This window comes from Arthrobacter sp. ISL-85 (assembly GCF_018613675.1).
Lineage (GTDB): Bacteria > Actinomycetota > Actinomycetes > Actinomycetales > Micrococcaceae > Arthrobacter.
Genome location: NZ_JAGGPQ010000011.1, coordinates 226,948 through 283,779, shown reverse-complemented (window position 1 = coordinate 283,779; position 56,832 = coordinate 226,948). Strand labels below are relative to the sequence as shown.

Below are 56,832 nucleotides of genomic sequence, written 5' to 3'. Positions count from 1 at the left end.
CGAGACGTGGGAGCCGGTGGGGACTAGAGTGACTTTCGTGAGCACCTCAGCCGGCTGGGACCATCCCCGCACGTCCTTTTATACCGACCACTACGAGCTGACCATGCTGCAGGCATCCCTCCATTCAGGGGCAGCACACCGCAGGTCCGTGTTCGAGGCATTTGCGCGGCGCCTGCCTGACGGCCGGCGCTACGGCATCGTTGCCGGCACCGGGCGCCTCCTGGAAGGCATCTCGAATTTCCGCTTCGGCGAGGCGGAACTGGATTTCCTGGAGCGCACCAACGTGGTCAACCAGGAAACGCTGGAGTACTTGGCGAACTACAAATTTTCCGGCGACATCTGGGGCTACGCCGAAGGCGAGGTGTATTTTCCCAACTCCCCCATCCTGGTGGTTGAGGCCTCATTCGCCGAAGCCTGCATGCTGGAGACCTATCTGCTGTCCGTGCTTAACCATGACACCGCCATCGCGTCCGCCGCGTCCCGGATGGTCACTGCGGCGGGCGGCCGTCCCTGCATCGAAATGGGCTCCCGGCGCACCCATGAGGAGGCCGCCACCGCGTCCGCGCGAGCGGCCATCATTGCCGGGTTTGACAGCACGTCCAACCTCGAGGCGGGCATCCGCTACGGCGTGAAGACCGTCGGAACGGCAGCCCACTCCTTCACCCTGCTGCACGATACCGAGCGGGAGGCCTTCGAGGCCCAAATTGCCTCGCTGGGCGAAGGCACGTCCCTGCTGGTGGATACGTACGACGTCGAAAAGGCCGTCCGCACGGCCGTCGAGCTGGCAGGGCCCAGCCTGGGCGGTGTCCGGCTGGACTCGGGCGACCTCGTGGCCCAGGCCCAGTGGGTGCGGCGGCTGCTGGACGACCTTGGCAATGAGCACACCAAGATCGTGGTGACCTCGGACCTGGACGAGTACGCCATCGCAGCGCTGCAGTCAGCCCCTGTGGACTCGTACGGGGTGGGCACGTCGCTGGTCACCGGCTCCGGCGCCCCCACTGCAAGCATGGTCTACAAGCTGGTCAGCCGTACGGACGACGACGGCAACTTCGTGTCCGTGGCCAAAGTGGCCAAGAACAAGGCCAGCGTGGGCGGCCGCAAGTACGCACTGCGGAAGCTGGACGAACGCGGTACCGCCACTGCAGAGGTGGTGGGTGTGGGCCATCGTCCGGAGGATGACGGCAACGACCGTCCGCTGCTGCAGCAGTTCATGAAGAACGGCGAACTGCTGCCTGGCTGGACGGGCCATGAAGGCGTGCTGCGCGCACGGCAGCGCCACGCAGACTCCATGGCTGAATTACCGCCGGTGGTCAACCGCCTGCAGCGCGGCGAGGCCGCGATCCCCACCATTTACGAGGAGCACTGATGTCCCGCGCTTTGATCATCGTGGACGTCCAGAATGATTTCTGCGAAGGCGGCTCGCTCGCCGTTCCCGGCGGCGCGGCGGTGGCCGGCGCCATCAGCGAATACCTGGACGGCCACCATAGCGAATTCGACCATGTAGTGGCCACGCAGGACTGGCACATCGATCCGGGCAGCCACTTTTCCGATTTCCCCGATTACCAGGACAGCTGGCCCCGGCACTGCGTGGCAGGCACCCGCGGGGCCGAGCTCCATCCGGACCTGGACACCGAGTACGTTGACGCTTACTTCCGGAAAGGGCAGTTTGCCGCCGCCTACTCGGGATTTGAGGGCCTGCTGGCCCCGGAGGATGCTGTCCCCACCGGCGAACGCCAAGCCGGCGGCCTGCCGGGCGCCGCGGCGGCGCTGGAAGGTGATGAGGACGCCATCGGCCTCGATGACTGGCTGCAGAGCCACGACGTGGAGGACGTGGTGGTGGTTGGCATCGCCACCGACTACTGCGTGAAGGCTACAGCGCTCGACGCAGTCCAGGCAGGCTACGGCGTCACTGTGGTGCGGTCGCTGACCGCCGGCATCGCCGAGGACCTGGAAGACGCCGTTGCCGAGATGGAACTCGGCGGGGCGGACATCGCCTAGGCGTTATTTCCGGCCTACGAACCAGTCCTGGAGCTTGCGCAGCCGGGACTTCAGCTGCTCCTCGTTGGCCTGTGCCACGGGCGGCCCGCCGCAGACAGTGCGCAGCTTGGTGTGCACCACCCCGTGCGGGGTCCCGGTCCGGGCAGCCCAGGCGGCCACGTTCTTGGCCAGCTCGTTGCGCAGATCCATCAGCATGCGGTGGTCGGGTACGGCCGGGACCTGCTGGGCTGCGGCGGCCGGGGCTTTCCGGTTCTTCCGGTTCAGCTGCTCGTGCTGGCGCTGGCGCAGCAGCGTGCCCACCTGCTCAGCGTCCAGCAGGCCGGGGATGCCCAGGAAGTCCATCTCATCGTCAGACCCCACTTCGCCGCCGGTACCGAACTCGCCGCCGTCGAACAGCACCCGGTCAAAGGATGCCTGGGAGTCCAATGCCTCGAACTTGCCCTTGGTGAGGCTGTCCGAGGCCTTGTCCTCCCGGTTCGCCTCCGCCATCAGGGAGTCTTCGGGGTTGAAGAGGCCGTCGCCGTCCTCCTTCTCGGGCCGGTCCAGCGCGTGGTCCCGCTCCATCTCCATGGAGTTGGCCAGCGCCATCAGCTGCGGCACGGACGGCAGGAAGACCGACGCCGTCTCGCCCCTCTTGCGGGCACGCACGAAACGTCCCACGGCCTGGGCAAAGAACAACGGCGTGGACGTAGAGGTGGCGTAGACGCCCACGGAGAGCCGGGGAACGTCAACGCCTTCGGACACCATGCGGACGGCCACCATCCAGCGCTTCTCGCCGGCCGAGAACTCCTCGATCTTGCTGGAGGCCTTGGCGTCGTCGGACAGGATCACGGTGGGTGACTCCCCCGTTATCCGCTTCAGCTGCCCGGCGTAGGCGCGGGCGTCCTCGTGGTCGGTGGCGATGACCAGGCCGCCGGCGTCGGGAACGGTGCGGCGGACCTCGCTGAGCCGCTTGTCCGCACCGGCCAGGACAGCAGGGATCCATTCCCCTGCCGGGTTCAGGGCGGTCCGCCAGGCGTGGCTCGTGATGTCCTTGGTTACCGCGGCCTCGCCGAGGGAGGCGGCCATTTCCTCGCCGGCGCTGGTCCGCCAGCGCATCTGGCCGGAGTAGGCCATGAACATCACCGGCCGGACCACGTGGTCGCGGAGGGCGTTGCCGTAGCCGTAGGTGTAGTCGGCCTTTGAGCGCCGGATACCGTCACGGTCCTCGGCGTACTCCACGAACGGAATGGGCGAGGTATCGGAGCGGAACGGTGTACCAGTCAGCGACAGGCGGCGCACGGCAGGGTCGAAGGCCTCGCGCAGTCCATCGCCCCAGGACAGGGCCTCACCGCCGTGGTGGATCTCGTCCAGGATCACCAGGGTGCGGGCGGCCTCGGTCTTGGCACGGTGCAGCATGGGTTTGCTGGCCACCTGCGCATAAGTGACGGCGACGCCAATAAAGCCGCGGCCGTGCTGGCCGTCCGAGTTCTTGAAGTTGGGATCGATCGCAATCCCCACCTTGGCGGCCGCATCCGCCCACTGGCGCTTCAGGTGGTCCGTCGGAGCGACGATGGTTATCCGGTTGACGGCACCGGAATCGATCAGCGTGGATGCGATCCGCAGAGCGAAGGTGGTCTTACCGGCACCGGGGGTTGCTACCGCCAGGAAGTCGCGCGGACTGTTCGCGAGGTAAAGGTCGAGGGCTTGCTGCTGCCAGGCACGGAGTTTCGGGGCGGTTCCCCAGGCTGCACGTTCCGGATAAGCCGGAGGCAGGGTGGGGCCGCCAAAGAGCGTCTCCGTCACTACTTGTTGTTGCCCGAGCCGCCCGGACCCTTCCCGCCGTCGTTGCCCGGGCGGAGGCCGTCATAGACTTCCTTGCACTCGGGGCAGACAGGGAATTTCTTCGGATCCCGGCCCGGGGTCCAGACCTTGCCGCACAGGGCGATGACGGGTTCCCCGGTCATGGCGGACTCCATGATCTTTTCCTTCCGCACATAGTGCGAGAAGCGCTCCCGGTCCCCCGGCTCCACTTCCTGGCGCAGTTCCTCGCGCTCAATGGTGGCCGTGGACGTTCCAGCCCCGGAAAGCTCGCGCATCGGGTCGTTTTCGAGAGGGTCCGTCATGCTAGTCATGGCATCCATCTTAGCTGTTCCACCGGCCGCGCGTTCGACGGCGGCACGCCCGCGCCGGGGTCCGGCACCGGCCGCCGTCGTACTTTTTGGGCACTCCGTGCACGCACCGGGGCAGCTGCTACAGTGCCTGCCACGCGGGCTTGTTCTCGTACGTGTGGCGGTAGAAATCCCCCAGCTTGAGCGCTGAGGCGGCGGACTCGTCCAGCAGGACCGTGGCGTGCGGATGGAACTGCAGAACCGACGCGGGACAGATGGCGGCCACCGGTCCCTCCACGAAATCGCGGACCGCCTGCGCCTTTTGCGCCCCCGTGGCCAGGAGAATCACGTGGCGCGCCGCCATGATGGTGCCCAGCCCCTGGGTGATGACGTGGTGCGGCACCTCGGCCAGGCTCGTGAAGAACCTGGCGTTGTCCCGGCGTGTCTGTTCGATCAGGCTCTTGATCCGTGTCCGGGACGCGAAGGAGGAGCCCGGTTCGTTGAACCCGATGTGGCCATCGGTCCCCACACCCAGCAACTGCAGGTCCACGACGCCGGCTGCGGCGATGGCCTGTTCGTACGCCTCACAGGCAGCGGGGATGTCAGCGGCGGTTCCGTCGGGACCGTGGACGTTCTCCGGTGCGATGTTGACGCGGTTGGTGAATTCCCGGCGTATCACCTCGCGGTAGGACTCCGGGTGCCCGGCTGGCAGGCCCACGTACTCGTCCAGCGCAAACCCGGAGGTCCTGCTGAAGTCCAGGCCCTGTCCATGCCGGTCCGCGAGGTCATCGTAGACGGGCAGCGGTGTGGATCCCGTGGCCAGGCCAAGGACCGCGTCCGGCTTGCGGCGGATCAGTTCTTCAATGGCATCGGCCGCAAGATTTCCGATCTGCCTGCTGCCGCCGAGGATCACGACTTCCATGGGGTTCCCTTCCTGGAACTGTCAGCGGTTGACGGTAACCTGCGCCAGGAGTTCCGGCCCGCGGGCCTCAAGCCACCTGCCGCCCAGCCGGATACCGGTAAGGAAAAGGAGCAGGCCCAGGATGGTTCCCACGGCGAGGTTGAGCCAGCCAAACAGGACGTTGCCCGTGACTGCTTGGACAACCAGCAGAGCGGCCTCGGGCAGGACCAGGACCATGAGGACCAGCATTCCCACGAACTGCACGGCCAGGGTCTGCCCTACGTTGCCGGGCGGCTTCTTGAACGGGCTGTCCCCGGGCAGCGGAACGGTGACCGTGTACCGGGCCGATACCACCGAGGACAGGCCCAGGCCGGTGAAGAGGATTCCCAGGCTGAACCCCAGCTGGCCGGGCAGGCCTGTCCAGCTGCGGGTAAAGGCTACGTAGCCCACCGAAAACACCAGGACCACGGGCAGCGCGAAGGTCATGCATGCCAGCGCCCGCCCCAGCCGGTCCGCCACCCCCCGGACTCCGGTGGCCAGGTGCAGTGCAAACGCCGTGTTGTCGTAGGAGACGTCGGCGGAGATGGACCAGGCCAGGATGAAGGCGGACACCGGGGCAAGGAAAGCGAGGCTGCCATAGCTGCCGGTCCGCGTCCCCTGGAACGCCAGAACCACCGGAAGCAGCGGGATGACAACCAGGGAACCCGAATACCGCGGATCCCGGAGCCAGTAGGTGAGCGATCTTGCCATCACGGCACCGGCGGGGGTTGCAGGCAGCACGCCGAACAGTCCCAGCCGGCCGCCCCTGCGCTTCCCGGCGCCGGCGTACGGCGGCGTGACCAGTGCCCGCTCAAGCAGCAGCTTCCAGCACCAGGCCAGGGCGCCGAGGACCGCCACCGAAACCACCAGCTTCACCGCGGCCTGCCCTGGCCGGCCTGACGCGATGTCACCGCCGAGCGACCATGGTGCACCGAGCGGCGTCCAGGACAAGGTCCGGGCGAACTCCGGCAGGAATCCGGTGGAGGCGGAGATGCCGCGGCCAACTCCCGCCACGATGGGGCCCAGCAGGACCATCGGCACCATGAACGCGAGGGCACTGATGTCCTTGAAGCGCCGGGAAGCTGCCAGGCTTGCCGTCGCGGTGGTGACCACCTTGGCCAGCACGATGCAGGTCATGACGCCCAGGCACGCGCCGGCCAAAGCGGCGAGCGCCGGGAGCACGCCGCGGGACCAGGTGACCACCGTGGACAATGCCACCAGCGTGGTGGCCAGGCCGGGGATGCCGATCAGCCCGCCCAGGGCAAGTCCGGCGAGCATCTGCTTCATGGGGATCGCAAAGGTGGTGAAACGGGCCGGATCAAGGGTCATGTCCGTGGCCGATGCCACGACCGGAATCACAGCCCAGCCCAGGACGGCCGCAGAGCCGCCCAGGACCACCGCGGTGTGGGCGGCCACGGGTCCGGCGTTTCGCAGCAGGACAAGGGCAATGATCAGTGTTGCCACGACGCCCAGCGCATAAAGGCCGGCGATGGCCATGCCCACCAGCTGCCAGGGGCTGCGGCGCAATCCGTTGCGGAGCAGCGTGAGCTTGAGCCTTAGAAGGTGCGCAACCATTCCAGCCCCTCCGTGTGGCTGTGCCCGCCGACCAACTGCACGAACCGGTCCTCCAGGGAAGCACCGGCACGAACCTCATCCACGGTCCCCGCCGCCAGCAGCCGGCCCTTGGCCACCACCGCAACATGGTCGCACATGCGCTGCACCAGGTCCATCACGTGGCTGGAGACAATGACTGTTCCGCCGGAATCCACGTACCGGTCCAGGATGGAGCGGATGTTTGCCGCAGAGACGGGGTCCACGGCCTCGAAGGGCTCGTCCAGGACCAGCAGCCGCGGCGCGTGGATCAGCGCAGAGGCCAGGGCAATCTTCTTGGTCATGCCCGCCGAATAATCCACCACCAGTGTTCCGGCGTCCTGGCTGAGGTCCATGGCAGCCAGCAGCTCGCCTACCCGCGCAGCCACCACATCCTTATCCATGCCGCGCAACAGCCCGGCATAGGTAATCAGCTGCTCGCCCGTAAGCCGGTCGAAGAGCCGGACACCGTCGGGCAGGATCCCCATGAGCCGCTTGGCTTCAAGGGGGCGCTGCCAGACATCGACACCGTGCACCACGGCGGTGCCGAAGTCCGGGCGCAGGAGGCCGGTGGCCATGGACAGCGTGGTGGTCTTGCCTGCACCGTTGGGGCCCACGATGCCGAAAAACGACCCTGCCGGGACTTCCAGGCTGATGCCGTCCACCGCGATCTTCCCGCCGAACCGCTTGGCCAGCCCACGGATGGAAAGGGCCGCTACGGGGCTGGAATTCGACGCCTGGCCAGGGATCGGAGCAGTCATGCTGCCAGCCTAGTCCGCGGGCCGCTGTTCCGGGGATGGGAGACTAACCTCATGGACATTGCGTTGGGCCTGCTGGTGATCGTTGCCGTGGTGTGTGCCGGCAGCGCGTCGGGGCGGAAGCTCAATCTCCCGGTTCCCCTGCTCCTGGTCCTGGCCGGGGTAGCGGGCTCTTTCCTGCCGTTCATTCCGCCGGTTGAGCTCAATCCCGAACTGGTCCTGGTTGGCCTGCTGCCTCCGCTGCTCTATGCGGCCGCATTCCGCACATCACTGTTCGACTTCAAGACCAACCGGCGCTCCATTGGGCTCTTGTCCGTGGGCTACGTCGTCTTCGGCACCCTGGGGGTCGGGGCAGTAGTCTGGTGGCTGTTCCCGGAGATCCCGTTGGCGGCAGCCTTCGCCCTGGGCGCAGTGGTGGCACCTCCGGACGCCGTGGCCGCCACGGCCATTGCCCGGAGGGTGGGCATGCCCCGCCGCATCGTCAACATCCTGGAAGGCGAATCGCTGGTCAACGATGCCACGGCGCTGGTATGCCTGCGGGCAGCGGTGGCCGCCATCGCCGGTTCCGTGTCCGCGCTGGACGTGGCTGGCGGGTTCGTGCTGGCCGCCGGCGGCGGCCTGGTGGTGGGCCTCGGCGTGGCCTACGTCCTTACCGAAATCCGGAAACGGATCAGCAACGTGGCCATCAACACCTCCACCTCGCTGATGGCCCCGTTCGTTGCCTACCTCCCTGCCGAGGCTATCCACGCGTCCGGCGTACTCGCCGTCGTCGTCACCGGACTGGTGATGGGCACCAAGGCACCGTCCATGCCCAACGGCGCTGCTCGGCAAAGCTCCCGCAGCAATTGGGACACCGTGCAGTTCCTGCTGGAGAACTCCGTGTTCCTGCTCATCGGCCTGCAGGTACGGACCATCGTCGAAAGCGTCCAGGACGATTCGCTGGGGGCCGGCCGCGTGTGGTTTGGCTGCGCAGTGATCCTCTTTGCCGTACTGGTGCTCCGCCCCATCTGGGTGTTCCCCGCGACGTACCTCCGCCGCCTGATTCCCTCCGTGCAGCGAAAGGATCCGGCGCCGCCGTGGCAGTTTGCCGCCATAGTGTCCTGGGCGGGGATGCGCGGAGTGGTCACCCTGGCCGCCGTCCTGACGCTGCCCGGTGACCTGGGGCACCGCAACGTGCTGGTCCTGGCGGCCCTGGTGGTGGTGGGAGGCACCCTGGTGTTGCAGGGAATCACGCTCCCCTCCCTGGTCAGGGCCCTGGGGGTGCCCGGGCCGGACCGGCGCGAGGACGCCCTGAACCAGGCCTCCCTGATGCAGCTGGCCACGGCGGCGGGAATGGAGCGGCTGGAGCAGCTGCGGCGTGAAAGCGACCCGCCGGAGGTCATGGACATGCTCAGGCGGCGGACCCACGAACGCGGGTTGGCGGCCTGGGAGCGCTTGGGCAGGCCGACGGCAGAAGCAACCACCCCCAGCCAGCGGTATGCCCAGCTGCGGATGGCCATGCTGGAGGCTGAACGGGACAAGGTGCTGGAGCTCAGGCGCGGCGGGGAGTTTGCCCACGAAGTCCTCAGCGAGGTCCTGGAACGGCTGGATGTGGAGGAGTCCATGCTGGATGCTTCCCTGAACGAACTGGACTCCGCTGCTGATGCTGGCGGCGGCGAGGGGCTGTCCCAGCCGGGCGGCGTCTGCGACCACCTGACGGCAGCCATGCCATCACCGCTTCCCGACAACCCGGCCTGTGCAGGCTGTGAACGGGAGGGCACCACGCCTGTGCACCTTCGCATGTGCCTTGCGTGCGGAAACATCGGCTGCTGCGATTCCTCCGCGGGACGGCACGCCAGCCGCCACTTCAAGGAAACCGGCCACCCTGTCATGCGCAGCGCGGAGCCGGACGAAGAGTGGCGCTGGTGCTACGTGGATGAGCTGCTGGGCTGACGGCCCCTGGCCTTCAGGTCGCCTGGTCTTCAGGGCGCCTTGCGGATCCGGATCGGGCCCCTGGCCGTCGCGGGATCCACCACGGAACCCCCTTGGGTGATGTGTACCTGCCCGGCGTCAACCAGCCGCCGGGCGGCTTCGCGGGCCGGCTCCATGAGGGGGCGCCAGTCGTCGCCGCCCACGGCCCTGGCGGCGTCCGAGGGGCAGATGGTGGACGTCGCCGCCCGGGCAGCCAGGAGTTCCAGGATCTTCGCTTCCAGTTGCCGGCCAATGGGACCGTGCGGCCCATTCTCCTCACGTTGCGCCACGACGGTTCCGTGTCAGAACGTGCGCCGCGGGACGGCCCGCTCGTACTGTGGAGGCCACGCAAGGTCGTGCCCCAATTCGAATGCCGCCCGGAACCACCAGTGGGGATCGCGCAGCGCCGCCCGGGCAATGAAGACGCCGTCAGCCTGCCCGGTGGCTACAGCATGCTCCGCCTGGCCCGGCGTGGTCACCAGGCCCACCGTCCCGGTGGCGATTCCTGCCTCCTCGCGGATGGCGGCGGAGAACCCGGTCTGGTAGCCCAGCCCCGGTTTGATCTGTTGGTGGGCCACCGCCCCGCCGCTGGAGACATCCACCAGGTCCACCCCGTGGGCAGCCGCCTGGCGGGCCAGGCGGACCGATGCTGCCTGGTCCACCCCGCCGGGGGCCCAGTCCGTGGCAGAAATCCGGAGGAGCAGGGGCATGGAATCGGGGATCACGGCGCGGACGGCGTCAACCACGGCCAGCATCAGCCGGTTGCGGCCAGCCTCATCCCCGCCCCATTCATCCTCACGCTGGTTGATCAGCGGGCTCTGGAACTGGTGCAGCAGGTAGCCGTGCGCCCCGTGGATCTCCATCGTGTCAAAACCGGTGTCCACCGCACGCACGGCGGCGGCGGCGAAATCGGCGATGACACCCTGGATCTGTTCCACGGTCATGGCGGCAGGCGCCGCGTAGCCCTCGAAAGAGGTGGTGGACGGCCCCAAGGTGTCCCAGCCGCCGTCGGATGCCGGAACACTGCCGTGCTTGCCCGAAAACGGCCAGTACGTGGACGCCTTCCGGCCGGCGTGGGCCAACTGGACACCGATCTTGGTTCCGGCGGTACCGTTCCGGTGGACGAAGGAAATGATCCGCTGCCAGGCAGCCGCCTGCTCGTCGTTGTAAAGACCCGCGTCCCGGGGGCTGATCCGCCCCTCGGCGTTCACCGCCGCGGCTTCCGTAAGGATCATCGCCGCGCCGCCCACGGCAAAGCCGCCCAGGTGCACCAGGTGCCAGTCGTTCGGAACACCCGGGGCGTTGTCGGGATCGCAGCTGTACTGGCACATGGGCGAGACCCAGCCCCGGTGCGTCAGCTCCATGGCCCGCAGCGCCAGCGGCTGGAACAGGGCCGGCACTAGAACAGCACCCGCGCAAGCGCCTGGCGCGCCTTTGCCACGCGGGCGTCACCGGCGCCCACCACCTCGAAGATTTCCAGCAGCCGCACGCGTGCAGTTTCACGCTCCGGGCCGAAATTCCTGCCGATGAAGGCTACCAGCCGGTTCAGCGCGTCCTCCACATGCCCGCCGGCCACGTCCAGGTCCGCCACCCCGAGCTGGGCTTCCAAGTTGTCCGGCTCGTTCGCGGCCAGCGCGCGCAGCGCTTCACTGTCCTGCGCCGACACAGACTGCAGCCGGTTCATCAGCTCCACCTGCGCCAGCCCGGCCTTGGCTTCGTGGTCCGACGGCATTTCCTTCAGCGCCTGGCGGTAGGCCTCGGCGGCGGCGGCGTAGTCGCTGGCCTCGATGGCATCGTAGGCGGCCTGGTGCAGCGGCGGCAGCGGCGCGGGTTCCTGTTCAGCGGCCCCGCCGGCGTCGAGGCTTCCGGTGACGCCGTTGGCCGCGGCCACCTTGAGCAGTTCGTCGAAGAGGCTGCGCACCTGGGCTTCCTCCGCCGAGCCCTGGAACAGCGGTACCGGCTGCCCCTTCAGGACGGCGACGGCGGTGGGGACGGCCTGCACCTGGAACGCTTGGGCAAGCTGCGGAAAGGCTTCGATGTCGGCTGCGCCAAGCACCAGGCGGCCGCGGTAGCCTGCAACGATGCGGTCAAGGGTCTCCACCATCCTGCCGGACTCGGGCGAGTAGGAGGCCCACAGGGCGAACACCACCGGGACTTGTGCGGAGAGTTCCACCAACTGCTGGAAGTTCGCTTCGGTGACGTCAACCCTGAGCGCGGGTCCGCCCTCGGCCGCACCCGGCAACTCCCCCTGCGCCGCCGATGGAGGCGCGGTTCCGGCGGTGGCAGTACCAGACGGGGCAGCGCCGGACGGAGCTGCGGGGCGCTTCAGTGCGGAAAGGTCGACGGCGCCGCGCAGGTTAAGCAGGCTGGCAGCGGCAGGAGGGACTGGGCGGGAAGCTGGCGAACTCATATTTCCCACTCTATCCACTCCGGCCGCTGCCGGTGGTAATACAGGCAGGGGCTACTTGAAGCTGGCCCCAACCAGGCCCCGGGTGGCCGCAACGAGCTTCATCGGATCCGTCGATCCTGCCGGCGGAACGTAGATGGCCATTGATTCGGCGAAGTTCAGAACCATGCCCGTGGTGGTTTCCTTGCCGCCCGCCAGGGCTGCCGCGTCGTCACCGATGCTGAGCTTGTCGCCGGCGGCCTTCGGGGTGCCTTCGAAGCCGAAGTTGATCCGGCCCAGGACCAGGGCGCCGCCGTCGGACGTCCGGAACACCACGGTGCTCTCCGGAACCACCTTGTGGGTGAAGGAGAAGTTGCCGTTCTCGCCGGCCTTCACCACCTCTGCCTGGTAGGACAGGGTGTCCGCGATGTACGGCGAGGAGTCACCTTCGACGAGCTTGTCCTTGAACGGCGAGTCCGCGGACGTAAGCCTGTCCGCAAGGCCGGACATTGCTTCCTCACCGCTGTAGAGCAGGCCGGACTTGTCCGCGGCAGCCAGGTTCTGGGTGCCCCCGCGGCTGATGTTCGGGAACGTGGTGCCCGGCTGCAGGGGTGTGGTTTCCATGAGCTTGTAGTTCTCGCGCGGTGACTGCTGGACCAGCGTCAGGATCTGCGGGACAACGTTGCCTTCGCCCTGGGTAACGGCCAGCACCGAACGCGGCCAGTCCCGGCCGCTGGTGACCACCGTGGTCAGCAGCTTGGTGGAGCGCACGGGCATGCGGGGCTCGTAGGAACCCACCTGGGAGCGGATCTTGTAATTCTGCGTGCGGATTTCCAGTTCGGGGCCGGCAACGCGGTCCGCGAGCTTGGCGGCGTCTTTGGCGGCGTCCCCGGCATCGGTGGCACTGGAGACCTGCTCGAGGATACGGCGGAACTGGGCGTCCAGCAGGACTGGCGTACCGGCCGCTTCCTTGGCCGGCGACGAGGCATTGCCGGCAGGCTGCGGGCTGGGGCTGGCCGCCTGCGCGGCGGTGCCGGATCCGGCCAGCACGGCTGCTGCCACACCCGCAGCCAGCATGGTGACCTTGGAGGAGGACGACGACGGGGCCTGGCCCTGTGCCTTGCGGGCACGGGCACGGCGGGCGAAGCCGGAGTTTCCATCGCCTTCGCCGTTCTTACGGCGCGCGGAGAGCAGCGCCAGGACGATTCCGCCCAGGATGAGGAGGCTGCCCAGGACCATCAGCGGAACGGCCCAAGGCGTGGACGTGTCGTTCGGGAACGTCATGGACACGGTGGCCGGTGCAGGCTTGGTGCCGTCGGAGGCGAGCAGGAGGCTCCAGTCACCGTCGGCGGGCGGGGTCCAGGTGTACTCAAGCTCGCCACTGGCGTTCTCGTTGGACACCCAGAGGTCCGCACCGGCCGGGTTCGGGGCGGTAGCTTCGCCGTCGGCGTGGTCAACCTGGAGGGACTTTTCGTCCTCGGAAACCCCGGTGATGGTGTTGTGTGCTGTCTTGCCCACCCACGCGCTGACGTCATCCGGCCGGCCCGAGGCCAGCATGAAATTACCGTCGCCCTGGACGTTGATCTTGACCGTTCCGCCGTGCAGGGTGCGCAGCTTCTGGTCAATGACAGTCAGCGGGGCAGCGGCCGCATCGGCGGGCGCGGAGGCGGTGAACGTCTCGGAAGGAGCCCAGATGGTTCTCTGGCCGATACCGGCCAAAAGTGTCAGGAGGCCGAGCAGCACAAGTGCGGCTGCAGTCTTTAAACGCAAGGGAAACACCTATCATCAGCGGGGGTTTACCTTCAATAGTAACCTTTCTGTTACCACGGGCCCCTTTCCGGCCGGCCCACCCGGGGCTTCGCCCGCCCCCCGGCGGCGCCTTCGGCTCGGGGTGACAAGCCTGCTGATAGTGTTTGCGATGATCATCACACCGGCCCGCGCAGGCGGTGCCACGCACGGAACAGGCCCCTAAAACCAGTGACTGACAAGACGGACCCGTCCTCGGCTGCAGCCGGAAACCAGGGGGATCCCAGGGGCCCTGTCCCTGCCACGATGCCTCCACTGGGAATGGCGGCACGCCGCGGGGGTTCAGCCGCTGCAGCCCTTGGCCACGTGATCCGCAGGCTTCGCCAGCCCTTGCCCGGCGCGCAGCCCCGGCTTCGGTTCGAGATGCCCCCGGAATACACCGGCCAGGTTCCGGAGGCGGACTACGACGGCGACGAGGAGCCGCAGTTCGGCCATCCCGGGCCGCGGATGTCCCCGCAGCACCCGCTCTACATGGGGTTTATGGGCACCGTGGGCGTGGGGCTGGCGCTGCTGGTCTACTGGATCGGTTCCCACACCACGCAACTGCTGCTGTGGATCGTGGCAGCGCTGTTCATCGCCCTGGGCCTTGAACCGGTGGTCGGCTGGCTCGAAAACCGGAAAGTCCCCCGGCCGGCCGGCATCCTGCTTTCGGTGGCCGTCCTGATGGGGGCCGTTGTCGGATTTTTCGCCACGCTCATCCCAACGATCGTTGCCCAGGTATCGGAAATAGTGCGGCAGGCGCCGGACTGGGTACGCAACTTCATGGACTCGGATTTCTTCCGCAGCCTCGATGACCAGTTCGGCGTGCGCGACCGCATCACCGAGGAACTGAACAAGTTCGTCAATGATCCCGCTGCAATGGGCGGGATCTTCGGCGGCGTTGTGGGGTTCGGCTCCACCCTCGCAAATGGCCTCTTCGGCACCCTGATCGTCCTGGTGCTGAGCCTGTACTTCCTCGCGGCGCTCCCGGCCATGAAGAAGTGGGGCTACCGCCTGGCGCCACGCTCCCGCCGGAAGCGGGTGGCGGCGCTGTCGGAGGAGATCACCCGGTCGGTGGGAAACTACGTCATCGGCCAGGCCTGCGTGGCCCTGCTCAACGCCACCTTCGCCTTCGTGGTGATGTCCATTGTGGGCATCCCTTTTGCCTTGCTCCTGGCCTTTGTGGTGGTCCTGCTCGCCTTCATCCCCCTGGTGGGCGGCATGATCGCAGGCATCGTGGTGATCCTGGTTTCCCTCACCCAAGGCTGGCAGGCGGCTGCCATCTACGCAGTCTGCTACTTCGCGTACCTGCAATTCGAGGCATACTTCATCTCACCGCGCATCATGCAGAAGGCCGTTGCGGTGCCGGGCGCGGTGGCGGTGATTTCCGTCATTGCCGGCGGCAGCCTGCTGGGTGTGCTTGGCGCCCTGATCGCCATTCCCACCGCGGCCGCCGTCCTGCTCCTGGTCCGGGAGATCTACATCGCCCGGCAGGACCAGCACTAGGCTTCCCCGCCCTCAGCCGTCGCTAGGCACCGGCTGCCGCCGTCGGACCGTCCCATTCCTGGGGCAGTTCCCGTCCGGCGGGGTCGGGGCTGACCTGTGCCACAATGTCGTTCAGGACCCGCGCGGCGTACTTCTCCCCCACCCACAGATGTTTGGCCCCGGCCACGCCCACCACGCGGGCCTGCGGCACCAGGCTGAAACGTTGGGCCGCCTCGGCCGGCTGGAGGAAGTCGTCATGCTCCGGCACCAGGACGGTGAGGGGCTTGCCCGACTCCGCCCAAAGCTGCAGGTGCTTGTCCGTGGCACGGTGCAGCGGGGGCGACAGCAGCACCGCGCCCTCGATCTGCCCCGCCACGGGTTCTACGGCACCGTACATCAGCGCAAGCTCGGTCCCGAAGGACCAGCCCACCAGCCAGCGGTTGGGCAGCCCCCGCTCGACGGCAAAGCGGACGGCCGCCTCCACGTCGTAGCGCTCGCCCACCCCTTCCTCGAAGGCGCCGCTGCTGGTGCCGCGGGGTGAGGCGGTGCCGCGCGTATTGAAACGCAGCACCGCGATGCCTGCCAGCGCCGGGAGGCGGTAGGAAGCCTTCCGGTAGACGTGGGAATCCATGAAGCCGCCGTGCGTGGGCAGCGGGTGGAGCGTGATCAGCGTGGCCTTGACCGGGCCCGATTCAGGCAGTGCCAGCTCCCCCACCAGCGTGTGGCCATCCTCCGTTTGCAGCTCGATGTTCTCGCGCCGGGCAGGCAGGACAGTGGAGGCGCGGATTGGGGCGCGGCCCTGGGCTTGGCTGAATGCGTACGACGCCGGATCAAAAGTCATGCATTCCAGCTTAGCGACAGCAGGGGTTCTGCTGAGCGCAGGATCAGCGGTACCGGTAGCTGCGCGTCATCCAGCAGTTGGTATGCCAGTGCCGGCGTTCCGCCAGGCCGGCAGCCGCTCCAAAGAGATGGTCGTCCTTCCAGACAACCAAGTGCGCAACACCGGGCAATACGGCGGTGGAGCATTCCGGGCAGATGTAGGTCTTCTCGGCGTTCCTGGCGGTCATGGTGCGGACCATCCACTCACCGTCGGGGGCGCTTTCCCGGCGGGCGATTCCAGCCCGTGCGCGTTCCAGGTCCAGCTCGGGAATGTCTGCATTCCGTTTCCGGCCGGCGCCCCGGCCGGAAGCGGGGCCCTTGCCGGAAGCGGGACGGCGGGGACGGTTGGAACGCGGCATGCATCCATTCTGCCCCAGCCTGTGCGCCCTCCCGGCCCGGCCATGGGTGTCCCTGCCGCCCCACCCGCCTCCCGCCGTCGGACATGGCCTGCCGGGCCCACGCGATAGTCTGTACGGCGTGCGACTCGTCATAGCCCATTGCTCCGTTGATTACGTTGGCCGGCTCAAAGCCCATCTCCCCCTCGCCACCCGGCTCCTGCTGGTGAAGGCGGACGGCTCGGTGCTGGTCCATTCCGACGGCGGTTCCTACAAGCCGCTGAACTGGATGAGCCCCCCGGCAACCCTGCGCGTTTCGCCCCCGGACGACGTGGACCTGGAACTGGGCGTGGTGGAGCAGTGGACGGTGCAGTCCGCCAAGACCGATGACCGGCTGATCATCAATATCCACGAGAAGGTCAGCGAGTCCTCCCACGACCTCGGCGTGGACCCCGGGCTGATCAAGGACGGCGTGGAAGCGGACCTGCAGCGGTTGCTGGCCGAACAGATTGAAACGCTGGGCCAGGGCTACTCCCTGATCAGGCGCGAGTACTTCACCGCCATCGGCCCGGTAGACATCCTGGCCCGGGATGCCGACGGCGCCACCGTGGCGATTGAGCTCAAGCGCCGCGGGGACATCGACGGCGTGGAGCAGCTGACCCGGTACCTTGAACTGCTCAACCGCGACCCCCTGCTGGCACCGGTCCGCGGGATCTTTGCGGCGCAGCAAATCAAGCCGCAGGCCAAGGTGCTGGCCAACGACCGCGGGATCGACTGCATCACCCTGGACTACGACGCCATGCGGGGCGTGGACGACAGCGAATCCCGGCTTTTCTAGAATGTCCCTTTGTTGCTTCGGGCACCTAATTGACCCCTTTACAGGCAGCGTTCCCTCCGACCCGGTTTGTGCCTAAATTTTTCCTTTTTTGCTGTTCGGGCCGTTGACCTGCGGGAACGGGCATGAAATTCTTATCTCAGTCTTTGTGTAGGTGTTTTTCATGCTCGCAAGACGTGTTGCGAGCGCGAAGCTCCTGCAGCGCCGGACCTTTCCAGGCAAGGCAAACCAGGATTCTTCTCGCGGAGTGACCAAGGGCGGCACGAGGTGTGCCGGTCTTAATAAGTTCCATAATGAGGAGAAATAAATGGCACAGGGAACCGTCAAGTGGTTCAACGCTGAAAAGGGCTTCGGCTTCATCACCCCGGACGACTCCGATGGCGATGTCTTCGTTCACTACTCCGAGATCCAGACCGGCGGCTTCAAGACCCTCGACGAGAACCAGCGCGTTCAGTTCGAGATCGGCCAGGGCGCCAAGGGCCCCCAGGCCACCGGCGTAACCTTGGTCTAGTACGCGCCCGGCCGCGAACCGCGGCTGTCAGCATATACAAATGATCCCCGGCGTAATTGCCGGGGATCATTTGTTTATGCAAATATGCAGCGCACCTATGGCGTCACCATTGAGGGCCGCTCATACAGCCTGCCTCCCCCGTTACCGCCTCAGGTCACCAGTTTCCGGACCAGCCGGGCGCCCTGTGCCAGGGAAAGCCCAGGCAGGTAGGCCCGGGTCAGCGCCCTCCCGATGGCGGGCAGGTGCAGCGGGTCCTGGTAGTACAGATAGAGCGCCCGGTACTCAGGCTTGAACCGGGACTTGAACGCTGCCAGGGAGCGGAAGCCGTAAACCGGCTCAAGCGCATGGCCCACCAGGTCCAGGATCCGCACGAGGTTCTGCGCGCCCTCGTCGGTGGCGGCCGGGTCGTCCTCCTCCGGACGGCTGGCAAGGGGCGAGCCGGACAAAGAGATCACGTCCACGGAATCACGCAGCTCGAGGACGGCGGAGGCGATCAGGAATTCCATCACGCCCGGGAAGCCCTCACTGCCCCGGCGCATGACGTCCAGCGTCCGGCTGACCAGCCGGCCGCCGTCGTACACAGGCAGCCAGCTGGTGACGCCGTGAACCGCGCCACTACTGTCCACCGCCAGGCAGCAGAGGACCTCCTCGTCGTCGAGCTCGTCCACTCCCCCAAGCGTGAAGCCCATCTCCGGAACCGATTTGCCGGCCGCCCATTCCTCGGACACTTCGTTCAACCGTGACCGGAGTGCTGCCGGCAGTGCATGGTAGGAGCCCCAAACCGCGTGGACCCCCAGCTTGGTGGCGCGGTTCAGGGCCGTCCTGACGTTCTGCCATTCCTTGCCCTTGAACTCCAGTTCGTTCAGCACAAGCCGGGTCTCCTGTGCCACGGCCACCCGGGAGAAACCGCGTTCCCTGAGTGCCGGCCACAGGGTGTCATCGCAGGAATACAGGGCCGGGATCAGCGCCTGGCTGCGGCAGTAGTCCAGGAACCCCTCCGTCACGCGCTGCTCTGCCGTGCGCTCACCAAACGCGCCGCCCAGCGTCAGGGCCACCGTCCCATGCTGCTGGAAGGCCATGGCGCCGGCACCGTCCGGGCTGAACCAGTACGTGTTGGGCTCCCACAGGGCCATCCATGACAAGGGGCCGCCGCCCTGGTGGAGCAGGTTCCGGGCGCGGTCCCGGTCCTGCCGCCCGAAGTTCAGGCCGTGGTGCCGGCCCACAAGCACCCACCACACCGCCACCAGAGCTACGAGCCAGAACGCGGGGCCCGAGTAGGCAAACAGCAGGGCTTCGGCGCTGTCCTGTTCCGGGAAGACGCGGCGGAAGTACTGCGGTATGGGCACCGGAACGTACTGCCGGGCCAGCTCCGCGAAGAGCCCCAGCAGGCCGCCGTCGCGCGCCAGTCCACCGGACCAGAACCAGGCCACGGTGTAGGAACTGGCCAGGACAAGCCACGTTCCGCAGACCACGGCCCCGAGGGCGCGCCGGGCACCCGGGCGGGTCTGCACGCGGAACTGCCTGCGGTTCAGCCACAGGACTACTGCCAGCGTCAGGGGGACAACCACGAGCGGAAGCACATGCGCGAAGGCCGAGGACATTGGCGTTGCATGCGTGCCCTGCAGGCGTGAGGGAACAAGGGCGAACAGGGCAAGGTACACCGCCGCCAGGGCCGTGACAGCCAGTTGGATGGCCAAGGCTATGTTCAGCGCCAGCCGGCGCCCCCGGCGCATGCCGTCCGCACAGATCAGCAACAGGACCACCGGCACCACCGCCAGCGCCAGGCCGAACGGGCCGGCAAACCCCGCCCTTCCCGTTTCCAGGCAGGAGGCGTCAACGGTGGCGCCGCAATTGAACACGAGTTGGCTGAGCGTGGGCATGGGACTCAAGACGACATCCCGCAGCAGGGCCAGCGGGCCGGTGGGCGCGCGCGTGATTCCCGTCAGGATGGGGCCCACGGCGAACACGGCAACGGTGAGGGCCAAAAGGTTCCTGGCCTCGCGGCCCGTGGACCGGTGGCGATGGAGCCTCCCCTGGTCCCCCTGGATCCACCAGCCCGCCAGAAGGCCAAGGAGGGCACCAATGAGGCCAATGATCGTTTCGGCGTGGCCCACATAGAGGACCAGCAGGATCGATATGGACAGCACCACGGTACGGAGCCGGCGCTGCCACAGCAGCGTAATCCGGGCGCTGGCGGCCAGGCCCGCCGTCAGCACCGGGGCGTAGGGGCCAATGAGGCTGTCATTCGCCATCCGGTCCAGCCAGCCGTCGCCGACATACACCGCCAGCTGGGTCACCAGGAGGAACACCGTGACGGCAGCAAACTGCCCGCCGAAGAACAGTCCGACGGCCGCGCGCCGGCCCAGCTTTCGCTCCGCGAGTCCCAGCAGCAGGACAATCATCAGTGACGCGGCGAGGTAGGCCAACGGGTTGGTGGCGAAGAAGAGGCTGGTGAACAGGGACCACCACTGCCCGTCGCGCAGGCCGGGCCCGCTGACCGAGGCAAGTCCCAGGAGCTGCTCCGGCGGTCCGTCCAGGAAGCTCCCAGTCAGGGCAGCGGCCGCCAGGAAGGCCACAACCACGCCCAGTGTGAAGGGCATGGATTTCAGCGTGTCCAGTGCCTGCCGGACTGCAGGGCGCCCGACGGCGGCCCACATCAGGACGACTGTGCGGTCCGGTTTCCGGGTGCTCACCACTGCAGGCCCCATTGGGTGCCAAGGAACTGCAGTGCGTCCGCGAAGCGCTTGGAGGAGGTATCCCAGGAGTGCCCCGTGTGCTCCACCTCGTGTGCCTGCACGGTGAAGCCCGCGGTCTCTGCCGCAGCAGCCAGTGTACGGAGGTTCCCTACGAACTCGGGATCGTTCTGGCCTGCAGTAAGGTACATGCCGCTGGACTCAAACCGTTGGTGTTTCATGATCTCCAGTGGAGTCTGCTTGGTGAATTCGTCAGGGTTTCCGGGGAAGGCGGCGTCGATGGTCTTCTGCCGTTCCTTGGCAATGGCGGGTTCGGCCTCGCTGGAAAATGCCAGCACATCCGCGTAGACGTCTGGATGCCGTGTTCCCATCTGCACCGCACAGGTGCCGCCAAATGAGAACCCGCCCACGGCCCAGTGGCTGTGGTTGGTATCTACCGCCAGTGTGGAACTGATCCACCGCGGCACATCCTGTGAAAGGTACGTGTCAGCCTTGGCGATGCGGCTGTCCATGCACATGGTATTGGCAGACTGCGTTCCGTTGGGATCCGGGATGACCACCACCGGGGACACTCCGCCGTGTGCAGCGGCAAAGGAATCCATATGGCCACGGATTGCGCCGCCGGTGAGCCAATCGCCAGGGCCGCCGGGCTGGCCGGCCACCAGGACCAGCACCGGCAGTGCGGGCCGGTTGGCTGCAAAGTAGGCCGGGGGAAGGTAGATATAGGCGTCGCGAGTGTTCATCCCGGACGCTGTCCCGGGGATGTTGGACTTACGCAGCTCGCCTCCAGCAGGCAACTCCCCTGCCGGCTTCCAGCCCTGGAGGGGTACGCCGTCGGATTCCCCGGCATGGCGCATGAGATCCTGCTCAAGCACCGGTATCCGGGCCAAGGCCGTACCCAGCAGGTCACTGACGGTCCTGTTGAGGCCGAAGTAGGCGTTGATTTGGATTGCCGACAGCAGTAACACCAGCAGCGCGGCGAGGATCCCGCCCCCGCGCCCGCCCCAACTGGTCCTGGGCAGCCGGAGCACGCCCAGGAGTACTGCCGCCACGCCGGGCACCAGCCACAGCAGCACAGGGTCCGGCAGGTCCTCGGGAAAGATGGTGAAGATGTTGATGAGCGCCCAGTGGACTGTGCCAACCAGCGCAAAGGCCGCGGCAGCAGCAATGAGGATGCGGACCGCCCATGCCCTGGCACGGTGGACCGGAACCATGGCGACGCGCCAAGGCGGCACCAGGAGGTAGGCTGCGCCGCCCATTCCCAATACCAGCACGGTTCCATACAGTGGACCGTCGGTGAGCCGGATGTCTGAAAACCAGTCCACGTTGGCTAGCGCCAGGTCCCCACGCCAATGACCGGACCTGCCTCGAGCCAGGATGAAAGACCCGTGTAGGCGTCGAACTTCATGGCGAGGCGCAGGTCCTGCCCCTCATAGCGGAGTTCGACGATCACCACGTCCGGCTGCACCTTAACCGCCTCAGCTTCCGTGGGCTTCCGGCGGCCCAGCAGCTCCAGCGAACTCCGTTTGAAGGTGTATTTGGGGCGGACACTCAGAGAGATGAGCCTGAACCATTCAAGGTCGTTGTCCTGATAACGACAAACCCCCATCTGCCAGCCGTTTCCAGCTACGCAAATGGAGGCGTCCACGGTGCCGAGGGCGCGCCGCAGGTTGAAGCGGCGCACCCCCGAAAGGCACAGTGCAAGAATCAGCAATCCGAAGGCGATTGCCAGTGCGATGAACGTAATACCCGGCGCGTCCATCGAGGTCGTGCTAGCGGATCCCAGCGGTAGCCGAGCCGCCCAACTGGGCGTTGTCAGCAACGATCACCACGCGGTTGTTGTCAACGGAGAAGAACCCGCCGTCGACGTCCACCGCGATACGGTCTCCGGACACCGGCTGGATGGCCAGTTCACCCTCGGCCAGGATCGCCAGCAGGGGCGAGTGGCCGGGCAGGATTCCGATTTCACCATCGCTGGTGCGGGCCTTGACCATCTTGGCCGCTCCGGACCACACAAAGTGGTCCGCTGCGACAATCTCAACCTCAAGCTCAGCCATATTACTTGGTCTGTTCCTGGATCTTGGCCCACTGGCGCTCAACGTCATCGAGGCCGCCGACGTTGAAGAACGCCTGCTCCGCGATGTGGTCGAGTTCGCCGTCGCAGATGGCCGCGAAGCCTTCAACGGTGTCCTTGATGGAAACCGTGGAGCCCTCCACGCCGGTGAACTGCTTGGCGGTGTAGGTGTTCTGCGAAAGGAACTGCTGGATGCGGCGTGCACGCGACACGACGATCTTGTCTTCCTCGGAGAGTTCATCGACACCAAGGATGGCGATGATGTCCTGGAGTTCCTTGTTCTTCTGCAGGATCTGCTTCACACGGACGGCCGTGTTGTAGTGGTCCTTGCCGATGTACTGCGGGTCCAGGATTCGCGACGTGGAAGTCAACGGATCAACCGCCGGGTACAGACCACGGGAGGCGATTTCACGGGAAAGTTCCGTGGTGGCGTCGAGGTGCGCGAAGGTGGTGGCCGGGGCCGGGTCGGTGTAGTCATCTGCGGGAACGTAGATGGCCTGCATCGAGGTGATGGAGTGGCCCTTGGTGGACGTGATGCGCTCCTGCAGGAGGCCCATCTCGTCAGCCAGGTTGGGCTGGTAGCCCACTGCGGACGGCATGCGGCCGAGCAGGGTGGAAACCTCGGACCCTGCCTGGGTGAAGCGGAAGATGTTGTCGATGAACAGCAGCACGTCCTGGTTCTGCACATCGCGGAAGTACTCCGCCATGGTCAGTGCGGACAGGGCCACGCGCAGACGCGTTCCCGGCGGCTCATCCATCTGGCCGAACACAAGGGCGGTGTCCTTGAGGACGCCTGCCTCTTCCATTTCCACCCAGAGGTCATTGCCCTCACGGGTACGCTCGCCAACACCGGCGAACACGGAAGTACCACCGAAGTTGCGGGCAACACGGGTGATCATTTCCTGGATCAGAACAGTCTTTCCCACGCCGGCACCGCCGAACAGGCCGATCTTTCCACCCTTGATGTACGGGGTGAGGAGGTCGATGACCTTGATGCCGGTCTCCAGCATCTCCGTGGAGCCTTCGAGCGAAGCGAAGTTGGGGGCCTTGCGGTGGATCGGCCAGCGTTCGCTGATCTCCAGCTCGGACTCGGTCACGTCAAGGGGCTGGCCCAGGACGTTGAAGATGTGGCCCTTGACGCCGTCGCCGACGGGAACGGAGATCGGGGCCCCGGTGTCAATGACGCCGGTGCCGCGGACCAGGCCGTCGGTCGCCTGCAGCGAGATGGCGCGGATGAGGTTGTCACCGAGGTGCAGCGCAACTTCGAAGGTGATGGTCTTGGTCTCACCGTTGAGAGTGATCTCGGTGGTGAGGGCGTTATAGATCGACGGGATTGCGTCAGCCGGGAATTCGACGTCGACAACCGGGCCGATTACGCGCGCAATACGGCCGGTTGCACCGGACGTTGCGGCTACGTGTTCGGTAGCAGTGGCAGTCATCTCTCTCACTTCATTCAGTAGATGGCGTGGGGTTAAGTCTATCTGTGGTGGTGCTGGTTCCGCGGAACCGAGGGGCGGGAGGCTACGACGCGAGGGCGTCGGCACCTGCAACGATCTCGGAAAGCTCCTGCGTAATTTCGGCCTGGCGGGCCGTGTTGCGCAGGCGCGTGTACTTCTTGATCAGGTCGGTTGCGTTGTCGCCTGCGGACTTCATCGCCCGCTGGCGGGCGGCAAGCTCGGAGGCCGCCGCCTGCAGCATGGCTGCGAAGATACGGGATTCGATGTAACGCGGCAGCAGGGCGTCAAGGACACGCTCCGTTTCCGGCTCGAACTCGTACAGCGGCAGGAGATCCGATTCGGAGGCAGCCTGCTCTTCCACAACTTCAAGCGGGAGCAGGCGGATGACCGTCGGTTCCTGGGTGACCATGGACTTAAAGCGGGTATAGACAACGTGGATTTCATCCACGCCGCCTTCCTCGAAGTCGGTTGCGAATTCTGCCAGCAGCGCCTCGCCGATCTCACGGGCGGTCGTGAACTCTGGAGCGTCCGTTCCGCCGGTCCAGACCCGCGCGTACTCGCGGCTCCTGAATTCGAAGTAGGCCTGGGCCTTTCGGCCCACGAGGTAGGTCTTGACTTCCTTGCCTTCAGCGTGGAGCAGCTCGAAGAGACCTTCCGCCTGCTTGAGCACACCGGCGGAGTAGGAACCTGCCAGGCCGCGGTCCGAGGTAATAACCAGGACGGCGGCACGGCGGATCTGCTCCGGCTCGGTGGTCAGCGGGTGGTCGATTTCGCTTTGGCTGGCGACAGCAGAAACGGCGCGCGTGATCGCGTTCGCGTAAGGCAGTGAAGCTGCTACGCGCGCACGGGCCTTCCCGATGCGCGAGGTAGCGATCAGTTCCATCGCCTTGAAGATCTTGCGCATCGACGTGGTCGAGCTGATCTTCTGGCGGTAGACCCGGATCTGGGCTCCCATACTTATCCTTTCCTAACATTCCGTAGCCGGGTGTGCCGGACCCTGGGGTCCGGCACACCCGGCGGATCGGAACTAGCGCTTCTGCTTGACGATCTTTTCCTGGTCGACTTCGCCCTCGGAGATAGCGTCATGCTCCTCGTGGCCGGCGCCTACCAGGTGGTTGTCACCCTCGCCGAAGAAGCCCTTCTTGAAGTCCACAATCGAGGACTTCAAGGCGGCAACGGTGTCATCGTCCAGCACGTTGGTCTGGGCCAGCGTGGTCAGGATCGAGGACTTGTGGCGGAGGTGCTCCAGGAACTCGGCTTCAAAGCGGCTGATGTCCTCGACGGGAACGTCATCCAGGTAGCCGTTGGTGCCGGCCCAGATGGACACAACCTGGTCCTCGACCGGGAACGGCGAGTACTGGCCCTGCTTGAGCAGTTCCATCAGGCGGGCGCCACGGGTCAGCTGCTGGCGGGACGCTGCGTCCAGGTCGGATGCGAACATCGCGAACGCCTGCATGTCGCGGTACTGGGCAAGGTCCAGCTTCAAGGTACCGGAGACCTTCTTCATGGACTTCACCTGGGCTGCACCGCCAACGCGGGATACCGAGACACCCACGTCAACAGCGGGGCGCTGGTTGGCGTTGAAGAGGTCCGACTGCAGGAAGATCTGGCCGTCAGTGATGGAAATGACGTTGGTCGGGATGTAGGCGGACACGTCGTTCGCCTTGGTCTCGATCAGCGGCAGGCCCGTCATGGAACCGGCACCGAGCTCGTCGGAGAGCTTGGCGCAACGCTCCAGCAGGCGGGAGTGCAGGTAGAAGACGTCGCCCGGGTAGGCTTCGCGTCCCGGCGGGCGGCGGAGCAGCAGCGACACGGCGCGGTATGCCTCGGCCTGCTTGGACAGGTCATCGAACACGATCAGGACGTGCTTGCCGCCGTACATCCAGTGCTGGCCAATGGCCGAGCCTGCGTACGGTGCCAGGTACTTGAAGCCTGCGGGGTCGGACGCGGGAGAGGCCACGATGGTGGTGTACTCGAGCGCGCCGTTGTCCTCAAGGGTCTGGCGGATGGCGGCGATGGTGGACGCCTTCTGGCCAATGGCGACGTAGATGCAGCGGACCTGCTTGGTGACATCGCCCGAAGCCCAGTTGGCCTTCTGGTTGATGATGGTGTCGATCGCGATGGCGGACTTGCCGGTCTGGCGGTCGCCGATGATCAGCTGGCGCTGGCCGCGGCCAATCGGGATCATCGCGTCGATGGCCTTCAGGCCGGTCTGCATCGGCTCGTGGACCGACTTGCGCTGGGTCACGCCGGGCGCCTGGAGTTCCAGGGCACGGGTGGTCTCAGCCTTGATCTCGCCCAGGTCGTCCATGGGCTGGCCCAAGGGGTCAACCACGCGGCCGAGGAAGGCGTCGCCAACCGGAACGGACAAAACCTGCCCGGTGCGGTGCACTTCCTGGCCTTCTTCGATGCCCTGGAAGTCACCGAGGATAATGACACCGATCTCGCGGACGTCAAGGTTCTGGGCCAGGCCCAGCGTGCCGTCTTCGAAGCGAAGAAGCTCGTTCGCCATGACCGAGGGAAGGCCCTCAACACGGGCGATGCCGTCACCTGCGGTCGTTACACGGCCAACCTCTACGCGCTCTGCGTTTCCGGGTTCGTAGGACGCCGCGAACTCGTTCAACGCATTACGGACGTCGTCGGCGTTGATGGTCAATTCGGCCATCTGCAGTCCCTGCTCTCCTGTTTGTGATCACCGCAAACGGTGACCGGGGTTTCTATCAGTTTGGTTGTGCTTGTCCGGCTAGCCGGCCAGCTGGCGTTGCAGTTCGCCCAGCCGGGAAAGGACGGAAGCGTCGAGCACTTCGTCTCCCACCTGGACGCGGATTCCGCCAATGAGCGACGGGTCAACGTTGACGTTGACCTTGAGTTCCCGCCCGTACAGGGCATTCAGGCCCGCCTGGAGGCGTGACTGCTGCGTCTGTGACAAGGGGCGGGTTACGCTGACCGTTGCAATCCAGCGCTGCTGCCGCTTGGCCGCCAGTTCGGCGAACCGCTCCACAAGCCGGGTGGGCTTGATTCCGCGTGGCTGGCTGACTGCCTGCGTAATGAGGACTCTGGCTTCCTCACTGACGCCCGGCACCAGCTTGCCGGCAAGGGCAGCCTTCGCAGCGGCGCTTGCCTGCGGTTCGGACAGAGCACGTTGTACCTCGTGGTTGGAGGCAACAGCCTGGTTGAAGGAAAACAGGTCATTTTCCAGCTCCTCCAGGCCAGTGATTCCGGAGGCAGAAACGGCCGACTTGTTTTCAGCAACGGAAATGACCACCGTTGCGGCAAGAGTCTCGAGTGCATCGCCGATGTCACGCGCCGATGCCCAGCGTGAGCTGGCCAGCCCGCCCGCGATCTCAGCAGCATCAGCGGAGACTTTTCCGCCAACCAGCTGCCGTACCAGCGCCGACTTTTCGTCACCGCTGCGGGAGGGGTCAGTCAGGGCCCGGCGCAAGCCAGCCGAGCTGTCCACCATTCCCAGAATTCCGAAGAGTTCCTTTGCCAGCTGCAGCGACGCCGTGGGAAGCTTCGCTTCCAAGGCGGCAAGGGCTGTTGCCAGCGATCCGCTCGATACGCCTGCCATTACTTAGCTGCACCTGCGTTCTGGGACTCCAGATCTGCCAGGAAGCGGTCCACTACCCGTGCTGCACGTGCGTCGTCGTCGAGGGACTCGCCCACGATGCGGCCGGCAAGGGTGGTGGCCAGGGTGCCAACCTCAGAGCGCAGGGACACAACGGCCGCCTGGCGCTCGGATTCGATCTGCGCGTGGGCCTGTGCGGTGATGCGGGCAGACTCAGCTGCCGCCTTCTCCTTGAGATCCGCGAGGATCTGGGCACCTTCGGCGCGGGCTTCCTCACGGATGCGGTTGGCTTCGGTGCGGGCGTCGGTCAGCTGCTGCTTGTACTCTTCGAGTGCAGCAGACGCCTCAGCCTGGGCCTTTTCAGCCTTGGCGATACCGCCTTCGATGGCCTCGGCACGCTCTGCGAAGGTCTTCTCGAACATCGGGACAACGTACTTGACCGCGATGAAGAAGAGGATGGCAAAGCCCACAAAGACAACCAGCATTTCCCAGCCATTGGGAACAAGGGGGTTGACGTCGCCTTCAGCGGCGGCTGAGATGATCAGCTGATGCATATTTCACCCGTCCTTATCTACTCGGTTCTGAATGTTCGCTGAAGTTCTGAAGGTTTACTTGAGAACGAAAGCGAAGACCAGGCCCAGGATGGCGAGTGCTTCGGTCAGGGCCAGGCCAAGGAATGCGATCGGCTGCAGGACGCGCTGGGCTTCCGGCTGACGTGCAACGCCGTTGATGTAGGCAGCGAACACGAGACCCACACCGATACCACCGCCGATAGCCGAGAGGCCATAGCCGATGAGGTTGAGGGAGCCGTTGATGGAGCCTTCCATTTTTTTTCCTTTCAAGATGCCACTTCTGCGGCAGGTTGTTTGGGTTGCTTCATCCCCGCAAGGGGAAGACTGTGGTGTGCCGTAGGAGCGTCCCGCCCCGGGCGGCGTGCCTAGTGGCTGTCGGCGTGCAGTGCGCCTTCGATGTAGATCGCGGTCAGCAGCGTAAAGACGTAGGCCTGCAGGACCATGATCAGGGCTTCAAGCATGTACATGGCGATCGCGCCGGCAAGGACCAGGACCGAGGTTCCCTTCAGCAGGACGTTCTCCTGCATGATGAGGTACTCGATGCCGGAACCGGCGATCATCACGATCAGGTGGCCGGCGAGCATGGTCGCGAACAGACGGAGGCTGTGCGTGACGGGCCGGACAACGAAGTTGGAGATGATTTCGATCGGAATAACGATCGGCAGGATGTACCACGGCACGCCCGACGGGACGGTGGCCAGCTTGAAGTAGCGCAGGCCGTTCTTCTTCAGGCCGATCGCGATCCACGTGACGTAGACCAGGCCGGCCAGCACGTACGCTCCACCCACGTGCGAGAACGTGGGGAGCTGGAACACCGGAATGGCGCCGTAGATGTTGTTGACCAGGATGAAGAAGAACAGGCTGAACAACAGGGGGACGTACTTGATGAAGTCCCTGCCGCCGATGATGTCCTTGGCAATTCCGTTGCGGACAAAGCCGTATGCGGCTTCGCCGGCGAACTGGAGCTTGCCGGGTACCAGCTGCTGCTTGCGTGCGGCGAGCACGAAGAAGACGGCGATAAAGACGACAGAGAGGAGGACCAGCAGCATCTGCTTGGAGAATCCTTCTGCGGCACCCCACGGCAGAATTGCCGGCAAATGCATTTCGTTAATACCAGGAGGAGTAAACTCTCCTGAATCTTGGGCCGGGAGCGCAAGCGCGATCAACGCGTTTCCTCTCTGCAGTGTCCATCATTGGGCGTTGGGCGGGGTCCGGCAGCCTGACAGCCTGCTGTTCCCCCTGTGAAATTATTTGGCATTATCTGTTCCGTCCTGGGACGGTGCGCTGGGAGCATGGCGCCCACCAGCAATTTTTCGGGAACTGGTGAAGCCGTGCATGTGGGAAAGGTAGAAACCTCCGACGGCTCCAAGCAGAGCGCCTGCGAGCACAATCCAGCGCGTTCCCCACAGATAATCCAGTCCCCACCCTATCAAACTCCAGACGACGATTCCGCCAATGATGTAGCTGAATACAGCCATTCCAGCGTTGTAGCCGCCATCGGTGGACTGGTCGGATGCAGCCGGCGTGGACCCGCTTGAGCCGTGCTTGCCATGTGCGCCGCCTGTAGTTTTTTTCGGATCACGCATCGGATGCTTCCCTGTCTTCTGGATCGTTGTAGATCTGGAGCCGGGCCCTGCTGAAGCCATGGATCTCCGCGGCCTGCCAAAGGACGACCGCCACGACTGCGCCGATGACGAACCAGCGGCCATGGAGCCACTCCGGAGCACCGATGACGAACAGGACGACGGCAAAGCCAACTACCTTGATGAAGTAGGTGGCGACGAACATCCCTATCGCGCCCGAGGGGTTGCGGCGTCCCACAAAGTGCCCCACCAGCAGGCTGATGCCGAAGAAGAGCATCACCAGCAGGCCGCCAAGGAAACTGGACACCGCCCCGGTTGTCCCGTTCAGGAGACCGGCAGGGATGGCGCACAGCACAAGTCCGGAAGCGGCGGCAATTGAACTGCGCTTGAGCAGGTTCAGCCAGAGCGAACGGGTGGGACCGGACGTACCAACGGGTCCATTGCCGGACGCAGGTCCGGATTCGGCGTTGGAGGTCATGCGATCCAATCGTCGGCACCACATGGCGGATCACCAGGAGGCAGGGGGTGGAGTGGCAGCTTGGGCTGCCCCTAAATTCTACATGAGATAGAAATAATTCCGAACCGCCGTCACGCCGCGGTTTCCCCAGCTCCGCGGGACAGGTACGGCCAGGCAGTGACCAGTCCCATGACCAGTGTGGCGAAGACGTCCACGGCGAGCACGATGTGCCAGGGGAGGACGGCGAACGCCAGTCCGCCGAAGGAGAGCACGGCGGTCCACAGATACATCAGGATCACGGCGGTACGGTGCGAATAGCCGATGTCCAGCAGCTTGTGGTGGAGGTGTCCGCGGTCCGCTGACCAGGGCGAACGCCCGCGCGCTGTCCGGCGGACTACGGCCAGCCCCAGGTCCAGCAGCGGAAGGAAGAGGACGGCGAAGGGAAGCAGGATGGGAATGACGGTGGAGATACCGTTGGCGCGGTCGTAGAGGCCCGAGGTGATCTGCCCCGTGGACACGACGCCGGCCGAGGCCATGAGGAGTCCAATCAGCATGGCGCCTGAGTCGCCCATGAAGATCTTCGACGGAAAGAAATTGTGCGGCAGGAAGCCCAGGCATCCCCCCACCAATACAGCGGTAATCAGCGTAGCCAGGTCCGAATAGTCCAGCAGCACTGCGTTCCGGTGCACCCAGTAGGCGGTGAAGAAGAATGCCGTGCCGCCGATAATGGCCACTCCTGCAGCGAGGCCGTCGAGTCCGTCAATGAAATTGAAGGCGTTCATGGTGGTGACGATCAGTCCGGCCGTCAGCACTATCCGCAGCGTTCCGTCATGGAGGTAAATGGGTTCCGGCACCCAGGGGACGATGGTCATTTGGACACCCCAGGTGGCTACTGTCAGTCCGGCGGCGCTCTGGCCGATCAGCTTCACCCACCACCGGATGTCCAGCAAATCGTCAGCCACGCCCACCAGGACGATCACGGCGGCGCCAGCCAGGACACCCCACGGTGAGAAGTTGTTGCGGTAGATGTCCTTGACGAAGAAGGACTGGCTGGCAACGACCAGCGCCACCATGACGCCGAGGAAAATCGCCAACCCGCCCAGCCTGGACACCGGCGTGGAATGCATGTCGCGGCTGCGGATGGGCAGGTGCAGCTCAAGCCGGTGCCCCACAACGCGGGCCCCCCACGTGGCCGCGTAGGAGACGATGGCGGCGGTGAGCCCCATGAGCAGGTACATGATCATGGGACGGGAACCGCAACTGGCGTGATGGTGCCGAAGATGTTCAGCTGCTGCGGCAGCCGGTTCGGGGCGGGTGGGCTCACGGGCCGGGAATCTGTTCTTCGATAAATGAAACTTCTCCGTCGCCGAGCGCGCAGCAGGCAGTGCGCACAGTCTTACGCGCAGCGCCTTACAGGGCTGTATTACAGTGGACTCTAGTCAAAGATACTAGTGCCACCGGCACCATGGCTCTGCGCCACACGGGCGCACAACAGGTGGGGAACTCCCTGGCGGCCATGCTGAAAGGACCTCCATGACCCCCCGCATTGCGGTTGCCGCCGTGACTTTCGACCGGCCCAAGGAACTGTCGGTCCTGCTGGATTCGATCAACGCGCAGAGCCGGCAGGTGGACACGATTTGCCTGGTGGACAGCGGCACCACTCCGGCCGAGGACGTGGCGGCGGCGCACCCCAACGTGGACTATGTCCGCTCCGAAGCGAACCTCGGCGGCGCCGGCGGGTTCGCGCTGGCCGCCCTCAAGGCGGTGGCCAGCGGTGCACGCTGGATCTGGATGATGGACGACGACGCCGAGCCCGCTGATCCGGAATGCCTCGCCACGCTGCTTCGTGAGGCGGAGGCACGCGACCTTGAGGCAGTGGTCCCCTTGGTCACGGCGCCCGGCCACCCCGACCGGCTGTCCTTTTTCTTCCGCCTGGATGGCAAGGTCACGCATGACAGGGCCGAAGTGGAGAAACTTGGCTTCCTGCCGGACGATGGCCATTTCTTCAACGGTGCGTTGATCCGCTCCGACGTGTTCTTCAAGGTAGGCCTGCCGGACATGCGCCTGTTTATCCGCGGGGATGAGGTTGATTTCACCATCCGCCTCCGCAAGGCCGGGATCCGCTTTGGCACGGTCACCACCACCGCCATCACGCACCCGCACGCCTTCGGGGAAACGCAGCACGTCTACGGCGCCCGCTGGCACGTTATCGTTCCGGACTCCGCCTTCAAGCGCTACTACTACTACCGGAACCGTGGCTATCTCATCCGCCGGTACTTCCGCGTGCGCTCGTTCGTAGCCGACGTGGGCGGCTACCTGGGCTACTTCCTGCAGCGCAGGGACGTTCCGGGCTTTTTGGGCTGGGCGCGTACGTTCACCGCCGGCCTGCGGGGTAAGGGCTTTGCCCCACTGGAAGACCAGAAGTTCTAGGCAACCCGCCGCTGTCTTCCACTCCCCCGCTGCTTTCGGGCCCCGTTTATTTGGCCAGCCCCGCCCTTTTTAGTCTTCGGGCGGCCAGGAGCCACAGCAGGACCCAGGGCTCCCCCAGGACACGGTAGGCAACGCGGCGGGGATGCAGCAGCAGGCGCCAGGCCCACTCCAGGCCCATCCTGCCAAGCCAGCGGGGAGCGAGCTTCTGGACCCCCGCCAACTGTTCGATGGCGCCCCCCACGGCGCAGTACACGGCCGGCGGCATGTCAGCCAGCCGGCGCTGCAATACTTCTTCCTGAAGCGGCATGCCCAGGCCAAGCAGGACCAGCTGCGGCTGTTCACGGTGCAACCAGGCAACGGCTGCTTCTTCCAGGGCAGGACCCCACCCTTCGCCGGGAAAGCCTGACACGCGGGCGCCCGGCACGATGTCCTTGAGCCTGCTGACTGCCCCGGCGTTCGCTTCCGTGCCGGCACCGATGACGGCGATCCGTTCCAGGCCGCGCACCTGGCCAAGTGCCGGCAGCCAGTCCGTGGAACCGAGCCGGTAATCCATGACGGGGCCTTCGGCGTTGCCGGTCCTCCCCCACAGCCACAGGACGGGTGCCCCGTCCAGGAGCACAACGTCGCTGTCCTCGTAAAGGCGCCGGAATCCGGCGTCGGACAGCGCAAGGGTGACGCTGTGCAGGTTGTGGCCCAGGACGGTACGGGTTGATCCTTCCGCCAGGAAGCTGCTCAGTTCCGCCACCAGCTCGGGGACCCGCAACGGCGTGGCGTGGACGTCCAGGACAGGAATCGGCTGGCGGTCCAGCGCCATCAAGGCTGCTGGCTCCCGGCCGGTGTGGTGGATTCCGCTGCTGGAGCCGGCACGGCGGATGAGCCGGACGCGGCAGGTGCGGGCCCGGCGTCGTCCTCTGCGCCCCCTTCTCCGGACTCCCCGCCGGATACCTCCCCAGGGCCTGCCACCTCCCCTGGGCCGGCTTCCTCCTCAGCCATGGGGATCTCCCCCAGCCCCAGGACACCCGGGACGTGCTCGCGGAGCTGGTCCAGGCTCACTGCTCCGTTGCGGACCACCCGGAGAACGGGACCCGTGGCGTCCACGATGGTGGACGGCACTCCGGCCTCGCCCTCAACGGGACGCTGGCCGCCTTCCAGGTATACCTCCACGGAATCTGCCAGCTGCTCCCGGGCGGCAGCGGCAGTCTGCGCAGGAGCGTGGCCGGTGCGGTTGGCGGAGGACACGGCCAAGGGGCCGGTCAAGGTCAGCAGTTCGAGCGCCACTTCGTCGGCCGGCATCCGGAGCGCCACGGTCCCCTTGGTTTCGCCCAGGTCCCAGTCAAGGGACGGCTGTGCGTGCAGGATCAGGGTCAGGCCGCCGGGCCAGAAGGCCTCGGCCAGCTTTCGGGCGTCCGTTGAAACGTCAGTGGCCAAGCCATCGAGTGCGTTGATGCGGGGGATCAGGACGGGCGGCGGCATGGTGCGGCTGCGCCCCTTGGAAACCAGCAGCATGGTGACGGCCTGCGGCGAGAACGCATCTGCGCCGATCCCGTAAACCGTGTCCGTGGGGAGCACGACGCACTTCTTTTCGCTGATGGCACGCTGGGCGTCCTCGAGGCCCCTGGCCCGCTCGTCATCGGTGGTGCAGTCATAAGTTGTGGTCACTGGCCCATTCTTTCATTTCCGTGGGGTCTGGTCCGCGAGCACGGCGCTGGTGGCGCGCTCCTTGCCGTTAAGGTCCAGGTGCGTGGTGATCGCTGTCCAGGTTCCGCTCCTGGCAAGCATGGCGGCAATCCCGCCGGCCTGGACTTCGGCGTGTTCCATGACGAAGTAGCCCCCTGGCCGCAGCAGGCGCGCAGCGGAGTCCGCCGCCGCCGTCGGAAGTTCCATGCCATCCGCTCCGCCGCCGTACAAGGCCTCGGGCGGATCGTGCAGGGCTACCTCGGGTTCGTTGGGGATGGCTTCGGCCGGGATGTACGGCGGGTTGGAAACCACGACGTCGACGCTTCCGTTGAGTTCCGGAAAGGCGTCGCGCAGGTCCCCGAGGACAAGGTTGACGCCCAGTGGCGCCAGGTTTTTCGCTGCCCACGCGTGTGCGAACGGGCTGTATTCGACGGCGTGCACCTCGGCTCCGGGAACCTCTGAGGCGAGGGATCCGGCGATGGCGCCGGATCCTGTGCCAAGGTCCACAATGCGGGGATTGACCATGCCGCGGACGTGGTCGATAGCCAACTGGACCACCGATTCGGTCTCCGGACGCGGTATGAACACTCCCGGCCCCACGGCCAGTTCGAGGTAGCGGAAATGCGCCACTCCCGTGATGTGCTGGAGCGGGATGCGGCGCGCACGTTCGGCTACGAGCTCGGCATATCCGTGCGGCGCGGGGGCGTCTCCGAGCATCATGGAGCGCAGGCGTCCCAGCCCGACGTTCAGGAGATGGTCCGCCAGGAGCTCCGCGTCGGTCCGGGGGCTGGGGACTCCTGCCTCAGCCAGGAGTGCGGCGGCCTCACGGACCGCTGCGGCCAAGGTCCGTGCAGGCGCCGCGTGGGTGGGCTCGGTCATGGTTGCTTCCGGTCAGTCCCCGATGGCGTCCAGCCGCGCCTGCTCATCCATCTCGATGGCGGACTGGATGACCGGTTCCAGGTCACCGTTCATGACCTGGTCCAGGTTATAGGCCTTGTAGCCGGTGCGGTGGTCCGCAATCCGGTTTTCCGGGTAGTTGTAGGTGCGGATGCGCTCGGAGCGGTCCATGGTGCGGATCTGCGACTTCCGCTGGGCCGAGTTCTCGGCGTCGATCTGCTCCTGCTGGTGCGCCAGGATGCGTGCCCGGAGGACGCGCATGCCGGCTTCGCGGTTCTGCAGCTGGGACTTTTCGTTCTGCATGGCCACCACGATGCCCGTGGGAAGGTGGGTGATGCGCACGGCGGAGTCCGTGGTGTTGACCGACTGTCCGCCCGGACCCGATGACCGGTACACATCGATCTTGAGGTCGTTCTGGTTGATTTCGAGCTCTTCAGGCTCGTCAACTTCGGGCAGGACCAGCACGCCGGCAGCGGACGTGTGGATGCGGCCCTGGGACTCGGTCACGGGCACCCGCTGGACGCGGTGCACGCCGCCTTCGAACTTGAGCCGGGCGTAGACACCTTCGGCGGGGTCGTTCGAGTTGCCCTTGACGGCCACCTGGACATCCTTGTAGCCGCCAAGGTCGGATTCGGTGGCGGAGATGATTTCGGTCTTCCAGCCGCGGGACTCAGCGTACCGGGTGTACATGCGCAGGAGGTCGCCGGCGAACAGGGCAGCCTCGTCGCCGCCTTCGCCGCCCTTGACCTCAAGGATCACATTGCGTGCATCATCCGGATCGCGGGGAATCAGCAGGCGCCGGAGCCGGGCGGCAGCCGTTTCCAGCGCAGCCTCCAGTTCAGGCACCTCAGCGGCGAACTCGGGATCCTCGTCAGCCATTTCCCTGGCGGCAGCGAGATCGTCGCGGATGCTTTCCCACTTGTGGTAGGCGTCAACAATGCCATTGAGCTGAGCCGACCGCCGCCCCAGCTTCCGGGCAAGCCGCTGGTCAGCATAAACAGCAGGATCCCCGAGCTGCGCCTGGATGGAGTCATGCTCATCAAGCAGGCCCTGTACGGACTCAAACATCTATAAACCTCTTTCGACTTGTACAAGTCTAGTAACAAACAAAACCGGGACAGCGGCTGGTGACTTAACGACGAAGCCGCACGGATTTTTCCGCCCCGGGAGTGGCATCGGGCCTGCCGGAGCTGGGAGGCTGACGATCGAAGATCGAAAGCCTCCCAGCGTAGGGGCGGGGGCGGAAAAATCCGTGCGGCGTCAGCACCGGGGCAGCAAATCAGCCGCGCCCCTGAGCCTTATTTGTCGTTATCCGACTTCGCACCAAGCGTCGTCTTCTGTACCTGCATGAGGAACTCGACGTTGCTCCCGGTTTCCCGGATCTTGTTGGTGAGCAGTTCAAGGCTCTGCTGGGTCTCGAGTCCGGACAGGACGCGGCGCAGCTTCCACATGATCTTGACTTCTTCGGGCGAGAGCAGGTTCTCCTCGCGGCGGGTACCGGATGCGTTGACATCCACTGCCGGGAAGATGCGCTTGTCTGCCAGCTGGCGGGACAAGCGGAGCTCCATATTGCCGGTGCCCTTGAACTCTTCAAAGATGACCTCGTCCATCTTGGAGCCGGTCTCGACGAGAGCGGTGGCCAGGATGGTGAGCGAGCCGCCGTTTTCGATGTTGCGGGCGGCGCCGAAGAAGCGCTTGGGCGGGTAGAGGGCTGCGGAGTCCACACCACCGGAGAGGATACGGCCGGAGGCCGGTGCCGCCAGGTTGTAGGCACGGCCCAGGCGGGTCATGGAGTCCAGGAGGACCACCACGTCCATGCCCATTTCCACGAGGCGCTTGGCGCGTTCGATGGAGAGTTCGGCCACTGTGGTGTGGTCGTCGGCGGGACGGTCGAAGGTGGAGGCAATGACCTCGCCCTTGACGGTGCGCTGCATGTCCGTGACTTCTTCGGGGCGTTCGTCAACCAGCACCATCATGAGGTGGACCTCAGGGTTGTTGGTGGTGATTGCGTTGGCGATGGACTGCAGGATGAGCGTCTTGCCGGCCTTGGGCGGGGAGACGATCAGGCCGCGCTGGCCCTTGCCGATGGGGGCCACGAGGTCGATGACGCGGGGGCCGATCTTTTTGGGATCGGTCTCGAGGCGCAGGCGCTCGGACGGGTAGAGCGGCACGAGCTTGGCGAACTCCACGCGGTCCTTGAGCTCTTCCGGCGTCTTGCCGTTGACCGACGTGACGCGGACCAGGGCGTTGAACTTCTGGCGGGCGGACTGCTGGCTGCGGTCTTCGCCTTCGCGCGGAGCACGGATTGCGCCTACAACGGCGTCACCCTTGCGCAGGTTGTACTTCTTTACCTGGGCCAGGGAGACGTACACGTCGTTGGGACCGGGCAGGTAGCCGGAAGTGCGGATGAACGCGTAGTTCTCCAGGACGTCAAGGATGCCGGCGACCGGCAGCAGGACGTCGTCGTCGGTGACCTCGACGTCGTCCACGTCCGGACCCTGGTTACGGCCGCGGCGGCGGTCGTTGCGGTCACGGAAGCGGTCGTTGCGGGAGTTGTTGTCCCGGTCCTGGCCGCCGGAGCGGTCGTTGCGGTCATTCCGGTCCCGGCGGTTACGGCGGTTGCGGCGGCTTCCACCGTCGGAGTCGTCGTTGTCGCGGGTGTCCCGGGCGCCGTCGCGCTGGCCTGCCTCGCGACTGCCGGTGTTATCGCGGCCGCCATCGGAGTCGCGGGTGGTGTTGTCGCGGCCGCGGGTGCGGCCGGTTTCACGGCGGTCGGCGCGCTGGCCGGAGTCGCCCGCTTCGGCGGGGGCTTCGGTACGCTGCTCGCCCGAACGCTGCTCGGCTGCACGCTGTTCCGCTGCCGGCTGCTCCGCCGGGGTTTCCACCGGGGCTTCCTGGACGGAGGCGGCCGCATCGCTGCGGCGGCGGTTGCGGGTGCGCGGCTGGCGGCGCTCGGGAGTGCCTTCCGTGGCCTCAGTGGTTTCCACGGGGGCGGCCGACGGCGCCTCAACGGTTGCAGTGGCAGGTGCGGCAGCGGCTTCCACCACCGGAGCTTCGGTTGCGGGGGCAACCACGCCGTCACTGACTGCGCGGCGGCTGCGTCCGCGTCCGCGGGTACGGGTGCCTTCAGCGGCAGGAGCTTCCGCGGCAGCGGCCTCCGGAGCGGCTGCGGCGGGAGCCACGGTGCTTTCCGGAGCCTTTTCCGCTGCCTTCGCGGGGGTCTTCACGGTAAGGGTCCCTGCGCGGTGGGCGGAGATGGCCGAGACCAGGTCCCCCTTGCGCATGCGGGAGCCACCGGAGATACCGAGCTGGCTGGCGAGGGCCTGCAGCTGGGCGAGCTTCAGGCCGGCGAGGCCGCTGCTCTTGGCGGGTGCGGCCGTTGATTCGGCAGCAGAAGTTGTGTGTTCCACAGCTGGCGACAGCTCAGTGGTTTCGGTCACGAAGGATCCTTCCCCCTCGACGGCGTCCAGACTGGGAGCTGGACGCGATGATTTGATCTGGGCTGCAGTTCAGATCTACAGCCGGGATTTTCGGCCTTGCCGGTTGGATTTCGGCCAGCAGGGCCGGATACTGATTCACCTTGCGCTGCGCCCAAGGCACAACGCCGGGCTGACGGTTCAGGGGCAGTTGGATGCTGCAGATTCCTGCGACAGACCAAGCAGGCGGCACCGGAATACATTCACAGTGGTAGATCAAACAGCAACTGAATGCAGGAGCAGATCAGAAAGGCGGAATTACCGCCGGTGCAGTTCAACCTTAGCACCTTCAACGTCCACTGCGAGCTTCAGGACGCGCCAGCCGATGTCCGGTGTGTTCTCCGCGGTAAAGGCTTCGATAAAGGCCAGGGCGTTAGCCGCCTGGGCTTCACCGTTGGCCAACACTAAAACGGTCGGTCCGGCCCCGGAAACCACGGCCGCGTATCCCGCCTTGCGGAGTGCGCCGATCAGCGCCGCGCTGGGCCGCATGGCCTCGGCCCGGTAGCTCTGGTGCAGGTAATCCTCGGTGCCCGGCAACAGGTATTCAGGCTTCTGCGTCAGCGCGTGGATCAGCAGGGCGGCCCGGCCGGAGTTCATGGCAGCCGCATGGTGTGCCACCGACGCGGGCAGCAGGGCCCGGGCTGCTTCGGTGGAGAGTTCGAAGTCGGGTACAGCCACGATGGGGATGATGGAACCGGCAACGGTGGCGCTGGTGCTGCTGTACTGCTCACTGTCCTGCCATGAGAGCGCCAGTCCGCCGAAAATGGCGGGTGCGACGTTGTCCGGGTGGCCTTCGAGCTCGCTGGTGACCTGGAGGATCCAATCCTTTCCGCGCTGGCTTTCGGCCGGCACCATGGCGTTGGCAGCTGAAACGGCGGCTACCACGGCAGATGCGGAGGAGCCCAGCCCCCGGCCATGCGGGTTGACGTTTTCGGCAACCACCTTCAGGCCGCCGTGCCGGTAGCCCAGCCGTTCGAAAGCGAGGTCCATCGCGCGGACCACCAGGTGGCTGGCGTCCCGCGGCAGCGTGTCAGCGCCCTCTCCCCGGAGCTCGAACACGAGCTCGTCCGAGTCAAGGCTTTCCACGGTGACGGTGTCGTGCAGGGCAAGTGCGAGCCCCAGGCTGTCGTAACCGGGACCAAGGTTGGCCGTGGTGGCGGGCACGCGGACGGTGACGCGCTGGCCCGGCTCGATCACGTGCAGTCCGACGGCGGCCTGCGAGGTGGTGTCCAAGGCTATTTGTCTTCCAGTCCCAGCTCAGCGGCGACGGTGACGACATCGTTGGGGACCTTCACCGGCTGGACATCGCTGCCGTCCTCGGTGCGGAGGGCCCACTGGGGGTCCTTGAGTCCGTGGCCGGTCACCGTGATGACGATGGTCTTCCCGCTGGGGACCTCGCCGGCGGCGTGCTTTTTGAGCAGGCCCGCCACGCCAGCGGCGGAACCGGGCTCCACGAAGACGCCTTCCCTGGCTGACAGCCAGCGGTGGGCGTTCAGGATTTCCTCATCGGTGACGGCCTCGATGAGCCCACCGGATTCGTCACGGGCGCCCACGGCGCCATCCCAGGAAGCGGGGTTTCCGATGCGGATGGCGGTAGCGATGGTGTCCGGCTCGGTGATGGGGTGGCCGGCCACGAAGGGGGCAGCACCGGCAGCCTGGAAACCCCACATCGCGGGTGTCCTGGTGGATACTGCGGGAAGCGTCCCCGCCGTATCCGATTCGAAGGGCGCGGAGTACTCCTTGTAGCCCTTCCAGTAGGCCGTGATGTTGCCGGCATTGCCCACGGGCAGCACGTGGATGTCAGGTGCGTCGCCGAGGGAATCGACCACTTCGAAGGCACCGGTCTTCTGGCCCTGGATGCGGGCGGGGTTCACTGAGTTCACCAGGAAGACGGGGTAGGACTCCCCGAGCTTGCGGGCGATGTCCAGGCAGTTGTCGAAGTTGCCGTCCACCTGGAGCAAGGTGGCGCCGTGGGCGATTGCCTGGCTGAGCTTGCCCATGGAGATCTTGCCTTCAGGCACCAGGACGGCGCACTTGAGACCGGCGGCCGTGGCGTAGGCAGCGGCGGATGCGGACGTGTTGCCGGTGGAAGCGCAAACGACGGCCTTGGCACCGGAAGCAACTGCAGCCGTCATTGCCATGGTCATGCCCCGGTCCTTGAAGGAGCCGGTGGGGTTCATCCCCTCCACCTTCAGGTAGACCTCGGAACCGGTGAGTTCGGAAAGCTTTTGCGCGCGCACCAGCGGGGTGCCGCCCTCCCCCAGGGTGATGACCCTGGTGGACTCCGTCACGGGCAGGCGGTCAGCGTATTCGCGGATGACACCGCGCCATTGGTGAGCCACTTAGACTCCTTCTACCCGCAAAACGGATGTCACTGAATTGATGACGTCCAGGCCCTTCACGGCCTCGACGGTGGCTGCAAGGGCAGCCTCTGACGCGCGGTGGGTAACGATCCGCAGTTCGGCCGACTCCACATTGGAAGCCGAATCCCGGTGGATGGTCTGCCGCATGATTTCGATGGAGACACCGTGCCCGGCGAAGAGCTGGGCGATCTTTGCCAATACGCCCGGCTGGTCGGCAACGTCCAGGCCGATGTAGTAGCTGGTGGTGGCGGCGTCGATTGGCAGCGCGGGAACGTGGCCTGTGGTGGTTTCGGTGCGTCCGGGACCACCCAGGACCAGTCGGCGGGCGGCTGACACGAGGTCGCCCAGAACGGCAGATGCTGTGGGGGTACCGCCGGCACCCTGGCCGTAGAACATCAGCTCACCGGCGTTTTCGGCCTCGATGAACACCGCGTTGAAGGCACCGCGGACAGCTGCCAGCGGATGTTCCCGGGGCAGGAGGGTGGGATGCACCCGGACGGACACGCCTTCGGTGCCGTTGGCGTCGGTCAGTTTCTCCGCGATGGCCAGCAGCTTGATGACGAAGCCGGCGTCTTTCGCGGCGGAGATATCCGAAGCACTGACGGAGGAGATTCCTTCGCAGTGGACATCCTCCAGCGCGAAACGGGTGTGGAAGGACAGCGACGCGAGGATGGCGGCCTTGGCGGCGGCGTCGTGCCCTTCGACGTCGGCAGTGGGGTCCGCTTCCGCGTACCCAAGGCGCTGGGCCTCAGCGAGGGCGTCCGCGAACTGGGCGCCGGTGCTGTCCATCTGGTCAAGGATGAAGTTTGTGGTGCCGTTGACGATACCCAGCACCCTGGTGATCCGGTCGCCCGAGAGGCTGTCGCGGATAGGCCGGAGGATGGGGATGGCGCCGGCGACGGCGGCCTCGTAGGACAGCTGGACGCCCGCCTTGTCCGCCTCTTCGTAGAGCGTGGGGCCGTCCTGCGCCAGGAGTGCCTTGTTGCCGGTGACCACGCAGGCACCGTTCCGCAGCGCGGAGAGGATCAGCGTGCGCGCGGGCTCGATGCCGCCCATCAGTTCGATGACCAGGTCAGCGTCCTTGACGAGTGTTTCGGCGTCGGTGGTGAAGAGCTCCTGTGGCAGGTCCACGTCGCGGGGGGCGTTGACGTTGCGCACGGCGATGCCGCTGAGCTGCAGGCGGGCACCGGTGCGGGCAGCGAGGGCGTCGGCGTCCTCGATGAGGATCCGCGCAACCTGGGCCCCAACGTTGCCACAGCCCAGCAGGGCTACTTTCAGCGTTCGCATTTCCGTCATTCAGGCTCCCATGTCGCGGTTCAGCAAGTCTTCTTCGGTTTCCCCGCGGACAATCAGCCGGGCAGATCCGTCGCGCACCGCGACAACGCCCGGCCGGGCCAGATAGTTGTAGTTGCTCGAGAGGGCCCAGCAGTAGGCGCCGGTTCCCGGTACAGCAAGCAGATCACCGGCTGCCACGTCCTCGGGCAGATATACATCTCTAACAACTATGTCGCCGCTCTCGCAATGTTTGCCCACCACGCGGGACAGCTGCGGGGCCGCGGTGGAGGTGCGGGAGGCCAGGACGGCCGAATAATCCGCGTCGTAGAGCACCGGGCGGGCGTTGTCGCTCATGCCGCCGTCCACCGAAACATAGCGGCGGGGATACGTAACGTTGTTGCCCGCGTCACCGTCGCCGGAAGCGCCGGGTGCGTCCACGCGGACGGTCTTGAGCGTGCCCACCTCGTACAAGGTGAAGGTGGTGCTGCCCACGATGGCGCGTCCGGGCTCGATGGAGATGCGCGGCGAGTCGATGCCCAGCTCGGCGCAGGTGGAACGCACGACGGCGGCCATCGCGTTTGCGATCTCCGTTGCGGGGCGCGGGGTGTCCACCGGCGTGTAGGCAATTCCGTAGCCGCCGCCAAGGTCAAGTTCCGGCATGGTGATGGAGTATTTTTCCTGCATGGCGGCCAGGAAGCGCAGCAGCTTCTCCGCGGCCAGCTCAAACCCGTCGGGCTCGAAGATCTGCGAGCCGATGTGGCAGTGCAGGCCCAGCAGTTCGATGCCTGGGTTGGCTGCCGCCACAGCCACAGCTTCCTCGGCGGCGGAGACACCGGCTTCATCGGTGGTGTCGGCCGCCATGGAGAGGCCGAACTTCTGGTCCTCATGGGCGGTGGCAATGAATTCGTGCGTGTGGGCATGCACTCCGGGGGTAAGCCGCAGCATCACCTTCGCCTGCTCCCCGCGGGCCTGCGCGATTGCCCCGACGCGCGCGAGTTCATCCAGGCTGTCCACCACGACGCGGCCCAGCCCCATGTCCAGTGCCCGGTTCAGTTCGGCGTCGGACTTGTTGTTGCCATGCAGCGCAACCCGCTCCCCCGGCATCCCGGCTCGGGCGGCCACTGCCAGCTCTCCGCCGGATGCGGTGTCCAGGCGCAGCCCTTCCTCCTCCACCCACTTCACCACTGCGGTGCAGAGGAAGGATTTTCCGGCGTAATAGACGTCAACGCCGCCGCAGATGTCGGCGAAGGCGGCGTCAAACGAGTCCTTGAAAGCGCGGGCGCGGGACCTGAAATCCGCCTCATCCATGACGAACAGGGGCGTGCCGAACTGTTCCTTGAGCTCCTGCACGTCCACCCCGCCAACAGTGAGGGCGCCGGAGCCGCTCCGGACCGCGCTGCCTGCCCACATGGGCTCCTGCAGCGCGTTCAGGTCGGCTGGGACCTGCAGCCATTCCGGGGCAAGCGGGGACGCGGCGGTGCTTGGGGATACTGTCATCGTGCTTACATCCGTTCCGGCGCGGAAACGCCCAGCAGGTCAAGGCCGTTGGCCAGTACCTGGCTGGTGGCGTCGTTGAGCCAAAGCCGGGTGCGGTTGAGGTCCGTGACGGGTTCCTTCCCCATGGGGGCGATGCGGCAGGCGTCGTACCAGCGGTGGTAGGCCCCCGCGATGGACTCGAGGTGGCGTGCCACGCGGTGCGGTTCGCGCAGTTCCGCGGCTTTGGCCACAATCGACGGGTAGCTGCCCAGGTAGGACAGCAGCTCGTTTTCCGTGGGGTGATCCAGGAGGGATGCGTCGAAGCTGTCCTGGCCGTCCAGCTGGCGTTCGACGCCGGCGGCCACGGCATTGCGCGCAGCGCCGCGGGAGCGGGCGTGGGCGTACTGGACGTAGAACACCGGGTTCTCGTTGCTGTGCTTCTTCAGCAGTTCGGGATCGAGGGTCAGCGGCGAATCTGCAGGGAACCGGGCCAGGGAGTAGCGGACCGCGTCCTTGCCCAGCCATTCGATCAGGTCCTTGAGCTCGATGATATTGCCTGCGCGCTTGGACAGCTTGGCCCCGTTGACGGACACCAGCTGGCCGATGAGCACCTCGATGTTGACCTCGGGGTCGTCGCCCGCGGCGGCGGCGATGGCCTTGAGCCGGTTAATGTAGCCGTGGTGGTCAGCGCCCAGGAGGTAAATCTTTTCGGTGAAGCCACGGTCCTTCTTGGACAGGTAGTAGGCAGCGTCCGCAGCGAAGTAGGTGGGCTCACCATTGGCGCGGATCATCACGCGGTCCTTGTCGTCGCCAAAGTCCGTGGTCCGCAGCCAGACCGCACCGCCGTCGTCGAACACGTGGCCCTGCTCGCGAAGGCGCGCCACGGCACTTTCGATCGCACCGGCGTCGTGAAGTTCCTGTTCGGAGAAGAAGACGTCGAACTCGACGCCAAAGCCCGCCAGGGTGGCTTTGATGTCCTTCATCTGGGCCTCATAGGCGGCGGCCCGGATGACGGGCAGGGCGGCCACTTCGGTGAGCTCGCGGATGTCCGGATGCGCGGTGAGGACCTCGTGGCCAAGGTCGGCGATGTACTGCCCGGGGTAGCCGCCGTCCGGCACGGGAAGGCCGTGCAGGCGGGAGTAGACGGAATTGGCGAAGGTGTTCATCTGCGAGCCGGCGTCGTTGATGTAGTACTCGGCCGTGACATCCGCGCCCGAAGCGCGCAGCACGCGCGCGATCGAGTCGCCCAGGGCAGCCCAACGGGTGTGCCCGATGTGCAGCGGCCCGGTGGGATTTGCGGACACGAACTCCATATTGACGGTGCGCCCGGCGAGCGCGGTGTTGGTGCCGTAGTCCTTGCCGGCCTCTACGATGACCTTGGCCAGGGCACCGGCGGCTGCGGCATCCACGGTGATGTTCAGGAACCCCGGGCCGGCGATATCCACGGCGGAGACGCCGTCGATGGACTTGAGCCGGCTGCTGAGGACGGCGGCGAATTCCCGCGGATTGGTGCCGGCGTGCTTGGCGAGCTGGAGGGCGATGTTGGTGGCCCAGTCGCCGTGGTCCCGGTTCTTGGGCCGCTCCACACGCACCTCAGCCGGAATGGCTGACTCCGCAAGGGCAATATCGCCGGCGGCGACGGCGTCCTTGAGGCAGGCGGATATGGCGAGGGAAAGTTCTTCGGGAGTCACCCCTCTAGCCTACCGGGGGCCAGTGACAGCAAAGAATCCGGCAGCCGCGCCCGGCAGGTGGCCTGGAGAGAATGTTCCCGGCCGCTCCTGCTGCTGGTAAGGAGCGCTGATGAGGTGGCCTACGTGGAAGAACTCCGGAATTCAGGCGTCCATGTCCTGGTGCGGCTGGCGGATGGCTCCGAGCCGCCCGCCGGCCTGGCCTCCGCGTCTGCCGGAGGCCCTGGTGGGGAGGGCCGCCTGGACGGAAAGGCGCTTGCGGCGCTGGTCGCGGATATTGCCGGGCGGGAGGTCTACGTCTCCGGTTCCCCCGCAAGCGTTGCATCCCTCCGGAGCGCAGCCAGGCGTGCGGGCGCGCCGGGTCCGCGCGGACCCTTTCTCGGGCTACTGAGGCTGCTTCCGCACTGTCCAGGGCTGGTCCCGGTGGTGGTTTTCCCTTGCGGGCCACCTTCCTGCTAAGCTCTAGGACGTCCCGCCGGGAACGGCCGGATACCCTGATTGCCCTCGTAGCTCAGGGGATAGAGCGTCTGCCTCCGGAGCAGAAGGTCGTAGGTTCGAATCCTATCGAGGGCACAAGTAAACCCCCGCCGCTTCAGAGGAAGCTGCGGGGGTTTCTTCGTTTCACCGCTTGCCCGCCGTAGCTGGTGTTCCGGCAGGTTGTGCCGGTTAGAAGTGCAGGGCTGCCTCGTCAAGGGTCGCCAGGGTCAGCACCGCTTCCTCAACCGTTTCGTGATCCTCCAGCTCGCGCTCGATCCGGCGCAGGACCACCGCCACCTCATGCTCCGGGTGGTCCCCCTCGAGGTCCACTGCCGCCACGAGGTACAGCTTGCGCGGGCCGACGAATTCCAGGTGCAGGTAGGTGAGCCGGGCTATATCGCGGTGCTCCAGTACCCGCCGGGCCATGGACCGCTCGATGTCCGGAGTTACGCCCTGGCCCACCAGGAAACGCCGGTTGCGGTCGATCAGGATGACGGCGACGACGGCGAGCAACACTCCGACGGCGATCGAACCGATCGCGTCCGGCAGCGGTGATCCGGTGACCTGGTGCAGGAACACGCCCACGAACGCCATGACGAGGCCGATCAGGGCCGCGGCGTCCTCCGCGAAGACTGCGCGCAGGGTGGGATCTGAGCTGATGAGGACCTGTTCGAGGGTGTGCCGTTCCATTTCGTGCGCTGCCTTCCGGGTCTGGCGGAAGGCCTGGATAAACGAGATTCCTTCGAGGACGAAAGCCACGGCCAGCACCACGTAGGCCACCATGAAGTCCGCCGCCGGCTCAGGAGCGATGATCTCCTGGATGCCGTGCATGATGGACACCACTGCCCCGGCAGTAAAGAGGCCGAATGCGGCGAACATCGACCAGACGTAGGCCTCCCGGCCATATCCCATGGGATGGCTCTCGTCCCGGGGCCGGGCAGACCGCCGCTCCGCGAAGAACAGGAACACCTGGTTCCCGGTGTCTGCCCAGGAGTGCGCTGCCTCCGCGGCCATCGAGGCTGAGCCTGAAAGGACGGCGGCAACCGACTTCGCCGCCGCCACGAGCACATTCGCAACGAAGGCGATGATGACCGTCAGCAGGGTGGAACTGGACTTGGTTCGCTTTTCGGTTTCAGCCATGCGCCTACCGTACCCAGCTCAGCCCGCTGCAGCCGTCCGGGAGGCTCCGGAATTCGTGGCCGCGGCATCCCGGTCATTGTCAGTGGCCCCTCGTAGGCTGAATCCACCTAGTTGAGGGGGTACGCCATGCTCGTTCCATTCTGTTCAATCATTCCGCCGTACATGCTGCAGCGGCTGGCGCAGCAGGATTCGCCGGAGTTCTCATCCGCGGCAGGTGCCGCCCGGAAAGCACTGGGCCACGTCGAATCGTTCCAGGCTGCACGTTCCCAGGCAGTTCCGGCCCTCCCGCCAGGCCTGCGGGACGTAAAACCCGGGCCGGTCAAGCGCGCCATCTATGATGCCGGCGGGGACGAAACCCTGCCGGGCAATCTCGTCCGCAAAGAAGGCGGAACCGCCACCGGCGATGCCGCCGCCGATGAAGCCTACGACGGGCTGGGGGCTACGCACCGGCTCTATGCCGAGGCCTTCGGGCGGGATTCGGTGGACGGACGCGGGCTGAAGCTTGATGCCACGGTGCATTTCGGCAAGCTGTACGACAACGCTTTCTGGAACGGCAGCCAGATGGTCTTCGGTGACGGCGACGGCGAGGTCTTCGAAAGGTTCACAAAGTCGGTGAGCGTCATTGGACATGAACTGGCACACGGGGTCACCCAGTACTCGGCCGGGCTTGCTTACCGGAACCAGGCCGGCGCCCTGAACGAATCCATGTCCGACGTCTTCGGCTCGCTTGTTGAGCAGTACGTCAAGAACCAGTCCGCAGCGCAGGCCAGCTGGCTGATCGGGGAAGGCCTCTTTACGCCCAAGGTCCAGGGGCGGGCCCTGCGGTCCATGAAAGCCCCCGGGACTGCGTACGACGACGATGTCCTGGGCAAGGATCCGCAGCCTGACTCCATGGACTCCTATGTCCGGACCAGCGCAGACAATGGCGGCGTCCACATCAACTCCGGTATCCCCAACCGCGCCTTCTACCTGGTGGCGGAGGCCTTGGGCGGCTATGCGTGGGATGCGCCGGGCCGGATTTGGTACGAGACCCTGACCAACGGTTCCCTGCCGGCCTCAGCCACGTTCAGCGTCTTCGCCCGTGCCACCGTGCGCGCTGCCGGCGCTCTTTTCGGGCAGGAATCCCCCGAGCATGACGCCGTAGGGGCGGCGTGGGAAACTGTAAAGGTCAAGGTTTAACCACTGCCCCGGCGGCCCACTCGCTGGCTCCGGGCCGTATGGAAGCCCAGGGGCCAGGCCATGAAGATCAAGGTGGAGCGCACCGGCGGGATCGCGGCAATCACGCGCGTGTGGACGGTGGACGCCCAGACGGACAACGACCTCAGCCAGTGGCAGCCCCTTGTGGAGGCCTGCCCGTGGGATGCGGTTCCCAGTACTCCACGGGCAGCCGCCGCGGCCTTCGAGGCGCCCCAGCCGGACCGCTTCATCTACTCCATCACGGCAGGGCAGCGCAGGGCTGCCCTGCCCGAACATGCCCTCACCGGCCCATGGCGCGTCCTGGTCGACACCGCACGGGCCGCCGCCGAAGAAGCGGCCGCCGGATCCCGTCCCGGGGATGCCAACGGCCCTGCCTGAGGACGGCGGGCAGGAACCGGATGAGGAGCCTTTCCGTACGGCAGTAGACTGTCTGCAGCCATGACTTTTCATATCTCCTATCCCGCCGAGCTGCCGGTTTCCGAGCGCCGCGAGGACCTGATGGCCGCAATCGCCGCCAACCAGGTGACCATCATCGCCGGCGAGACCGGCTCCGGGAAGACCACCCAGATCCCCAAGATGTGCCTGGAACTGGGACTTGGCGAGAAGGGCTTGATCGGGCACACCCAGCCCCGGCGGCTGGCAGCCCGGACGGTGGCCGAGCGCATCGCAGAGGAACTCGGCGTCGAAATCGGCCAGGAAGTGGGCTTCCAGGTCCGTTTCACGGGCGAGGTAAGCAAAGCGACCAAGGTCAAGCTCATGACCGACGGCATCCTGCTCGCCGAGATCCAGCGGGACAAGCTGCTGCGCAAGTACAGCACCATCATCATTGACGAGGCGCATGAACGCAGCCTCAACATCGACTTCATTCTGGGCTACCTCAAGCGGGTCCTCCCGCAGCGGCCGGACCTGAAGGTCATCATTACCTCGGCCACCATTGATCCGGAAAGGTTCGCCAACCACTTCGGCAGCCCGGAAGATCCTGCGCCCATTGTTGAAGTTTCCGGCCGGACCTATCCCGTGGAAATCCGCTACCGTCCGCTCTCGCAGCCGGCCACGGATGAGGAAGAGGCCTCGGACGATGAACTCGAAGAGGACCGCGACCCCCTGGATGCGGTCTGCGATGCCGTGGATGAGTTGGCGGCGGAAGCACCGGGGGACATCCTGGTGTTCTTCTCCGGCGAACGTGAAATCCGGGATGCCGCTGAAGCGCTGCAGGCCCGCATCCAGTCCAACCGCAGGCTGGCAAACACCGAGATCCTTCCTCTTTTTGCCCGCCTGAGCCTGCAGGAGCAGCACAAGGTGTTCCACCCCGGCAGCAAGCGCCGGATCGTCCTGGCCACCAACGTGGCGGAAACCTCACTGACGGTTCCGGGCATCAAGTACGTCATCGATACCGGTACGGCCCGCATTTCCCGGTATTCGCACCGCACCAAAGTCCAGCGGCTGCCTATCGAGCGCGTTTCGCAGGCGTCGGCAAACCAGCGCTCGGGCCGCTGCGGCCGCGTCTCCGACGGCATCGCCATCCGACTGTATTCCGAGGAGGACTTCGAGTCCCGGCCCCGGTTCACCGACCCGGAAATCCTGCGGACCAACCTCGCCGCCGTCATCCTCCAGATGACCGCCATGGGCGTGGCTAGAGGGCCCAAGGACGTTGAAGACTTCCCCTTTGTCGAGCCGCCGGAAACCCGGGCGATCAACGACGGCGTCACCCTCCTTCGCGAGCTGGGCGCCCTGGCTCCCCCGCGCGCCCAAGGCAACGCCGGCAAGCCTGAAGCGGCCGGCGGCCGGGGCGGGCCGAACGGCGGCGGCCTCACCGCCGTCGGACAGAAGCTCGCCCAGCTGCCCGTGGATCCCCGCCTGGGCCGCATGATCGTGGAAGCCGGAAAACGGGGCTGCGTCCGGGAAGTCATGGTCCTGGCAGCAGCCCTCACTATCCAGGACCCGCGCGAACGGCCCACCGACAAGCAGCAGCTGGCCGCGGAAAAGCACAACCGCTTCCGCGATGAGAATTCCGACTTCACCGGCTACCTCAACCTCTGGAACTACCTGCAGGAGAAGCAGCAGGAGCTGTCGTCGTCGGCCTTCCGCCGGCTGTGCCGTGCGGAATTCATCAACTACCTGCGGGTGCGGGAATGGCAGGACCTTTTCACCCAGCTGCGCCAGCTCGCCCGCCCGCTGGGGATCGCCCTGGACAGTAAGCGCCTGGCGGACCCCGTGGGCAACCATGAGGGAATCCACATCAGCCTGCTTTCCGGGCTCCTGAGCCACATTGGCATCCTGGACGAACGCAAGCGCGAATACGCCGGTGCCCGGGGCAGCCGCTTCGCGATCTTCCCCGGATCGGCACTGTTCAAGAAATCCCCCACGTTCGTCATGGCAGCCGAATTGGTCGAGACCAGCCGGCTGTGGGCCCGGGTGGCCGCCAGGTTCGATCCCCTGTGGGCCGAGCAAGTGGCGCCTGACCTGGTGAAGCGCAGCTACAGCGAGCCGCACTGGTCCACCAAGCAGGGCGCCGTTATGGCCTACGAGAAAGTCACCCTCTACGGTGTTCCCATCATCGCCCAGCGGCGGATCAACTATGGCCGGGTGGATCCGGCAGTGGCACGCGAACTCTTCATCCGGCATGCCCTGGTGGAAGGCGACTGGCGCACCCACCACAAGTTTTTCCACCGCAACCGGGCCCTCCTGCACGAGGTGGAGGAACTCGAGGCCCGCATGCGCCGCCGGGACCTGCTGGTGGACGACGAGACGCTGTTTGAGTTCTACGACGCCAGGATCGGACCCGACGTGGTCTCCGAGCGGCACTTCGACAAGTGGTGGAAGGATGCCCGCAGGGAGAACCCGGACCTCCTGGACTACGACAAGTCGCTGCTGCTCAGCGACGACGCCGATGACCTGGACCTATCCGCCTATCCAAAAACCTGGCTGCACAAGGGTTTTGAGCTTCCGCTGACGTATGAATTCCATCCGGTGGCACCGGGGTCTGTCCCCGACCCGTCAGACGGCGTCACTGCCGAAGTCCCGGTCCTGTTCCTCAACCAGCTGGACGACGCCCCGTTCCGGTGGCTGATCCCCGGCCAGCGGGTGGAGCTGGTGACCGCCCTGATCAAGTCGCTGCCGAAGCAGGTCCGGAAAAACTTCGTCCCCGCGCCCGATGTTGCCCGGCAGGCGGTGGCGGTCCTCGAGTCCGACTTCGATCCCGCCAAGGACGAGCTGGAGCCTTCCTTGGAGCTTGCGCTGCGGCGGATCCGGGGCGCGGTCATCCCGCCCGGTTCCTGGAACTGGGACGCCGTCCCCCCGCACCTCCGTGTGAGTTTCAAGGTGGTGGACAGCAAAGGCAAGGTCCTGGGCGAGGGCAAGGACCTCGGCGGCCTCCAGGAAGAGCTGGCCCCTGCCACGCGGCGCGCGATTGCCGAATCGCTCGGTGCCACCCCGGCCTCCACCGCGCCGGGCGCGGGCAGGAACGGGCAGAACCGGAACGGAAAGGCGTCCGACGGCGGGCTGCCGGCCCGCCAGCCGGCGGCCCCGGGAGTGGCGGGGGTCCCTGCCGCGGCAGGGTTCAAGGAGCAGGAAGGCCTGACCGAGTGGACCTTCGGCACCATCGAGCGCCAGGTGAGCAGCATGGTCAAAGGCCACACGATTACCGGATATCCAGCACTGGTGGACCACGGCCAGTCGGTGTCACTGCGCGTGTTCCAGACGGCAGAGGAACAGCTCGATGCCATGCGCGGCGGTGTGATCCGGCTGCTGGCACTGCGCGTTCCGGCGCCGGACCGCTACGTCCTGGAGCACCTGAGCAACACCGAGAAACTCACCTTCAGCCAGAATCCCCACGGTTCGGTGACGGCCCTGATCGCCGACTGCGCACTGGCGGCCATCGACAAGCTCACTCCGCCGGAACTGCCGTGGGACCGCCAGACGTTTGACGCTCTGTATGAACTGGTCCGCGCTGAACTGATCGATACCGTCTTCACGGTCACCGCCGTCGTCGAACGTATCCTGGCCACCACCCGCCGGATCGAAAAGCAGCTCAAGGGCACCACCAGCCTGGCCCTGATCAGCGCGCTGAACGACGTCAAAACCCAGCTGGAACAGCTGGTGTATCCGGGTTTTGTGGCACGCACGGGCTACGCCCAGCTCAGCCAGCTCCCGCGGTACCTGGCGGCCGTCGAAAAGCGGCTGGAACGCCTGCCCGGGAACGTGCAGCGGGACGCCCTGAACATGGCAGTCGTGCAGCGGCTCGAGGACGACTACGACGATGCCGTGTCAGCGCTGCTGCCTGGACGGCGTGCCGGACGGGAGTTAACCCAGGTGCGCTGGATGATCGAGGAGCTCCGGGTGAGCCTGTTCGCCGTCGAACTTGGTACTGCCTACTCCGTGTCGGAGAAGCGGATCCGGACCGTGCTCAACAAGGCGCTGGCCCCGGCCTGAGTGCCCGGCCTGAAGGCTGGAGACCCAGGCGACGCCACGCCGCTACGCGGCGGGAACGAACTCCCCGTAACCGGCTTCGCGAAGGCCTTCGCGGAGCTTTTCGGCGTTGGCGTCCAGCACCGCCGGGTCCGGGTTTTGGTCCGCCGAGCCGAAGTCGAAGTCGGCCATGCTCTGCGACGGCCACACGTGCACATGCAGGTGGTTGACCTCGTAGCCCGCCACGATCAGCCCGGCCCGCCTGGCACCGAAGATGTCCACCTGGACCGCACCGATCCGCCGTGCCACTTCCATGACTTTGGCAACGGTCTCCGGCCGGGCGTCCGTCCAGCGGTCCACTTCTTCGGTGGGGACCACCAGTGTGTGGCCGTCGGCAAGCGGGCCGGTGGTCAGGAACGCCGAAACGTCATCCTCGCGCCACACGAAGCGGCCGGGAATTTCGCCCTTCAGGATCCTGGTGAAAAGTGTGCTCATGCGTCTGCCTCCTGGTCGGCTGCCTGCAGCGTGCTGGTGTCAAGCACAAACCGGTACTTGACGTCTCCAGCGACCATCCGGTCGTAGGCTTCATTCAGCTGGTCGGCGGCCACCATCTCAATGTCGGCAACCACGCCGTGCTCAGCGCAGAAGTCCAGCATTTCCTGCGTTTCGGCAATGCCTCCGATCAGCGACCCTGCATAGGCGATCCGGCGCCGGATCAGGGCGCCCGGATTGACCGGCGGCATGGCCTCGGAGGGCAGCCCCAGCTGGAACAGCGCTCCGTCCACGCGCAGGGTGCGGAAGAGGGGATTCAGGTCATGCGGCGCCGCCACGGTATCGATGATGAGGTCGATGGTGCGGTTCGCGGCGGCCATGGCCGCTTCGTCCCGGGACAGGACAACTTCATCGGCCCCCAGCTCAAGGGCAGCCGCAACCTTCGATTCCGAGGTGGTGAACACCACCACCTTCGCCCCCATGGCCTTGGCCAGCTTGACGGCCATGTGGCCCAGCCCGCCAAGCCCCACGACGCCCACCACGTCGCCTTCCTCCACATCGAAGTGCCGCAGCGGCGAGAAGGTGGTGACGCCGGCACACAGCAGGGGCGCGACGGCGGCCGGATCCAGCGATTCCGGTACGCGCAGGACGTAGCGTCGGTCCACCACGATGGACGACGAGTATCCGCCCTGGGTGATGGCGTCGCCGTTCCGCCGGTCCTTTGCTCCATAGGTTCCGGTCATCCCGTTTTCGCAGTACTGCTCAAGGCCGTCAAGGCAGCTTTCACACTCCCGGCAGGAGTCCACCATGCAGCCCACGCCCACGCGGTCGCCCACTGCGAAGCCGGTGACGTTCGACCCAGTCCTGCTGACCGTTCCCACGATTTCGTGGCCGGGGACCAAGGGGTACGCCTGGCCGCCCCATTCTCCGCGGGTCGCGTGGACATCTGAATGGCAGAGCCCGCAGAACTCGATGGCGATCTCCACGTCGTCCGGTTTGGGGGCGCGCCTGGCGACTGTCAGCGGTACCAGGCCGCTGTCTCCGGACACTGCACCGTAGGCTGCGGCGCGCACGCCGGTGCCTCCGGCTTCGGCTTCCGTGGCCGTGGGTTCATCGGCGGCTGGGATGGAATGGGCAAGGGGCGGTGGTACGGGACGTCCTGGAGTCATAGTGCGACGCTACCCCCCGCTGCTGCGGAGTTTCCACCCGGGGCCACGCCGTCCCCTGGTTCCTGGCCGGTGGCAACCGGCAGGTGGGGGCGGTTTGACCATTCCGAGAAGGAGCCCGGGTAGAGGGCGGCGGAGAACCCGGCGAGTTCCAGGGCGGCCACCTCGTGGGCTGCCGTGACGCCGGAGCCGCAATAGACGGCGACCGGCCGGCCGTCCCGGACACCAAGGGATTCGAACCTCCGCCGAAGCTCCGCAGGCGGCAGGAACCGGCCACCGTGGTCCACATTCGCCGCTGTGGGCGCGCTGACCGCTCCAGGGATGTGGCCTGCGCGGGGATCGACCGGTTCAATCTCGCCCCGGTACCTCTCCCCCGCCCTCGCGTCCAGCAACAGGCCGCCGTGCGGCCAGGTGGCGGCAGCACCGGCGTCGGCCACGGGCATCTGACCACTGCCCAGCTCGACGTCACCGGGGGCGGGTTGGACGGGACCCGGCTCGAGCGGCAGGCCGGCGGCGCGCCAGGCGCCCAGACCGCCGTCGAGCAGGTAGGCCTCGGTGAAACCGGCGTCCCGCAGCATCCACCACAGCCTGGCGGCTGCCATGTTCGCGCTGTCATCGTAGGCAACCACCACGTCGCCGTTCCGAATGCCCCAGCGGCGGGCAGCCGCCTGGAACTGGTCCCGGGACGGCAGCGGGTGCCGGCCCCGGTCCGGCACGGCGGGATCCGCAAGCTCCGTGGCCAGGTCAACGAACACCGCGCCCGGGAGGTGCTCCGCAAGGTAGTGGTCACGGCCGTGCGGATCGCCCAGCACCCAGCGCACATCCAGCAGGACGGTCCGGTGCCCGGCGGCAAGCCTGGCTTCAAGGCCGGGAACGTCAATCAACGGCTTCATGGTGCTCCTTCTGCGGGATCCGGGCCATGTTCTGGCGCAGCCAACGGTCCAACTCTAGACGGGCACGCCTGTTGCCACGGGTAGGCTGGTGCGGTGAGGATCGAGGGCAGCACCGGGACGAACAGCGGAAAACCGGACCGGGACTGGGCGGACCACGCCATCCGCACCATCAGGGCGGAGAACAACCGCTCCGCGGACACCCACCTCTACTCCGTTGACTTGCCGGAGCACTGGGGAATCCAGCTGTACCTCAAGGACGAGTCCAGGCACCGTTCCGGCAGCCTCAAGCACCGGCTGGCAAGGTCACTGTTCCTGTTCGGCCTGGTCAACGGCTGGATCCGGGCGGACACCACCATCGTGGAGGCCTCCAGCGGCAGCACGGCGGTATCGGAGGCGTATTTCGCCCAACTGCTGGGACTCCCTTTCATCGCCGTGATGGCGAGAACCACCAGTCCGGAGAAAATCGCGCTGATCGAACAGTTCGGCGGCTCCTGCCTTCTGGTGGCGAACGCGTCCGACGTATACGCGGCGGCAGAAGAGGTGGCCGCTACCTGCAAGGGCCACTACATGGACCAGTTCACTTACGCGGAGCGGGCCACGGACTGGCGCGGGAACAACAACATCGCCGAGTCGATCTTCGGCCAGCTCAGCCTGGAGCCGCACCCGGTGCCGGACTGGATCGTGGTGGGCGCCGGGACCGGCGGAACCAGCGCCACGATCGGCCGGTACCTGCGCTACCACAGCCATCACACCAGGCTGCTGGTGGTGGACCCGGAAAACTCCGCGTTCTACCCCGGCTGGCTGGGGGAATCCGCCGGTCAGCCCACCGGCTTGCCTTCGCGGATTGAAGGCATTGGCCGGGCGCGGATGGAGCCCAGTTTCATTCCCACGGTGATTGACAGTATGGTCCAGGTGCCGGACGCGGCCTCCGTTGCTGCCATGCGGCACCTGGACTCCTTTGCAGGCCTGCACGCCGGCCCGTCCACCGGCACCAACCTGTGGGGCGTCTGGCAGACAGTCGCCCGCATGCTGTCGGAGGGCCGCCGGGGCAGCGTGGTGTCATTGATGTGCGACGGCGGCGAACGCTATGCGGGCACCTACTGGAACCATGACTGGCTGGCGGCCCAGGGGTTGGATCCGGTGCCGCATGAAAGGGTGATTGCGCGCTTCCTGGACACCGGGGAATGGACCGGTTCAGCAGGTTAGACCTCCACCCACTCGCGGGGTGCCAAGTGCCGGTATTCGGTCCCGTACTTCGCCCCGATCCGCTTGACGTGCCCTTCGACGATGCCCAGGCCGTTGTCGTTGAGCAGCCCGTCATGGATCTGGAACGCCCGCGGCGCCCGCACCCCGATCACAAAGTCCACTACCTCGGCAGACTTGCTCCAGGGAGCGTGCAGCGGAACCAGGAGTGTCTGGACTGTGATGGCGTCCGGGATGATGAACGAGTCCCCCGGGTGGTACACGTTCTGGTCAACCAGGAAGCCGATGTTCGCCACAAGGGGGATCTGGGGGTGGATCAGGGCATGCTGGCCGCCAAAGCTGCGGACGTCGAAGCCGGCCGCCTGGAACGTGGAGCCAGGCTCCACGGTGTGGATGCGTTCAGCAGCACCGGGAGCTTCCTGCCGCAGCTGCTCTGCCACGCCTCCGGGAGCGTGGAGTTCGAGGTGCTGGCTGCCCTGCAGGGCTTCCACCACGGCCTTGGAGTCAAGATGGTCTGCGTGTTCGTGCGTCACCAGGACGGCCTGGGCCCCTGACAGCGCCTCCGCTGATTCCGAAAAGGTGCCGGGGTCAATGACCAGGACACCGCCGTCCTTTTCGAGACGGACACA

At 66.1% G+C, this 56,832-nt stretch carries 51 protein-coding genes and 1 tRNA gene (1 of these 52 only partly in view); 12 read left to right on the top strand and 40 right to left on the bottom strand.

The window, feature by feature from the left end; translation table 11 throughout:
• Positions 1–37 precede the first annotated feature (37 nt).
• Complete coding sequence (locus tag J7I84_RS09460; protein ID WP_214943830.1) at positions 38–1,366, top strand: nicotinate phosphoribosyltransferase; 1,329 nt, start codon at positions 38–40, stop codon at positions 1,364–1,366.
• Positions 1,366–1,998 (top strand): isochorismatase family protein, encoded by a 633-nt coding sequence (locus J7I84_RS09455; RefSeq protein ID WP_214943828.1) that lies wholly within the window; start codon positions 1,366–1,368, stop codon positions 1,996–1,998. The genes J7I84_RS09460 and J7I84_RS09455 overlap by 1 nt, the downstream gene beginning before the upstream one ends.
• A gap of 3 nt (positions 1,999–2,001) precedes the next feature.
• Here J7I84_RS09455 and J7I84_RS09450 read toward each other — a convergent pair whose 3' ends face one another.
• The 5 genes from J7I84_RS09450 to J7I84_RS09430 form a co-directional block, all read right to left on the bottom strand.
• On the bottom strand, positions 2,002–3,783 hold the full coding sequence (locus J7I84_RS09450) for a DEAD/DEAH box helicase (RefSeq protein ID WP_214943826.1): 1,782 nt from the start codon (positions 3,781–3,783) through the stop codon (positions 2,002–2,004).
• Complete coding sequence (locus J7I84_RS09445; RefSeq protein WP_159631664.1) at positions 3,783–4,121, bottom strand: DUF3039 domain-containing protein; 339 nt, start codon at positions 4,119–4,121, stop codon at positions 3,783–3,785. The genes J7I84_RS09450 and J7I84_RS09445 overlap by 1 nt, the downstream gene beginning before the upstream one ends.
• Positions 4,122–4,230: 109 nt before the next feature.
• On the bottom strand, positions 4,231–5,010 hold the full coding sequence (gene nagB / locus J7I84_RS09440) for a glucosamine-6-phosphate deaminase (protein ID WP_214943824.1): 780 nt from the start codon (positions 5,008–5,010) through the stop codon (positions 4,231–4,233).
• 21 nt (positions 5,011–5,031) lie between these two features.
• On the bottom strand, positions 5,032–6,603 hold the full coding sequence (locus tag J7I84_RS09435) for a transporter (RefSeq protein WP_214943822.1): 1,572 nt from the start codon (positions 6,601–6,603) through the stop codon (positions 5,032–5,034).
• On the bottom strand, positions 6,585–7,379 hold the full coding sequence (locus tag J7I84_RS09430; protein ID WP_214943820.1) for an ABC transporter ATP-binding protein: 795 nt from the start codon (positions 7,377–7,379) through the stop codon (positions 6,585–6,587). Before J7I84_RS09430 ends, J7I84_RS09435 begins: the two co-directional genes overlap by 19 nt.
• A gap of 51 nt (positions 7,380–7,430) precedes the next feature.
• On the opposite strand from J7I84_RS09430, the gene J7I84_RS09425 reads away from it, so the two are divergent.
• Positions 7,431–9,308, top strand: coding sequence for a Na+/H+ antiporter (locus J7I84_RS09425; RefSeq protein WP_214943818.1), 1,878 nt, complete (start codon positions 7,431–7,433; stop codon positions 9,306–9,308).
• 29 nt (positions 9,309–9,337) lie between these two features.
• Here J7I84_RS09425 and J7I84_RS09420 read toward each other — a convergent pair whose 3' ends face one another.
• The 4 genes from J7I84_RS09420 to J7I84_RS09405 are packed head-to-tail and all read right to left on the bottom strand — an operon-like array spanning position 9,338 to position 13,455.
• Positions 9,338–9,616 (bottom strand): DUF3253 domain-containing protein, encoded by a 279-nt coding sequence (locus J7I84_RS09420; RefSeq protein ID WP_311381109.1) that lies wholly within the window; start codon positions 9,614–9,616, stop codon positions 9,338–9,340.
• 12 nt (positions 9,617–9,628) lie between these two features.
• Complete coding sequence (locus tag J7I84_RS09415) at positions 9,629–10,726, bottom strand: NADH:flavin oxidoreductase/NADH oxidase (RefSeq protein WP_214943816.1); 1,098 nt, start codon at positions 10,724–10,726, stop codon at positions 9,629–9,631.
• Positions 10,726–11,736 (bottom strand): tetratricopeptide repeat protein, encoded by a 1,011-nt coding sequence (locus J7I84_RS09410; protein ID WP_214943815.1) that lies wholly within the window; start codon positions 11,734–11,736, stop codon positions 10,726–10,728. The genes J7I84_RS09415 and J7I84_RS09410 overlap by 1 nt, the downstream gene beginning before the upstream one ends.
• Before the next feature lie 51 nt (positions 11,737–11,787).
• Positions 11,788–13,455 carry a hypothetical protein gene (locus tag J7I84_RS09405; RefSeq protein WP_214943891.1) on the bottom strand — a complete coding sequence of 556 codons (1,668 nt, stop codon included), beginning with the start codon at positions 13,453–13,455 and terminating at the stop codon, positions 11,788–11,790.
• Positions 13,456–13,689: 234 nt separating this feature from the next.
• Between J7I84_RS09405 and J7I84_RS09400 the strand changes: the two genes are divergently transcribed.
• On the top strand, positions 13,690–15,003 hold the full coding sequence (locus J7I84_RS09400) for an AI-2E family transporter (RefSeq protein ID WP_214943813.1): 1,314 nt from the start codon (positions 13,690–13,692) through the stop codon (positions 15,001–15,003).
• Between the two features lie 22 nt (positions 15,004–15,025).
• Here J7I84_RS09400 and J7I84_RS09395 read toward each other — a convergent pair whose 3' ends face one another.
• Both J7I84_RS09395 and J7I84_RS09390 read right to left on the bottom strand, forming a co-directional pair.
• A complete protein-coding gene (locus J7I84_RS09395; protein ID WP_214943811.1) occupies positions 15,026–15,823 on the bottom strand; it encodes an alpha/beta hydrolase in 798 nt (265 codons plus the stop codon).
• Between the two features lie 43 nt (positions 15,824–15,866).
• Complete coding sequence (locus J7I84_RS09390; protein ID WP_214943809.1) at positions 15,867–16,220, bottom strand: ATP/GTP-binding protein; 354 nt, start codon at positions 16,218–16,220, stop codon at positions 15,867–15,869.
• A gap of 118 nt (positions 16,221–16,338) precedes the next feature.
• On the opposite strand from J7I84_RS09390, the gene nucS reads away from it, so the two are divergent.
• Together nucS and J7I84_RS09380 are read left to right on the top strand one after the other, a co-directional pair.
• Positions 16,339–17,034: an endonuclease NucS gene (nucS, locus tag J7I84_RS09385; RefSeq protein WP_214943807.1), complete on the top strand. Its 696-nt coding sequence runs from the start codon at positions 16,339–16,341 to the stop codon at positions 17,032–17,034.
• A 304-nt stretch (positions 17,035–17,338) separates the two neighbouring features.
• Positions 17,339–17,542: a cold-shock protein gene (locus tag J7I84_RS09380; RefSeq protein ID WP_011692441.1), complete on the top strand. Its 204-nt coding sequence runs from the start codon at positions 17,339–17,341 to the stop codon at positions 17,540–17,542.
• 149 nt (positions 17,543–17,691) lie between these two features.
• On the opposite strand, the gene J7I84_RS09375 is transcribed toward J7I84_RS09380, so the two are convergent.
• From J7I84_RS09375 to J7I84_RS09310, 14 genes are all read right to left on the bottom strand, one after another.
• Positions 17,692–20,250 carry a DUF2156 domain-containing protein gene (locus J7I84_RS09375; protein ID WP_214943805.1) on the bottom strand — a complete coding sequence of 853 codons (2,559 nt, stop codon included), beginning with the start codon at positions 20,248–20,250 and terminating at the stop codon, positions 17,692–17,694.
• Positions 20,232–21,560, bottom strand: a complete 1,329-nt coding sequence (locus J7I84_RS09370) for an esterase family protein (RefSeq protein ID WP_214943803.1) — start codon at positions 21,558–21,560, stop codon at positions 20,232–20,234. The genes J7I84_RS09375 and J7I84_RS09370 overlap by 19 nt, the downstream gene beginning before the upstream one ends.
• 5 nt (positions 21,561–21,565) lie before the next feature.
• Positions 21,566–21,997 (bottom strand): DUF2550 domain-containing protein, encoded by a 432-nt coding sequence (locus J7I84_RS09365; protein ID WP_214943801.1) that lies wholly within the window; start codon positions 21,995–21,997, stop codon positions 21,566–21,568.
• A 10-nt stretch (positions 21,998–22,007) separates the two neighbouring features.
• Positions 22,008–22,292 (bottom strand): F0F1 ATP synthase subunit epsilon, encoded by a 285-nt coding sequence (locus J7I84_RS09360; protein WP_018760117.1) that lies wholly within the window; start codon positions 22,290–22,292, stop codon positions 22,008–22,010.
• A gap of 1 nt (position 22,293) precedes the next feature.
• Positions 22,294–23,748, bottom strand: coding sequence for a F0F1 ATP synthase subunit beta (gene atpD / locus J7I84_RS09355; RefSeq protein WP_214943799.1), 1,455 nt, complete (start codon positions 23,746–23,748; stop codon positions 22,294–22,296).
• An 82-nt stretch (positions 23,749–23,830) separates the two neighbouring features.
• Positions 23,831–24,721, bottom strand: coding sequence for a F0F1 ATP synthase subunit gamma (locus J7I84_RS09350; protein WP_214943797.1), 891 nt, complete (start codon positions 24,719–24,721; stop codon positions 23,831–23,833).
• Between the two features lie 72 nt (positions 24,722–24,793).
• Positions 24,794–26,431, bottom strand: a complete 1,638-nt coding sequence (gene atpA, locus J7I84_RS09345) for a F0F1 ATP synthase subunit alpha (RefSeq protein ID WP_141160059.1) — start codon at positions 26,429–26,431, stop codon at positions 24,794–24,796.
• A 78-nt stretch (positions 26,432–26,509) separates the two neighbouring features.
• Positions 26,510–27,337: a F0F1 ATP synthase subunit delta gene (locus J7I84_RS09340; protein ID WP_214943796.1), complete on the bottom strand. Its 828-nt coding sequence runs from the start codon at positions 27,335–27,337 to the stop codon at positions 26,510–26,512.
• Complete coding sequence (locus J7I84_RS09335; protein WP_214943794.1) at positions 27,337–27,888, bottom strand: F0F1 ATP synthase subunit B; 552 nt, start codon at positions 27,886–27,888, stop codon at positions 27,337–27,339. The genes J7I84_RS09340 and J7I84_RS09335 overlap by 1 nt, the downstream gene beginning before the upstream one ends.
• 54 nt (positions 27,889–27,942) lie before the next feature.
• Positions 27,943–28,161 carry an ATP synthase F0 subunit C gene (gene atpE, locus J7I84_RS09330; RefSeq protein ID WP_003804776.1) on the bottom strand — a complete coding sequence of 73 codons (219 nt, stop codon included), beginning with the start codon at positions 28,159–28,161 and terminating at the stop codon, positions 27,943–27,945.
• A 110-nt stretch (positions 28,162–28,271) separates the two neighbouring features.
• Positions 28,272–29,072 carry a F0F1 ATP synthase subunit A gene (gene atpB, locus J7I84_RS09325; protein ID WP_214943792.1) on the bottom strand — a complete coding sequence of 267 codons (801 nt, stop codon included), beginning with the start codon at positions 29,070–29,072 and terminating at the stop codon, positions 28,272–28,274.
• An 81-nt stretch (positions 29,073–29,153) separates the two neighbouring features.
• Complete coding sequence (locus tag J7I84_RS09320; RefSeq protein WP_214943790.1) at positions 29,154–29,492, bottom strand: hypothetical protein; 339 nt, start codon at positions 29,490–29,492, stop codon at positions 29,154–29,156.
• Positions 29,485–29,967, bottom strand: a complete 483-nt coding sequence (locus J7I84_RS09315; RefSeq protein ID WP_214943788.1) for a hypothetical protein — start codon at positions 29,965–29,967, stop codon at positions 29,485–29,487. Before J7I84_RS09315 ends, J7I84_RS09320 begins: the two co-directional genes overlap by 8 nt.
• 110 nt (positions 29,968–30,077) lie before the next feature.
• Complete coding sequence (locus J7I84_RS09310; RefSeq protein ID WP_214943786.1) at positions 30,078–31,190, bottom strand: MraY family glycosyltransferase; 1,113 nt, start codon at positions 31,188–31,190, stop codon at positions 30,078–30,080.
• 289 nt (positions 31,191–31,479) lie between these two features.
• Here J7I84_RS09310 and J7I84_RS09305 point away from each other — a divergent pair, with 289 nt between their 5' ends.
• The gene (locus J7I84_RS09305) at positions 31,480–32,376 is read left to right on the top strand and encodes a glycosyltransferase (RefSeq protein ID WP_214943784.1); all 897 of its coding nucleotides are present in this window, start codon (positions 31,480–31,482) and stop codon (positions 32,374–32,376) included.
• 46 nt (positions 32,377–32,422) lie between these two features.
• Here the strand turns inward: J7I84_RS09305 and J7I84_RS09300 are convergent, their stop codons facing one another.
• The 10 genes from J7I84_RS09300 to argS form a co-directional block, all read right to left on the bottom strand.
• On the bottom strand, positions 32,423–33,190 hold the full coding sequence (locus tag J7I84_RS09300) for a WecB/TagA/CpsF family glycosyltransferase (protein ID WP_214943782.1): 768 nt from the start codon (positions 33,188–33,190) through the stop codon (positions 32,423–32,425).
• Positions 33,190–34,035: an L-threonylcarbamoyladenylate synthase gene (locus tag J7I84_RS09295; RefSeq protein WP_214943779.1), complete on the bottom strand. Its 846-nt coding sequence runs from the start codon at positions 34,033–34,035 to the stop codon at positions 33,190–33,192. The genes J7I84_RS09300 and J7I84_RS09295 overlap by 1 nt, the downstream gene beginning before the upstream one ends.
• 12 nt (positions 34,036–34,047) lie before the next feature.
• The gene (gene prmC, locus J7I84_RS09290) at positions 34,048–34,932 is read right to left on the bottom strand and encodes a peptide chain release factor N(5)-glutamine methyltransferase (protein ID WP_214943776.1); all 885 of its coding nucleotides are present in this window, start codon (positions 34,930–34,932) and stop codon (positions 34,048–34,050) included.
• A 12-nt stretch (positions 34,933–34,944) separates the two neighbouring features.
• Positions 34,945–36,018: a peptide chain release factor 1 gene (prfA, locus tag J7I84_RS09285; protein WP_214943773.1), complete on the bottom strand. Its 1,074-nt coding sequence runs from the start codon at positions 36,016–36,018 to the stop codon at positions 34,945–34,947.
• A 230-nt stretch (positions 36,019–36,248) separates the two neighbouring features.
• A complete protein-coding gene (gene rho, locus J7I84_RS09280; protein ID WP_214943770.1) occupies positions 36,249–38,390 on the bottom strand; it encodes a transcription termination factor Rho in 2,142 nt (713 codons plus the stop codon).
• 294 nt (positions 38,391–38,684) lie between these two features.
• Positions 38,685–39,659 (bottom strand): homoserine kinase, encoded by a 975-nt coding sequence (thrB, locus tag J7I84_RS09275; RefSeq protein ID WP_214943767.1) that lies wholly within the window; start codon positions 39,657–39,659, stop codon positions 38,685–38,687.
• 2 nt (positions 39,660–39,661) lie between these two features.
• Entirely contained in the window at positions 39,662–40,768 is a 1,107-nt protein-coding gene (thrC, locus tag J7I84_RS09270; protein WP_214943764.1) for a threonine synthase, read from the bottom strand.
• The gene (locus tag J7I84_RS09265) at positions 40,769–42,085 is read right to left on the bottom strand and encodes a homoserine dehydrogenase (RefSeq protein WP_214943761.1); all 1,317 of its coding nucleotides are present in this window, start codon (positions 42,083–42,085) and stop codon (positions 40,769–40,771) included.
• Complete coding sequence (lysA, locus tag J7I84_RS09260; protein WP_214943758.1) at positions 42,086–43,561, bottom strand: diaminopimelate decarboxylase; 1,476 nt, start codon at positions 43,559–43,561, stop codon at positions 42,086–42,088.
• Positions 43,562–43,566: 5 nt separating this feature from the next.
• Positions 43,567–45,231, bottom strand: a complete 1,665-nt coding sequence (gene argS, locus J7I84_RS09255) for an arginine--tRNA ligase (RefSeq protein ID WP_214943755.1) — start codon at positions 45,229–45,231, stop codon at positions 43,567–43,569.
• 497 nt (positions 45,232–45,728) lie between these two features.
• Between argS and J7I84_RS09250 the strand changes: the two genes are divergently transcribed.
• A tRNA-Arg gene (locus J7I84_RS09250) sits at positions 45,729–45,801 on the top strand.
• A 93-nt stretch (positions 45,802–45,894) separates the two neighbouring features.
• Here the strand turns inward: J7I84_RS09250 and J7I84_RS09245 are convergent.
• A complete protein-coding gene (locus J7I84_RS09245; protein WP_214943753.1) occupies positions 45,895–46,845 on the bottom strand; it encodes a cation diffusion facilitator family transporter in 951 nt (316 codons plus the stop codon).
• Positions 46,846–46,971: 126 nt separating this feature from the next.
• Between J7I84_RS09245 and J7I84_RS09240 the strand changes: the two genes are divergently transcribed.
• From J7I84_RS09240 to hrpA, 3 genes are read left to right on the top strand one after another with little or no spacing between them, the layout of a single operon-like run.
• Entirely contained in the window at positions 46,972–48,024 is a 1,053-nt protein-coding gene (locus J7I84_RS09240) for a M4 family metallopeptidase (RefSeq protein WP_214943750.1), read from the top strand.
• 60 nt (positions 48,025–48,084) lie between these two features.
• The gene (locus J7I84_RS09235; protein ID WP_214943747.1) at positions 48,085–48,420 is read left to right on the top strand and encodes a protealysin inhibitor emfourin; all 336 of its coding nucleotides are present in this window, start codon (positions 48,085–48,087) and stop codon (positions 48,418–48,420) included.
• Between the two features lie 60 nt (positions 48,421–48,480).
• Positions 48,481–52,473 (top strand): ATP-dependent RNA helicase HrpA, encoded by a 3,993-nt coding sequence (gene hrpA / locus J7I84_RS09230; RefSeq protein ID WP_214943744.1) that lies wholly within the window; start codon positions 48,481–48,483, stop codon positions 52,471–52,473.
• Positions 52,474–52,515: 42 nt separating this feature from the next.
• Here the strand turns inward: hrpA and J7I84_RS09225 are convergent, their stop codons facing one another.
• The 3 genes from J7I84_RS09225 to J7I84_RS09215 are packed head-to-tail and all read right to left on the bottom strand — an operon-like array spanning position 52,516 to position 55,000.
• A complete protein-coding gene (locus J7I84_RS09225) occupies positions 52,516–52,944 on the bottom strand; it encodes an HIT family protein (protein WP_214943741.1) in 429 nt (142 codons plus the stop codon).
• Positions 52,941–54,110: an NAD(P)-dependent alcohol dehydrogenase gene (locus J7I84_RS09220; protein ID WP_251046338.1), complete on the bottom strand. Its 1,170-nt coding sequence runs from the start codon at positions 54,108–54,110 to the stop codon at positions 52,941–52,943. The genes J7I84_RS09225 and J7I84_RS09220 overlap by 4 nt, the downstream gene beginning before the upstream one ends.
• The gene (locus tag J7I84_RS09215) at positions 54,107–55,000 is read right to left on the bottom strand and encodes a sulfurtransferase (RefSeq protein ID WP_214943738.1); all 894 of its coding nucleotides are present in this window, start codon (positions 54,998–55,000) and stop codon (positions 54,107–54,109) included. Before J7I84_RS09215 ends, J7I84_RS09220 begins: the two co-directional genes overlap by 4 nt.
• Before the next feature lie 93 nt (positions 55,001–55,093).
• Between J7I84_RS09215 and J7I84_RS09210 the strand changes: the two genes are divergently transcribed.
• Entirely contained in the window at positions 55,094–56,206 is a 1,113-nt protein-coding gene (locus J7I84_RS09210; RefSeq protein WP_214943735.1) for a PLP-dependent cysteine synthase family protein, read from the top strand.
• Here J7I84_RS09210 and J7I84_RS09205 read toward each other — a convergent pair.
• Positions 56,203–56,832: the 3' portion of an MBL fold metallo-hydrolase gene (locus tag J7I84_RS09205; RefSeq protein WP_214943733.1), read on the bottom strand. 27 nt of this gene lie beyond the right edge of the window; the window shows 630 of its 657 coding nt (coding positions 28–657); its start codon lies beyond the right edge, outside the window — the gene reads right to left on this strand; the stop codon is at positions 56,203–56,205. The genes J7I84_RS09210 and J7I84_RS09205 overlap by 4 nt on opposite strands.

Bases quoted from the DNA above. Each gene is read 5' to 3' on its own strand.
- J7I84_RS09455 (WP_214943828.1), top strand. From the start codon at position 1,366: ATGTCCCGCGCTTTGATCATCGTGGACGTCCAGAATGATTTCTGCGAA.
- J7I84_RS09445 (WP_159631664.1), bottom strand. From the start codon at position 4,121: ATGGATGCCATGACTAGCATGACGGACCCTCTCGAAAACGACCCGATG.
- nagB (WP_214943824.1), bottom strand. From the start codon at position 5,010: ATGGAAGTCGTGATCCTCGGCGGCAGCAGGCAGATCGGAAATCTTGCG.
- J7I84_RS09435 (WP_214943822.1), bottom strand. From the start codon at position 6,603: ATGGTTGCGCACCTTCTAAGGCTCAAGCTCACGCTGCTCCGCAACGGA.
- J7I84_RS09430 (WP_214943820.1), bottom strand. From the start codon at position 7,379: ATGACTGCTCCGATCCCTGGCCAGGCGTCGAATTCCAGCCCCGTAGCG.
- J7I84_RS09425 (WP_214943818.1), top strand. From the start codon at position 7,431: ATGGACATTGCGTTGGGCCTGCTGGTGATCGTTGCCGTGGTGTGTGCC.
- J7I84_RS09410 (WP_214943815.1), bottom strand. From the start codon at position 11,736: ATGAGTTCGCCAGCTTCCCGCCCAGTCCCTCCTGCCGCTGCCAGCCTG.
- J7I84_RS09395 (WP_214943811.1), bottom strand. From the start codon at position 15,823: ATGACTTTTGATCCGGCGTCGTACGCATTCAGCCAAGCCCAGGGCCGC.
- J7I84_RS09390 (WP_214943809.1), bottom strand. From the start codon at position 16,220: ATGCCGCGTTCCAACCGTCCCCGCCGTCCCGCTTCCGGCAAGGGCCCC.
- J7I84_RS09380 (WP_011692441.1), top strand. From the start codon at position 17,339: ATGGCACAGGGAACCGTCAAGTGGTTCAACGCTGAAAAGGGCTTCGGC.
- J7I84_RS09375 (WP_214943805.1), bottom strand. From the start codon at position 20,250: ATGGGGCCTGCAGTGGTGAGCACCCGGAAACCGGACCGCACAGTCGTC.
- J7I84_RS09365 (WP_214943801.1), bottom strand. From the start codon at position 21,997: ATGGACGCGCCGGGTATTACGTTCATCGCACTGGCAATCGCCTTCGGA.
- J7I84_RS09360 (WP_018760117.1), bottom strand. From the start codon at position 22,292: ATGGCTGAGCTTGAGGTTGAGATTGTCGCAGCGGACCACTTTGTGTGG.
- atpD (WP_214943799.1), bottom strand. From the start codon at position 23,748: ATGACTGCCACTGCTACCGAACACGTAGCCGCAACGTCCGGTGCAACC.
- J7I84_RS09350 (WP_214943797.1), bottom strand. From the start codon at position 24,721: ATGGGAGCCCAGATCCGGGTCTACCGCCAGAAGATCAGCTCGACCACG.
- atpA (WP_141160059.1), bottom strand. From the start codon at position 26,431: ATGGCCGAATTGACCATCAACGCCGACGACGTCCGTAATGCGTTGAAC.
- J7I84_RS09340 (WP_214943796.1), bottom strand. From the start codon at position 27,337: ATGGCAGGCGTATCGAGCGGATCGCTGGCAACAGCCCTTGCCGCCTTG.
- J7I84_RS09335 (WP_214943794.1), bottom strand. From the start codon at position 27,888: ATGCATCAGCTGATCATCTCAGCCGCCGCTGAAGGCGACGTCAACCCC.
- atpE (WP_003804776.1), bottom strand. From the start codon at position 28,161: ATGGAAGGCTCCATCAACGGCTCCCTCAACCTCATCGGCTATGGCCTC.
- J7I84_RS09320 (WP_214943790.1), bottom strand. From the start codon at position 29,492: ATGCGTGATCCGAAAAAAACTACAGGCGGCGCACATGGCAAGCACGGC.
- J7I84_RS09315 (WP_214943788.1), bottom strand. From the start codon at position 29,967: ATGACCTCCAACGCCGAATCCGGACCTGCGTCCGGCAATGGACCCGTT.
- J7I84_RS09310 (WP_214943786.1), bottom strand. From the start codon at position 31,190: ATGATCATGTACCTGCTCATGGGGCTCACCGCCGCCATCGTCTCCTAC.
- J7I84_RS09305 (WP_214943784.1), top strand. From the start codon at position 31,480: ATGACCCCCCGCATTGCGGTTGCCGCCGTGACTTTCGACCGGCCCAAG.
- J7I84_RS09300 (WP_214943782.1), bottom strand. From the start codon at position 33,190: ATGGCGCTGGACCGCCAGCCGATTCCTGTCCTGGACGTCCACGCCACG.
- prmC (WP_214943776.1), bottom strand. From the start codon at position 34,932: ATGACCGAGCCCACCCACGCGGCGCCTGCACGGACCTTGGCCGCAGCG.
- prfA (WP_214943773.1), bottom strand. From the start codon at position 36,018: ATGTTTGAGTCCGTACAGGGCCTGCTTGATGAGCATGACTCCATCCAG.
- J7I84_RS09265 (WP_214943761.1), bottom strand. From the start codon at position 42,085: ATGACGGAAATGCGAACGCTGAAAGTAGCCCTGCTGGGCTGTGGCAAC.
- lysA (WP_214943758.1), bottom strand. From the start codon at position 43,561: ATGACAGTATCCCCAAGCACCGCCGCGTCCCCGCTTGCCCCGGAATGG.
- J7I84_RS09245 (WP_214943753.1), bottom strand. From the start codon at position 46,845: ATGGCTGAAACCGAAAAGCGAACCAAGTCCAGTTCCACCCTGCTGACG.
- J7I84_RS09240 (WP_214943750.1), top strand. From the start codon at position 46,972: ATGCTCGTTCCATTCTGTTCAATCATTCCGCCGTACATGCTGCAGCGG.
- J7I84_RS09235 (WP_214943747.1), top strand. From the start codon at position 48,085: ATGAAGATCAAGGTGGAGCGCACCGGCGGGATCGCGGCAATCACGCGC.
- hrpA (WP_214943744.1), top strand. From the start codon at position 48,481: ATGACTTTTCATATCTCCTATCCCGCCGAGCTGCCGGTTTCCGAGCGC.
- J7I84_RS09225 (WP_214943741.1), bottom strand. From the start codon at position 52,944: ATGAGCACACTTTTCACCAGGATCCTGAAGGGCGAAATTCCCGGCCGC.
- J7I84_RS09220 (WP_251046338.1), bottom strand. From the start codon at position 54,110: ATGACTCCAGGACGTCCCGTACCACCGCCCCTTGCCCATTCCATCCCA.
- J7I84_RS09215 (WP_214943738.1), bottom strand. From the start codon at position 55,000: ATGAAGCCGTTGATTGACGTTCCCGGCCTTGAAGCCAGGCTTGCCGCC.